Genomic DNA, 57215 nt, shown 5'->3' on the forward strand with positions numbered 1-57215 from the left:
CCGCCGAATACGAAGCCGCGTACTACTCTCAACAATCACCACGCCGACCGGCGCTGGTCTGAAACCGAAGCCGGTCCCTTACCCGTGACGGTTCATGGTCTGAAACCGAAGCCGGTCCCTTACCCGTGACGGTTCACATGGGCAGACGGATGGTCTGAGGGTGCGTGCCGTGCACGGTCGTGGTTGCTGCTCTGTGCCGCGAACATCACGACCGCTGCGGACTCGATGATCGGACCCCGCGCCTGTCGACGGTCAGCGTCACGGCAGTGCAGGAACTTTCGGCACCGAAAGTTAGCGCTGAGCGGGGGTTCGGGCTTGAGTCCCAGGCTGTGGTGCTGGACCTACACAACGGTGAGCGGTGTTGCGGTGAATTCATGGCACGGTGATCGCCTGCACCACGTCGATAGGCACTAGGTGCGGCACGTTGACCATGGCCAACGTCGCGCTGATCGAGGGCCAGGCCGACGTGCCATTGGCGCGGACGTGGGGCGGCGGACTACTCGCGTCGGCGGACGGCATCCGGTACGTGGTCCCAGTCCGCAGTATCCACGCACGACCCAGCCCAAATTCTTTGGTCCGGAGGGGGAATACTGGTTGAACACTGTCAGGCTGAGGGCCTAGCGAGCGAGGTCTTGTCCGGAACACCGCGTGACTCACTGAACTTCGTCGAGGTGGTGTTCAGTCAGTGACTGGTGCATCTGCTGGACCATCAGTACAGGCCCCAGCTGGCGAACCTGCCGGATCAGCGGTTGTGGCGCTTCGACCAGAACACCGACTACGGTGCGCTCAACCGCGCCGCACCACGACTGAGGCCCAGCGCCGTAATACCGCCTCACAGCACGGTTTTGGATAACTCGATCTTGGATGGAAACCGATCGGCCCCGCCGCCCATCTACCTGTGTGTAGGCGAAGAATGGGTCTTCGCCACTTGCCGGGATACCCGCCGCAGCTCAATGCCGAGGGCAGCGGAATCCCGATGCGCGAGAGGGGATCTCATGCCAAGAATCTCAACTTTCCGCCGTGCCGCTGGCCTGTTCGTCGGAGTCGTTGCGGTTAGTGTGATGACGGGTGCCGGTGTCTCCAATGCAGCGTTGCACGCCGACATCAGCAGTGCCGTCACCCAACAGATTCACTTCCAGAAGGACTCCGACGACGACTGGATCCCCTGGGATCGTGTGCTTGGTTCCTACAACTCCGAACAGGAGTGCATCGGCGTCGGGCAAGCTTTGGCGGACTCCACTCACGGTCGGTACCACTGCCAGAAGGTCAAGAACGGCGGGGCCTGGGTGCTGTTCTACTAGCGCGAGTTCACGGGGAAGGTCGGTCCGACACCCCCTATCTGTGGGACACAATGAGGACATGACCATCGTGCACCTCGCTCCCAATGCCACCTCGGCGGCATCGATCCGCGCCGCGCTCGATGCCGTCGGCGACAGCGGGAGCGAGGTGGTCGCGGGTCGCGACGACCTCAGCTGTGGCCCCATCGACCACATCGATCAGGGCGACAGGCGTGCATGGTGGATCGCCGCCTTTACCGGCGACATGGGGCGTCGCCAGCTGCACCTGTGGGATTTGGCCGACAAGGACACACAGCGGCTCGTCGGCATCGACGCGGACGCCCGGATGATCGTCTGGGTCGGTCGCCGGTCCCCGGAGGAGTACGCCAGCTACCTGTTCCTCGCCGAGCATTTTCGTCTGCGCCAGCTCCACGTCATCGACGTGACCGCTCCCCGCCATGATGGGGAAACCGGCGTGATCGGGAAGGCCGCCGCGCTGCCGCCGATCAGGATCGGCGACTATCTGGGGTCCGAGCGTGCGCTCGACGACAACGAGCGCAGCGAACTGGCGCAGCAGTGGTCGATGCTGCGGACCGAGAACGCACCGTTTCGGGTGGTGTCTGCGGCAACCCAGCTCGTGTCCGCACCGATCGACCACTTCGACAGTGCACTGCTCACCCGCATTTCCTCGGAGCCGAAACCGATGACAAAAGTGATCGCCGAAACCATGGCCGATCACCCGTTCCAGGTCGGCGATTATGTGCTTCAGCAACGACTCATCGCGCTCATCGACGCTGGGGTGGTCTCAGCCGAGGGTGACCCGATGACAGCGCGGATGTGTCTGATTCGGCGGATGTCGCAGTGACTCACGATTCGCGTATTCCTACGCCAGGAAGTTTTCTGCGCCGGGTCCAAGTCACACCGACCGACGCCGACCACTACCCCTTCGACCTGCCCCTCGTCCGCCACCTCACGCGGACCGGCGGCTTGGAGATCCCCCCCGGTGTGACATTCGTGGTGGGCGAGAACGGCTCCGGCAAGTCCACCCTTGTCGAGGCCGTCGCGGTCGCCGCCGGGTTGAACGCGGAGGGAGGCTCGCAGAACTACCGCTTCGCGACCCGCGCGACGGAGTCCGATTTGGGCGCCCACCTCACCCTCGCGTGGGGACCCCGGAAACCTCGAAGCCGGTTCTTCCTGCGGGCCGAGTCCTACTACAACGTCGCGACCGAGACCGAACGACTGGGTCCAGAGCAACTCGTGGCCATGGGCGGAGTGTCACCGCACACGCGTTCTCATGGCGAGTCATTCGTCGATCTCATGCGCCACCGGTTCTTCGTTAACGGGTTCTATCTACTCGACGAGCCGGAGGCGGCACTCTCGCCTCAGGGTTGCATGGCCGTTGTCGCACGCATGGCCGAACTGGCACGCCAGAACTGCCAAATGCTGGTCGCTACCCACTCCCCGATCCTGTTGGCGCTGCCTGGCGCGACCATCTTCGAAATCCAGGAGACCGGCGACATCACCACAGTCACCTACGACGACGCGATGCCGGTTCGACTGACCAGGAATTTCCTTGCCGATCCAGGCCGGTACCTACATCACCTCACCGCACCCGAACCCTCAAACCACGGTCCGGAATGATCGAAGTACCGCCGACCATCAGATGGTTCCGACCGTTGTCGTAGGTGGGCCCCGCCGTCAGGCTCTGCCCCAAGTGCGGGGCTACAGTCGGTCAGGAACACCGGCCCGGACTTGCGCCCGGATAAAAGTCGCGGCAACAACCGGGCGTCCCGGTCTGCCACGCGATGAGATTCCGCGCCCGCCCTTGCGGGTCACTACCGCACACCGGTTCGTCGTGTCCAGGTCGGGCACGTCGAGCATCAGAACCTCCTCGGCACGGGCAGAGGATTCATACAGCAGGTGCCATTACACCCGTTCTCGAAGGGGGTTCCGGTAGTAGTCGCGGGAAAAACAACGAAGTTGCCTTGACCAGCGGCGATGGCAGGTTCGGGCTGCGGGGCATGGCGATTGGTGCTTGGCTGCCGATGAGGTTGGTCGGCGTGGTGGAGGTCGGGTTTCGTGGCGACGCAGGTGTTCGCGGATGAGGAGTTGGCGCGTCTGCGGGAGTTTCCGGAGGTCAGCCGCGAGGAGTTGTTCCGTTTCTTCACGATGACCCCGGCCGATATCGCGTTCATCGCGCCGGTGCGGGGGCGTGGACCGGCGGATCGGTTGGGTTTGGCGGTGTCGTTGTGAACGCTGCCGTGGCTGGGGTTCGTGCCGGACAAGGTGGCCGCCGCACCGCCGGTGGTGGTGACGCGGCTGGCGGATCAGCTGAAAGTCGATGCGTCGCTGATCCGTTCCTACGGTCGGCGGGCGCAGACCCGCACCGAGCATCTGCGCCTGGTGGCCCATATCTGGGCTGGCGCCCGGCGGGGGCGATGGAGTTGAAGGAGCTGGATGAGTTCCTGTTGGCGCGGGCGATGGAGCATGATTCGCCGACGCTGTTGTTCCGGTTGGGGTGTGAGTATCTGATCTCGGCGCGGGTGATCCGGCCCAGCCCCGACACCGTGGTTCGCCGCGTTGTGCACGCGCGGGAGCAGGCGCAACGGGAGACCTACGATCGGCTCGCGCACGAGCTGACTCCGCAGCGGTGCGTTGAGTTGGACGGTTTGCTGGTCACCGATGCCTCGATCCGGATGTCACGGTTGCGGTGGTTGTCCACCGGCCCGGTGGAGGCATCCGCAGCCGCGGTGCGCAACGAGGTCGAGAAGCTGGGGTTTGTGCGCGGCCTCGGCGCGGACACCCTCGATCTGTCGGTGCTCCCGGCGGAACGTCGCCGGTTCCTGGCCACGCTGGGCCGCCGCCTGACCGGGCAGGCACTGGAACGGCGTGATCCGGAGCGTCGGTATCCGATGTTGTTGACGGTGCTGGCGCAGGCTGCCGCCGATGTGCTCGATGAGGTGGTGGCGCTGTTCGACCAGGCGCTATCGGCGAAGTTCAGCGCTGCGGAGAACCGAATGCTTGCCGAACTGGCCGAGCGCGGCAAGACCGGAGAAGACCGGCAAGCGCTGCTGGATGAGCTACTGGCGATCATCATCGACCCGCAGATCCCCGATGAGGATGTCGGCGGGTTGATCCGGGGCGAGGGCATCGGGTGGGAGCGGTTGCGGGCCGCGATTGCGCAGGCCAAACCACGGTTGCCGCGCGATCACGGGCATCTGGCCGCTCTCGATACGTCGTATTCGTATCTGCGGAAGTTCGCTCCGGCGGTGTTGTCGGCGGTGCGATTCGCCGGCGGTACGGCAGCCACCGAGTTGCTGATCGCGGTGGACATGCTGCGCGAGCTGAACGCGACCGGTCGCCGGAAGGTGTTCGACGACGCACCGGCGGGGTTCGTGCCGGCCAAGTGGCGCGGCTATCTCGAGGAAGCCCGCAAGACCGGCAACACCGTTGCCTATCGGCACTATTGGGAGCTGTGTGTGCTGCTCGGGTTACGGGACGGGTTGCGCACCGGGGATGTGTTCGTTGCGGGGTCGCGCCGCTACGCCGACCCAGCCGCCTACCTGCTCACCCCTGCCCAGTGGGAGCCGCAGCGTGCCGAATTCTGCCGCCTGGTCGACAAACCGGCCGACCCGGCTCGCGCGTTGGCTGCTCTCACCGACGAATGGCATGTGGCGGTCGCCGAGCTGGAGCAGCTGCTCGCCGCCGGTGACGGACCGGTGCGACTGGATGAGGCCCGTGATCTGGTGATCTCACCGCTGAGTGCAGAAGATATCCCGACCGAGGCTATCGAGTTGAAGTCCGAGTTGACGGAGATGCTGCCGTTCGCGCCGATCGTGTCGCTGTTGATCGAGCTGGACAAACGCACCCGCTACCTGGACTGTTTCACCCACGCGGGCGGTAAGCAGGCCCGTAGCCCGGAGTTGAAGCGCAATCTGATCGCGGTCCTGCTGGCGTATTCCACGAACCTCGGATTGACCAACATGGCTGCGGCGTCGGGGATCTCCTACGACATCCTCGGGATGCAGCTGTCCCCGCGCATCCGGGACCTGGGGGCGAGCCCTGCGCTGCCGTGACTGCGATGGCGCGCAAGATCATCGCGGCTCTCGACGCTGCCTGACGGGGTGCAGGGGTCGGTGCAGCGCCGCTGGTGGCCGTGTCGAGGGGTTCTCTGTGGATCCCGCGACACGGCCACCGACTGTTGAACCCCGGGTGCGGCTGCGTGGCGTTGGGAACCGCGCGGTATGCGGCAATACAGGACGTTCGAAGCTGAGACTCAGAGTGCCTGTGCAGCGCAGCGCAGACCTCGTTCGGTAGCGGGCGGCCGCCAATGCGCGGCGGGCAAACGTCGAATTCGGCGACCTCCAGATCATTCATGCCGTAAGGATCGGAAACCGCCGTGTCGGTGGGCTTCTCTACGCTGCCTGCATGAGCTGTTCCCGAACCAGACCGCACCACCACACGGCGGCCGACCCTTTCGCCCCCGCGGTGGTCGGCACCGATCCCACTGAGCTGAACGCTCCTCACTCATGTGGCCCCACGCTGCCCGTGGCGCTGCTGGCTGATGGCCGGCTCTCGCCGGTTGGGACGGTGTGAGAAGTGTTCAGGCTCGATCGCGAGGTTCACGTCTCCTACAGCCAGATCTATGTCGAGAGTGCCCCCGGCATCAACTCGCGCATGGACGAGGCGTTCGCCGGTCAGAGTTCAGGACTGTGTGGCGCCGCGGTACCCGGCGCACTCTTCCTGCGCACCGGGCTGCACACCGGCAGCGTCGGCTTCACCGTCGAGGTGCACGGCCAGGCTCCACCGCTGGACCTGGCATGGGAAGACGTCGTGGAGGTCTCCTTCTACCCGGTCTCGGATCAAAGCTTCCTGTCGCAGTGGGCCGGCGAGGCCTCCTGGGAACTGGACTTGAAAGAAGGGATCAACTACCGGGTGCGGTACTGCGCGCAGGGCATGGACCAGGCACGGGAGAAGGACGTCCGACTCGACGAGGAGCCACTGCTGGACTGCTACCTCTTGCAGTTCTGGCCCGCGCCGCCCGAGCCGGACCGCGTCGTGCGCCAGACCTCGCAAGTTGCGGCCTACGCCCATGATTACGCCCGCCAGCAACCCGATTTCGAGTTCAGCGTGCGGGCCATCATCGCGCAACGACGGGCACTCCTCACCTCTAGCACGGCTGAATCATCTCGCGACGTCGAATCTCCGGACGGGATCGCGGCCGTGGCAGTCATCTCCCGCGAGGCCGATCCCTGGCCTGTCCGCGAGCAGTTGACATCGCTGAGCTCCTATCCCACGGCGCTGCCCTGGGATTGGCTCGCCGTCTTCGACGCTCAGCATGGCCAGGACGATCGCGTCGGTTACCTCCAAGCGTTCCTCGAAGAGATCGGTGAGCGTGCCTTTGGCCTCGGTACTGTCTTGGCGTCGCTGGATTCCGGGCAGGACTACTACCTGGCCTTCGTGACACCAGCCCAGTTCGAACAGCTCTCGCGGTTTCTCCCCGGACACAGCTTGGGCGTTGAAAGCGTGCGGATCGGCCGTTGGACGCCGCGCATGCACCCGGAGCAGAGCGCCGCGATCAGAGCGTGGGCCATGGCCAACGTTCACAGGTTCACAGGTTCACAGTAACGCGCCGAGTGACGAGCGCGGCGCCGCTCGAAAGCCTCGGCGCACCCGAGGAGACCGAGCCAGACCCACCCGCCTGACGCATTCACGCTGGGAATCCTCCGCCCGCTACCCGCCCCTGGGCGGGAGGGGATGGGCACATTCCGTGCCTGCGCCACAGCCCATGAGCCAGCCGAGGACAACCCGACCCATCCTGAAATCGGCATGTGCGGATGTCTGCGCGGTCAGCGGCATTATCGTGCGTTTCCCTGCTACCCCGTCGGCGTTGCGGCTGGGCGACGAACAGGTATCGGTGATCGCGGCATGTCCCAGGAAGAGGTCGGGCCTCGTAATCTGCCCGCCAGCCACGTGATCGATTGCAGAATGGCCAAATCCAGCTCTGGATCCTCGAACGGCAGTAGGCACCACGGAGAAGCCCCGCGTGCACATCTGGTGCGCGCCGGGCATCTTCGGGTGATTCGCCTCGGGCGGGCGTCGGTGCCCGCGACCTCAGGCAAGATTCTGGGTGAAGAACGCGGTGAGCTTGTCGAGTGGGATCAGATCGGTCCGGTCGACGCCTACTCCAATATCGCGGTGGGCAACGCCAACCGGGCGGGCAGCGGGGCGAGTGTGTAGTTCTTCCAGATGTAGTTGTCCATCTGGTGCTGGTCGCCGGAGAGGTTCACGACGCGGTCTACCTTGCCGTCGGCGTCGAAGTGCCATACCAGCGCCCAGATGGTGTCCACCGTGCCTTCGCCGGCAGTGGAGTAGCCGCGGTGGATGTCGACCACGTATTCGTCGTTGGCCTCCAGGAAGAAGGTCTCGGCCTTCATGCCCGCCTTGGACAACTGGTTGAAGAATGCCACGACCTCATCGATGCCGCGCTTGGTGCCGGACAGTGCGTGATGGCCCGGAATGGTCCAGGTGATGTCATCGGTGAGAACGGCACGCATGCCGTCCAGGTCGTAGCGGGCATATGCGTCGAAGAAGGCGGAAATGGCGGCGATCTTCGGATCTTGTTCGGTCACAATGTCTCTCTATCTGGGGGTGGGGATTCTGGTCGGTTCGGTCGGGTGGCAGCGCTTGCCCACGGTGGCGCACCCGATGATCCGGCGAGCGCTCGGCATCGCTTCGCCCTGCGAAGCGCGACTGGATGATTCAGTGCGCCATGGTGCGGAATTCGGTGTCCAGCGAGTCCTGCAGCCGCTCGAAGGTGTCGTCCACGGATTCGGGAAGGCCGAAGCCTCCGGCGGATTCGAGGGTGACCATGCCGTGGCAGACGGTGCGGACCATGCGCACGGCGTGGACGAGGTCGGCGTCGGAGAGGTGGTAGCCGCGCAGGGCCGCGGTGAGGACGTGGTAGGCGCGGGTGGCGGTCTGGACGTAGGTGTCGTCGTCGGCGGCGGGCGCGACGATGCCCGCGGCGTAGCGGCCGGGGTGGGCGCGCGCGTAGTCGCGATAGGCGGTGCAGATCGCGCGCAACGCGTCGCGGCCGGAGAGGCCCGCGGTGGCATCGGCGAGAACGGTGGTCAGCTCGCCGACCGACAGGACCGCCAGATCGCGTTTCACAGCCTCGACATTGTCGATGTGCTTGTAGAGGCCCGGTAGGGAAACGCCGCAACGCTGCGCCACCGCGGCCAGGGTGAGCCTTTCCAGGCCCGCCTCGTCCGCTACGAGCGCGGCTTCGGCGATTATTCGCTCGGGTGTGAGACCGGCGCGCGGCACGTCGTTACCGGGACTTCCGGCCCAGGACGAGGCCGGCACCGGTGATGACGACCAGCAGCAGGGGTCCGGACACGTAGGCCAGCGTAGCCAGGCCCTGGATCAGGAACAGATACCCGATCCCCGAGGCCACGATCGCCACCGCCATGGCGATGGCGGTGTAGTTCAGCCAGCGGGGCAGCAGCCCGGTCAGCACCGCCGCGACGGAGAGCCCGGCCAGCAGGAACATCTTCGCCCCGTCGAACCGGTTCACAAGCTCGAAGAGCAGATGCGCGGAATCAGGGGAACCGGCGCGGGTCAGGGCCAGCCCGAGCAAGAACTGGGTGAACGAAATCAGCGCCGCCGCAACGCCGGTCACTGTAGCGAGCCGGCCGGCGAGTGGGGAGTGGGCCGTGCGGGCCAGTGCCAGCGCCACGACCGCCAGGCCGATGGCGGGCAGCCCTTCGGTCAGCAGGAACTGCGTGGCGAAAGCGCCGGTGTGGCCCGACAATTCGCGGATGATCTCGCCGCCGGAATCGGTGAATGCCGGAGCGGGTGCGCCGACCGTCAGCCCGGCGATCCAGGAGGCGGAGTAGGCGATGCTGACGGCGGCCGGGAGGGAGGTGAGGACGTGGTGACGGGGATGGACGACAGCGGTGGACATGTGGGCAACCCTCTCATGCGGGTTAGTTGGATTAACTTTAGGTTAGGCCAATTAACTTCAGAAGGCAAGGCCAGCCCCTGACGCGGGCGTGGGCCAGGCACCACACCGAAATCGGCATGACAGGACGTTCGCGACTCAAACGATCTCGGTAGCACTCACACCGTTCGTCCGGTTCCCCAGGCCCTGGCCGCACTCGCGAGCAACCTTGGGCAGACGACTACAAGCCTCCGAGATTCGTGAACGCCAGCCGCCAGAGACGATGGCAGGCCAAGCTGTGTTAGGTACCGGCGAAGTCGGAATTCTCAGTGTCGCTACCAGCTTCGGTCTTGGCGCGTTGTGTGGCCAGGGGTGGGTGGACGGCAAGGGCGGTGAGTTGAGGTGGGAATCGGGCTCGCAGGTCTGGGCGGGGGTGCGGCAGGTATAGGGCGGGTAGGAATTCGTCGATCGGGATGATCGCTTGCGCGAGTCCGGCGGCCAGCATGATTGGGAGAGCGGTGCGGGTGAGCAGGTAGGCGTAGCTGCAATGGCTGTATCCGGGGCGGACGAACCCTGTTGCTGGACCAGGACGGTCGGGTTCGAGAGGGTATCGGCCGATGTAGAGCAGATCGAATTCGATAGCCTGCTCTTGCAGTCGGTGCAGGCCGGCGAGGAGAGTGTCGAGGAACCCAGGATTGAGAACAGCGTCGTCCTCGAGAATGAGAATGTACGGTGCGTTGCTGTGTTCGTCAGCCTGGGACCAGCACGCCAGATGGGCTAGCGTACAGCCGATTTCGCCGTACTTGAGAGGTCTGTTCCACCACGGATTGTCGGAGTCGATCTGCCAGTCGAACAGTTTGGCTCCCGAGTCCTGCAAGTCGGCGAGCGTTAGTCGGTGGCCGTCGAATTCGGCATCCCAATCCGAGGCGGCTTGTCGAGGTGTGGGGCGTCAAGCCGGTGGTGGCGTTGATCGACAAAACAAGCGCCCAGATGGCCGAGGTCGGAAAGGACAATGCCAGCGCCAAGGCCGCGCTGAGTGAGCAGCTGAAGCAGATGAGCACCGACCGGGACATGGTGCGTATGTCCAGCGATGAGGTGCTCAAGAAGATCGGACAGTTGAAGAACGTGTTCCACAGACCCGAGGCCCGTGGTCAGTGGGGCGAGCAGACCCTGCAGGCGGTGGTCGAAGCCTCCGGCATGACGAACCTGATCAACTTCGACAATCAGCCGACCTTCAACACCGATGGCGGTGCCCAGCGACCGGACCTGATCGTCAAGATCAGCAGCGATATGGCAGTGGTCGTCGACGCCAAGGCGCCGTTCAACGCGCTCATCGACGCGGCCAACGCGCGCGACGAAGCCGAACAACAGCAACGGCTCGCGGCGCATGCCAAAAACGTTCGCACCCACATCGACCAGCTCGCCGCAAAGAAGTACTGGCTGCTGCCGAACAAGTCGCCGGAGTTCGTGGTGATGTTCGTGCCCTCGGACTCGTTCCTGTACGCGGCGTGGGAGCAGGACCGCGGTCTGTGAGAATACGCCGCGAACAAGAAGGTCATCCTCGCCACCCCGACAAGTCTGCTGGTGATCTTGCAGTCGGCCGCGGCGGTGCTGCGCTACGACAAGGCAGCGACCAACCTGCAGTCCACCGTGGACACCTGCAAAGAGCTGGTAGTCGCACGAGTTGCTCCTGCACAAACTCTGACCACAAGCTCGTGGTCTTCACCCCGACCCCGACCTTGTAGTCGTCGTCATAGTGGACGAGGAAGTCGATCCGGCTTCCTCGTGTTGCCGAGGTTCCCACCGAAAGCTCCCGCTCGTGCTCGATGGTGACATCGTTGTCGACGCGCCGGTGGCCGACCGAGGCGTTGCCCGCGGGTGGCGGCCAGGCCCTCGCTGGTGCCTTGCGCGATTAATTCGCGGACTCTCACAACCGCTGGACCTGCTCAAAGGGCTCCAGTCATTGCGACCCGTCCAGGTAGGTACAGTCGTCGTGTCGGATTGCGCAGCACCCATGCCGGCACGTCCAAAGTGCCCTGGGCGGTCATCGTGGCCGACTGCCAGTGACGGATGTTGGTACTGACGCCTCACACAATTCGCATGTGCCAGTGGCTACTGAGCGACAGACACCTGTCCCTACAGGCGGGCCAGAGGGTGGGGCTCGCCTGTGAGCGCGACCAGCACCTCGGCCACTGGGGCTAGTCGCCGAGGGTCGTACCGATTGTGGGCTTCGGTACGGTCGATGTGTGCGATTCCGCGCTTGAACAGGTTGGCGGTGGTGCGCCCGAATCGATTCTTGACGAATGCTTCTGTGGTGCGGCCGATCCAATCCATGTTCACCTGTAGTTCGTCAGCCCAGGGGAGTTCACCACGGACCCGGCGGACGAGGTACTGGTAGCGTGCAAGAGCGACAGGCGCTCCGTCGTGGTACCGCGGTACCCGGTCGGTGGCTTTACGGCCCCCGCGGTGTCTCACGTGATCGAGCAGGCGGTTCATCAAGGTAGGGGAGATGGGTTGCCACCGGATCGCGCCGCCTCGTTCATTGAGTCTTACCAGGCAGTCGTCGCGTTCCAGATCCTCGATACGCAGCGCGAGGACGGAGCTTCTGCGGCAGGCTGTTTCGATGTGTAACCGCAAGATGAGTGCGTCGAGTTCGGTGTCATCGCCGGTGGTTGAGGCAACACGGCCGAGGTCCTCGATCTGGTCGAGACTCAATGCGCGGGCCGGTCCGGAAGCCTGGGATGTCTTGCGCGCTTTGGCGGCCGGATTCGAATCCGGCCGGATTAGGCCGGCAGTCTCTGCGTTCTGGTATAGGAAGCGTAGCGCGGCGATGATGTTGGCTTCTGCCCCGTAGCCGCCTCTGCTGTTGGCTCGAACGGCAGCTCGGCTCCGATGCTCAGCCGCGACCACTTCGATTTCCGCCACCGTCAGCGAGTCGAGAGGTCTTTGGCCCCATTCTGTTTCGATGATCGTCCAGTAGGAGCGGTAATGATTCGTGCTTTCTGGTTTCTTGATGGCGAGTCGCTGGATGTACTGACTGATCGTCGGTATGCGTGCTCGGTCGGCGTGCTCGGTTGCCAGATCATCTAGGGTCAGCCCGAGCGATGCTACGAACCGTAGTGCGGCATGGACGTCATCGTGCTTCATGCGCAACCGCCTCGAACAGACCCGGTCGATACGACCACAGTGCCGCACCGACCGCTCGGAGGGGGCAGATGATCAGAACATCGCTGTCGAGCCCGCCGGCCATCAGCACCCGCTGGCCGGTGCGTAGACGCGAGGCGCGACGTACTGAGACCGGGAGAAACAAATAGCCGTTCGCCGCCACCGATGACTCGCTCTCGGGAACACGAGTGATGCGCAGCAGTCCCTGGCTGGGCTGGATCGAGACCGGTTGACCCTTCCGCCAGCCGAGGCTTTTGATCACAGAGCGGTCACCCAACCGGCCCGCCGGATCGATAGTCGTCGTTGCACAGGTGAACTCACCCATCGGTGGCACCGGCAACTCCACAGGGAACGCGAACGGGATCGCTGCTGCCCGAGCCTCCTGGGCCACAGTCGAAGCGTCCACGACACCACCTGAACCCTCGAGCTGGTCGGTGATTTCGCTGTCGGCACCTGCAGCAGCGGACTGCGAACCGTACATCGAAGACATCGACTCGTTCGCGACGCCCACCTGTCTCCGCACATTATTGAATGGCAATCTGCCAGAAGTTGTTTCCACGCTTCGATAACTCCTTCTCGATACTGTCAACGATCCACCGCGCGGCGAGTTCGCACCTGCCCCGCTATCCCCACATCCGGGCCTGCAGTCGACTGGTGGCCCCGGCCCTGGACACTTCCGCCTGACGACACCGGCACCCGCCACGAGCAGGAGCGACCCCAGATTCCGACGCGCTTGCCGCACATCGCGGCGCACATCACCGCTAGCTTCGGCACGAAATATGCAGCACAGCAACCGATTCCGCGCTCTTTGCCGCATGCACTGAAAACTAACGCTCAAGGCGTCAAGATCAAAAAGGCACCTAGCTTGTACGACCTCGCGGCGAATTAGACCCATCGGATGTCTTCCATCCCCGAGAGCCGAGAAGGCGACCACGCTGGACCTTGTCGGCTTCGGCAGGCGAAGCCGACCACCATCCGCCGCGCAGACCGCAACGACACCCTCGGAGAGACCAAGCACCAACACGCAGCAATCCGCCGACCCAGCCAGCCCGGGTCGCACTCCCGATATCGCAACTCTGCCGTCCGGCCGACCCGCCCGCTCGGCGGGTCCGTGGCTGCACACCGCTGCCTTCTCGGCCACCGATGTGAGAAACACAGCCGCCGTCGCTCGGCAACGGGTTCTCGGTTGGCGAAATCGTTTCGTGCTCTGACCGGCGCACTCAAGTCCCATGAGTGCACGACCCGCACATCCGTGCGGCTGCCCACCGCTTTCGAGTGGGTATCTGCGCAAATCTGCAGATCCGCGGTGTCCAGACACCCTCGGAGAGCAGAAAGAAATGCATCCTCTGCAAATTTGCAGAGGATGCATGACAAAACAGTGTCCGGAGGGGGACTTGAACCCCCACGCCCGTTAAAGGGCACTAGCACCTCAAGCTAGCGCGTCTGCCATTCCGCCACCCGGACCGGTGGTGCTCAGCAAGATTATCGGATGTGAGTGCGTGGAACCAAATCGCGCGTCTACCTGGCATTACTCGAGGATGTATGCGGGCGACCGTGCGTTCGCGGACCGGTGGCGAGCGCACGGCGCTGTGGTCGGGTCAGCGAAGTTCTCAGACGGTTCGCTCGAATCCCAGCGGACTGTGGCCGTCGGCGATTTGACGGTCGAGAGGGTGCTGGATGGGGGCGACGATGTCGAAGGCCACGCCTGCGTCGCGGCTGTCGCGGACGATGGCGGGTTCGTGGAAGGCGAGGGGCTGGAAGGGGGCGGTGTAGTCGCCGCTGTCGATGACGCGGGCGTATTCGGGCAGCGGTTGGCCATGGCGGTTACCCAGGCGACGGCGCGGTCGGCGAAGGTGGTTGCCGGGACTCCTGCTGAGCGAAGTATGGCCGCACCGTGGAAGAAGCCGGTGAACATGGTGTACACGTTCGGCAGCAGCGCAAAGTCGTAGAGTGCGGGGTCAGCGCCGAAATGGTCTGCGGTGGTGAGCAATTCGAGTGTGTCGCGATACTCGTCGAACACAATTCGGGAGCCGCTGTGGCGGATGGACGCGCCGGGTTCGCCGATCATCGTGGGCACGGCCATGATGCCCGGTCCAGGTAATCGATGCCATGCGCGGCGGCGACCGAGGCGACGCTGGTGGCGCCTGCGGCGACCAGGTCGGCATCCTTGCCCGCAGTGCGGTTCCATACCGTGCTCGCCCTTCCGGCCTTCAACAGGGTCGCAGCCATCGCCTGACCCACTGCGCCGAGTCCGAGAACCGTCACCGGGATTTGCTGGGTTTCCGCCATTGCGGGTCGTCTCCTTGGTTGGTGAACGTGGTGGTCAGCGCGCTGGAACCAAGGTTGCTCTTTGCCCGACGGACCGACAAGTACCTACTATTCGGTCGGGTACTCAGCACTCGGTTTGTGAACAGGTAGCGAGGTCGGACGATGGGCGAAAAGAGATCCGGACCATACTTCTGCGGCATCGACGCGGCGATGGATGTCGTCGGCGGGAAGTGGAAGGCACTGATCCTCTGGGAGCTCGAGAACCACGGTGTGCGCCGCTTCGGTGAGCTGCGCCGCGGCTTGCCTGGAGTGTCGGAGAAGATGCTCATCCAGCAGCTGCGCGAGCTCGAGCAGGACGGCGTCGTGGACCGCGAGATCTATCGCGAGGTCCCGCCACGCGTCGAATATCGCCTCACCGAGCTGGGCGCGGCGCTCAACGCCGCGCTCGAACCGCTCGGCGCCTGGGGCCGCGACCGCATCGATCGCATCGGAGCGGCCAAAGTGCACTTCTCTGCGTGATCGAATGGCACATCGCGGTGACCCGGCCACGCTATCGGCCGCCGCCATGCCACTTGGCGCCGATCAGCTGGGCGGCATTCTGCTCAGGCTGATGTTGGCGCGGGGCGGCCGTAGGATTGCCCACCGCAGGCGGTGGCGTGCGGGTGCGTTTCGCCCGGCGCGGCGGCCGGCACAGCACGGGATCTCGGCGGGTAGATGGTAGGAAAGGGTACGTGTCAGCAACTGGCGAAGGATCCGGCCCGAAAAGCAGCAGTCGTGCAGTGTCGGAGGTGGTGGAGCTGGTCAGCGCGCTGATCCGGTTCGACACCTCCAACACCGGCGATCTGGCCACCACCAAGGGGGAGCGCGAGTGTGCGCAGTGGGTGGCAGATCAGTTGCATCAGGCGGGCTACACCACCGAGTACGTGGAGTCGGGTGCCCCGGGACGCGGAAATGTGTTCGCGCGGTTGAAGGGCGCCGACGCCGGCCGGGGCGCGCTGATGATGCATGGTCACCTGGATGTGGTGCCTGCCGAGGCGGCCGATTGGAGTGTGCATCCTTTCTCCGGCGCCGTTCGCGACGGTTATGTGTGGGGGCGCGGCGCGATCGATATGAAAGATATGGTCGGCATGATGCTGGCGGTCGCGCGCCAGTTCAAGATCGAGGGGACGGTGCCGCCACGCGATATCGTGTTCGCTTTCCTCGCTGATGAGGAGAACGGCGGCAAGTGGGGATCGCACTGGCTGGTGGACAACCGGCCCGATCTGTTCGCCGGGATCACCGAGGCAGTGGGGGAGGTCGGTGGGTTCTCGCTGACGGTCCCGCGCCCCGACGGCACCGAGCGCAGGCTCTACCTGGTGGAGACGGCGGAAAAGGGGCTGGGCTGGATGCGGTTGCGCACCAAGGCCCGTGCGGGCCACGGCTCGTTCCTGCACGAGGACAATGCCGTCACCATCTTGGCCGACGCGGTCGCCCGACTCGGAAAACACACCTTCCCGCTGGTACTTTCGGATTCCGTCGCCGAATTCCTGGCCGCGGTGTCGGAGGAGACCGGCCTGCAATTCGATCCGGCGAGCCCCGACATCGAGGGCCAACTCGCGAAGCTCGGCACCATTTCCCGCATTATCGGCGCCACCCTGCGTGATACCGCGAATCCGACCATGCTGCAGGCCGGTTACAAGGCCAACGTCATCCCACAGACCGCGGAGGCGGTCGTGGACTGCCGTGTGGTGCCAGGGCGGCAGGAGGCATTCGAGCGCGAAGTGGACGAGCTGATCGGCCCGGACGTCGAACGGGAGTGGATCACCAAGCTCGATTCCTACGAGACGACCTTCGATGGTCATCTCGTCGACGCAATGAACGACGCCATCCTCGCCCACGACCCACAGGGCCGCACCGTGCCCTACATGCTTTCGGGTGGTACCGACGCAAAGGCGTTCGCGCGCTTGGGCATTCGCTGCTTCGGCTTCGCACCGCTGCAGTTGCCGCCGGAACTGGACTTCACCGCACTTTTCCACGGCGTCGACGAACGCGTTCCGGTGGATGCACTCGAGTTCGGCACGCAGGTATTGGAACATTTCTTGTTGCACAGCTGAATCAATCCGGAGAGGACCCCATGACCTACAACCCCTACGACGCGCTCCCGCAGGTGCCCACCTTCACAGTGACCTCGGAAGACATCACCCCAGGCGAGTCGCTGCGCAACGATCAGGTGAGCGAGTTCTTCGGTGTCGGCGGCAAGGACATCTCGCCGCAATTGTCGTGGTCCGGATTCCCGGAGGAGACAAAGAGTTTCGCGGTCACGGTGTACGATCCGGACGCACCGACCACGGCGGGCTTCTGGCACTGGGCCGTCGCGAATATCCCGGTGACGACCACCTCGCTGCCCGCAGGTGCGGGGAGCAAGGGCGGCACGCTGCCCGAGGGCGCAATCAACCTGCGCAACGACGCGTCGTTCCCCGGCTTCGTCGGCGCCGCGCCGCCCGCGGGGCACGGACCGCACCGGTACTTCGTGGTGGTGCACGCCGTTGACGTGGAGAGCCTGGAGGTCTCCGAGGACGCGACACCGTCGTTCCTCGGATTCAACCTGTTCTTCCACACTCTCGCCCGCGCGACCATCGTCGCCACCTACGAGGTGAAGTAGTCTCGACCCTTGTGGCTCTGAGCGACATGCTCAGAGCCACAGCGGTTTCGGAGCCACTCATCGCAGCCGGCCGTCGGGGATCGTGACGGTTCTCACCGCGAGAGCGAATCGCCGCATGCACCATGACACGGGCGGACACCACCACGACCCGGGTGACCGCGGAAACCTCGAACGCCCGACATCCTCGAGCGGGATCATGTGCCCACGACGCTCCCGCTTGGCCTCGAGATACTTGCGCGCCTTGTCACTGCGCGGCCGCGTCGCCACAGGCACCACCGTGACAGCGATGCCCTCATCCCGCACCGCACCCACCTTGTCCGGGTTGTTGGTCAGCAGCCGCACCGAGCGCAGCCCCAGCGCCGTCAGCGCCTCGGCCGCGAGTCGGTAGCTGCGCGTATCGGCCCGCAGTCCGAGGCGCTCATAGCTGTCGAACGTATCGACTCCCAGCCGCTCACTGGTGCGCAGCCCGCGCGCCTTGTTGACCAGACCGGCGCCGCGCCCTTCCTGCTCCAGATACACGAGCACACCGCACCCGGCGTTCTGGATGAGGTCCATCGACTTGTCCAGTTCGGGACCGCAATCGCAGTCCTCGGACTGCAGGGCGTCGCCATAGAGGCAGCGGGAATGGATTCGGACCAGACAACCGTCGGTGATCTGACCGAAGACGAGCGCATGACCGCCGTCTTCGCCACCGGGAATCGGCATGACCCGAACGCAGAGCTCACGCCCCTTGCGAGTCAGCCGATGTCCGGTGGCGGAAAGGCCCGGTGCCGCTTTGGCCATGCTCCTCCGATGCATAGTGAAGCGGTCGCACGAACTGTGAAATTGCCAGTCGCACAATGAATCCATGGTAGCCGGAGGGCAGGTCCCATGGCACTGCTACGCGGGGACGGCGGCTCGTTGGGTGATCTCGTGACCGATGCGCGGCGCGGCATTGTCGAGAGCAGGCTGCATAGTGGGAGCCGACAGGCCCGGTTCGGTAGGCAGGTACGCGACAGCTTCGGTCGGCAGCGCTCCGGGCTGCGGGGTGGGATCGCGGCTCGACTGTCGCTCCGCGGCCGCAGAGGCTCGCCGCCAGAACGCCAGACGACTGTTGCGGACACCCCCGAGTCGACGATGACGGCGTGGTCGCTGCACAGCCGGGAACGTGCCCAAGGCATCCGACTCCCAGTCGGCCGGCGCCCATGGCGCGTCGTCGGTCGGAATCCAATGACGCCGACGTCGACGTTTGGCCTCCAGATACGCGGCGGCGCGTGCGCTGAGTGGACGGGTGCGCAACGGAACCACGGTTACCGCGAGGCCCGCCAACCGAAAATCCTCGGCTTTGGCCGGGTTGTTGGTCAGTAGCTGCACCGATCGCAGCCCGAGGTCCACCAAAGTCTTGGCCGCGTGGTTGTAGGTGCGGGCATCGGCCGGGTAGCCGAGTGCCTCATAGCTGGCGAAGGTGTCGCTACCGGTGCGCTCGCTCTGCTGATAGCCGCGCGCCTTGGCGATCAGCCCGACGCCACGGCCCTCCTGCTCCAGGTACACCAAGATGCCCGCGCCCGCCACCTGGATGAGGTCGAGTGCTTTGTCGAGTTCGGGCCCGCAATCACAGTCGTCAGAGCCGAGCGCGTCGCCGTAGAGACACCGAGAATGCACCCGGACGAGGCACCCGTCGGTGAGCGCACCGAAGACCAGTACGTATCCGTACTCGGCGCCGCCGGCGACTTCCATAACAGAAACCTGTATTTCGCGTCCCTTGCGGGCGAACCGATGAGTGGTCGCACCGAGTAGGGACCCGGCTGTGATCAATGCTGCCCCGGACCCGAGCCGGAGCGACGCCGTTGGATGTGCGTGGTCACGACGGGGACTGTAGCGGATATGTGGTGTCGTCCAGATGAAGTGCGAGGCGTGGTGGTCAAAAGTCGCCGTTCATGATGATGTGATGCTCACCGGTTGGCGGCATAACGCTCGACGATCTGGTCGATATCGCCGGTCAGGGGCATGGCGCTCGGCACGTCACCCAGCTTCTGCGTCAACAGCATGGCCGCGGTCGCCCAGTCGAGGTCTTCTCGGCCGAGCGATCCCTCCGACACGACGACCCGATAGGCGAGCGCCGCGGAGAACGCGGCCGCCGCACCCGGCGCGTTCTTGAGTGCCCGCGGAAAATGCGTGACGTCGACGTTGAGCCGATCCGACCGCATCGCACACTGGAATTCGCCGACCGTGCACACCGCGCCGACCCCGAGCCCACGCAGCCGCTGCGCGACATCGTCGCTCGACGCGGTGGTCACGGCCGGGAGCATCTTGTCGAGCTCGTCAGCAGAACCCACCAGGTAGTCGACCGCGTCGAGATAGCGATAGAGATCCTGCGGTACCCGCAGACTCGGCGTCGGACAGACGATCAACCGCGGCTTGGGTCGCATGTTCGCAACCATGGCCAGCACCTGTCCGATGATGCCGATGGGGTGTTCGAATGTCAGCAGCACCACATCCGAGGCGGCGAGCGCCGCACGCACATTCGGACCGTCGAGATCCGCTCCTTCCAAGCGGACCCGATCGTCCTGCACACCGATCAACGCCATGTCGCCGCTCGAGGTCATGATGACCGCGGTGATTGGTGAGGGTGCGCGAGTGGCGGTCTTGATCAGCTCGGTCCTGACACCGGCCGCGTCGAGGTATTCCCTTATCCGACGCCCGTTTTCATCGTCACCGAGCGCGGAGACAATGCGGACCTGAAGTCCGAGGCGCGCGGCCGCCACCGCTCGGTTGAGCCCTTTGCCGCCGGGATGCTCGCCGTAGCCGTTGCCGCGAGCGGGCGCGTCCACCGCGGGTATACGGTCGACACGGAAGAGGTGGTCCATGACCGCGTCACCGACCACCGTCACCATGCCCGGTCTCGGCTGCGAGTTCGGTAGCGTCACTACGATTTTCGGCGTGGGAGTCACCTGCGGGATGGTGTAGCTGGATTCGCCTGCGAGCAGGCCCGCCAGCGCGGTGAACGCATCGTGTTCCGAGGAGGTACGCAGCCGCTTCACCGTCGGCGCCTCGGGAATGGCCTCGGCCCGCAGCGTCTCGTGCAATCGACGCCACATCTCGGCCAGATACTCCCGCCGCTGCCCGAGGTTCTCGGCGTAGAGGCGATCGAGATCGATTCCGTCCGGGGGGCTTTCACGAAACAACCCCAGCGAGAGCGCCGCATCGGCGATCAAACGGTCGGTCGGCTGCAAGCGGCGTGCCATGTCGCTGACGACGGGCAGCATGGATTCCTCCGGTGACCGACCGGTGCGCAGTGCGCGTTGCCGGACGACCACCAGGTCGAGCAGGGGCTCGACGTCGATCTCGGTGTTGCGCAAGCGATCCGAGCTCAGGCCGGAGTACTTGCACAGCCGCGTGAGGATGTTGCGTATCGCGACCATGCGAGAGTCCTGCGGAAGATTCTGCAAGATCCGCCCCTCCCTGGATGCGTTGTCGATTCGTTTGTGCTCTGCCGGCGGACTACCGGACGATCGGGGTTTAGCTCCAACACGATCCGGCAATCCCCAACTTACTCCGGCAATTGACCTTCATGAAGGGCAAATGCCACACTGGTTTTGGCGATCTGATCGCCCGCCAGACGAATCGGGAGGGTTTGGTGATGAGAATGCTGCACCTGATGCGACATGCTCGGTGGCGCGAACAGCACCGCACAGGCGACTGCGAAATCGAGCTGGAGACCAACCGCGCCACGGTCTAGGCGAACGGTTCGCCGTTCACCCGGACATCCGACAGAAATCACCCACCGTCGTTGCTGCGCTCCGCTACTTCTTTGGCAGCGAAGCCCGGTCGATTCGAGCAACTCGGGTCCACCGCGACTCGATGCCCTGGGAGCCGCAGCATCGGCGACGAGTCCTCCACCCGTGGAGACAGCCGTGACGATCTACGAAAGCAGTCGGTCGATGACCAGCAGCCTCACGCCCGAATGGGCATGGCGAGCAGGCCCCGAGGAACCGGCGTGGCGACTGAGCTGGTTGCCCCATTCACTGACCCGCGAACAGGCGCTGGCCGGCATGGAACTGCAGGAGATCCTCAGCCATCTGGACCTGGCATCGGACCCTGCCGCGCAGGCGCTGGCCGATCGACTCGGAATCACCGTGCGGCAAGCCATCGGATTGCTGCATCAGCGGATGCTCGACAGGAGTCATTCGTGACCATGTTGTACCCCCAGAGCTCACCAGGCTCGAACTGTTGCACCGGAGGCACCATGAACGTGCATACGACCGAATGGACGATGATCAGTGACATAACCCCCGAGTCGGCATACAAGGCCACCGGATCGGGGGCGGCAGTGTGGTCGTTGAGCTGGCTGACGGACCGGCCGCTGACCAGGGAACAGGCATTGGCAGGCATGGAACTCGATGAGATCCTCAGCGACCCGAGCGGCGTGCACGACCGGGGCGCGCACTTCGAAGCGACCAAGCGAGCGGACATCATCGGTATCCCCTGGGAGCAGGCGGTGATCCTGCTGTCCGAGCGGATCCTGGCACGCATGGGTCAGCATGCGAGCGAGACGCCGGAACCGGAGGACGCGGCGGCCGGTGCACCGGCCGGGCGCGCCTTGCGCTCCCGCCGCATTGCGATGCATCGCGGCGGGCCGCCTCGGGTGCTCGGATAGCACCGCGGTTCCGCAGGCGAGGCCGCACCGAATGTCACCGCAGGTGTCAGGAGCGATCGCCGTGCTCGGCGCCGATCGCGTCGGCGATCGACTTGTACCCGTTGTCGCGCAGCCGGGCGGCGATGCCGCGATGGATATTGCGAGTCCAGAAAGGGCCGCCGTAGATGAAGCCGGTGTAGCCCTGCAGCAGGGTAGCGCCCGCGAGGATCCGCTCCCAGGCCTGGTCGGGGGTTTCGATGCCGCCAACGGAGATGAGAACAAGGCGGTCACCGACACGGCGGTAGAGGCGGCGCAGGACGTCGAGGGAGCGCTCGGCGACGGGAGCACCGGACAGGCCGCCCGCACCCATGGCTTCGACCTCGGCGACCGGAGTGCGCAGACCGTCGCGGCGGATGGTGGTGTTGGTGGCAACGATGCCTGCCAGGCGCAGTTCGACGGCGAGGTCTGCCACCGCGTCGATGTCCTCGTCGGAAAGGTCCGGGGCAATCTTCACCAGCACCGGAACCCGCACACTGTCGAGCACGGCTTGCAGCACCGGGCGCAGCGATTCGACCGCCTGCAGATCACGCAGGCCGGGGGTATTGGGGGAGCTCACGTTGACAACCACGAAATCGGCGAGCGGACCGAGCAGGGCCGCGCTGATCGCGTAATCGGCTGCGGCGCCCTCCGGTTCGACGATCTTCGTTTTGCCGATGTTCGCGCCGACCGGGACTCCGCCGCGGCGGCGACGCAGCTGCTCGGCCGCGGCGGCCGCGCCGTGATTGTTGAAGCCCATTCGGTTGATGAGGGCATGATCGGCGGGCAGCCGGAACAGTCGCGGGGCGGGATTACCCGGCTGGGCCTGGGCGGTGACTGTGCCGATCTCGGCGAAACCGAATCCGAGCGGTCCCCACGCGTCGACGCCGTCGGCATTCTTGTCGAAGCCGGCGGCCAAGCCGAGTGGCGCGGGGAACTCGACGCCGAAGGCGGTGTTGCGCAGGATCGGATCGTCGGAAACCAGGACCTTCGACATCGCCCAGCGTGCGGGCGGGAAGCGGTCGGCCAGTTTCATAGCGGCAAAGACCAGATGGTGGATGCGTTCCGGCGGTAGCAGGAACATCAAGCGCAATAGCAGTGGGTACATCGGTTCACATCCCAGGTTCGGGCTGGGGTAGCAGCGCGGTTTTTCGGCGGCGCAGCAGCACTCGGCGGCTGCCGTCTGTATAGGCGCGCACGCGCGAGAGTTCCCAGCCGCCGAATTCGGCTTGAATGGCCAGCCGCATGGACGCGGTCACCCGATTCACCTCCGGTGGTAGTCGCAGCGGCACGTATTCGTAATCGTCACTCGTGGTTTCCCAGCTTGCGGGGAGCGCCGCGCGGTGGCCGCGGGTCCTTCGATGCTGTGGTGGTTCGTCATCTTTCGGCGCCATCACTGCCCTCCCTTCCGCTGGTCTGCCCGGATTCGTTGCAGACCGTTCCCGGTCGCGGATCCGACGAACAGATCGCCGGTGCGCTCGTCGATGGCGACGGAGTTCGGCTGCCGGACCGTCGGAAATCGGCCCACTTCCTTCGGTATACCCGTCGACAGATCGAATCCGACGACTTCGTTGGTTTGCGTGCACGTCACCCACACGGTCTCGGACCGCTGATCGTAGGCAAGCGCGTAAGGCGACGATCTTACCGGGAAACGCTGCCGCAGGACGAGCGGTCCGGCCGTGTAGACCAGCAGCTCGTTACCTGCGGTATCGGTAACGATGATGCGACCGAAGTGGTCGGTGATCAGGTTGGTGGCACCGTCCCCGGCGCGCAGCGCCAACCCGAGCTGGCCTTTGCGCAGGTCGAGCTCGGTGAGCGAGGTCTGGCGGCGGTCGAGCACGCTCACTCGATCGCCGGTGACGGCCAGCGCGTCGGCCGAGGCGAGCCCGGACACGGTGTCGAGGACCTCGCCTGCGGGAGACAGAACGCGCACCTTGCCGTCGGCCGTGCCGACGACGAGTGCGCCGTCGCCGCGTTCTTGCACCCCGTGCACATCACCGTCGACAGTCACCGCGGTGGCCGTCGACGTCGCGGCCTCGACCCGCAGCACTCGATTCGGCAGGGCGACAAGAACTTCGCCGGCATGTCCCGAGGCCAGGGCAGCGGCCTTCGCGGGCAGCGCGACGGTGCGCACCACGGGCGGGGTAGTAACCGGATCGATGAGCAGTAGCGTTGTCGCGCTGCTGTCGAGTGCCGCGAGCACACCGGTTCCGGTGACGAATAGCAGGTCGGTGATCGGTGTGGCGACCGGCAAGACCTGATCGGCCGGTGCGTCGGTCGTATCCGAGGAGACCGCGGCGGTGGCCGGTGGTCTGGTCGGCAGGTCTTTACCGTCGGTGTCGGAGGAGCATCCGGCGAGCAGCACCAACACCGCGACACCCGCAATGGCCGAGGGGACCGAGCCGCGAGGGCGCATCCACCGAACTCCTTCTACCGAAGCACTACCTACCGATCATCCTGCAACATCACCATCTGACCATGATGGCGCACCGGCGCGGCCGACCGGGGTGGCGGCCCGGGGAGAATCTCGGTGTTCGGGGTTACGGTTAGGTTGAAACAGTGTCCAACTCAGGGAGATCCGGTTGAAAGCCGACCATTCATCGGGATTTGCCATCGATGACATAACCGTTGGTCCGTTTGCTCACGGATTCGGCAGCACCGCCGACGGCAGGCCGTACGCCTTCCGCACGGTCCGCTCGATCGTCGTCCTGGAGATCTACCGCGCCGACCTCGACAGCGCCGTGCCGGGCCCAGAGGACATCGTCGCGGTCGCCCAAGCACGCGCCACCGACATCGATCTCGACGACGAACGCAGCGTGGTCGCGCTGGTGCGCGACATGATTCCGGACGCGGCGCCGGTCGAAGTGGCCGCCGAGCGCGACGTGACGACGGTGCGGGCGCTGCTCGGACGAATCAGTTCCGTCATCGATGGTATGTAGATGGTGATGCCAACCACACGATTCGCCCGCACCGCGCTGACCGCAGCGGCCCTCATCACGCTGGCCTCGGCGTGCAGCTCGGGACCGGACGAAGCGGCTGTCGACGCCGCGCGTTCCTCGGCCAACGCGTCACTGTCCTCATCGATCGCGGCCTCAGCGAGCGCCGCGCACCGGCCGCTGCCGACCGCGGCCGAACTGGACGCGCAGATCAAACGCGCACTCGACCCAGCACTGCCCGATAGTGAACGCACCGACCTCATCGAAGACGGCGAGGTATTCAAGGACGCGATCCCGGATATGTACAAGGCGCTACAGGACAATCCGCGCGCCGTGTACGGAGTCACCGACCCGATCTTCGACAACCGTGACGGCACCTTGACCGCGACCATGCGCCTGGACAAGGACGGCACCGGCTCCGCCGTGCGCACCACCGTGGTGCATTTCGTACTCATCGACGGCAAGTGGAAGATCTCCCGCACCGATCTGTGCGGCATCCTGCGCTCGGCCGACTACCGCACTCCGGCCTGCGGCTAGTGCTGGATACAGGCCTGGCACGGTGGGGCCATGCCGTCTATCGCCACCGTTATCTCGTCCTGGCGGTGTTCGCGCTGGCCGTCCTCGCTTCCGGCTGGTATGGCCGTGATCTGTCGGGCAGGCTGACCCAAGAGGGCTGGTTCGACGAAAGCAGCGAATCGGTGGCCGCGTCCAAGATCGCCGACGACACCTTCGGTCGCGACACCGACAGCGACATCGTCGCCGTCTACACCGCGCCCACAGGCAGCACGGTCGACGATCCGGCGGTGCGGGCCGCGGTGACGACCGCACTCGATCAGCTGCTGGCCCGCCACCCCGACCGGGTCCAGAAGGTCGACAGCTATTGGGACAGCCCGTTCGCCGCGCAGGCCACCGACACCTCACACACCCACGCCATCGCCAGCATCGGACTGCGCGGTGCGGGCACCGCGACCGTGGAGAACTACGCCGCGATCAAGGACGAGCTCGGCGCCGGACCGGCCGGTAGCGGGCCCGGCGGCACAACGGTGCAGCTTGCCGGGTTGCAACCAATCGTCGAGGGCATCAACCAGGGCATGCAGCACGACATCAAACGTGCCGAAATGATCGCACTGCCGATCGTGGCGGTCCTGCTGTACTTCGTCTTCGGCGGGGTGATCGGCGCACTGCTTCCCGTGCTCATCGGCGGGATGACGGTGCTCGGCACACAGGGCACCATGCGCGTGCTCACCGACCACATCAATGTCAACGTATTCGCCAGCGCGGTAGTGACTTTGGTCAGTCTCGGGCTCGCCATCGACTACGGGCTGTTCACCGTGACGCGGTTCCGGGAGGAGTTGGCCGCCGGCCACACGGTGGAGGAGGCGACCGTGCGCACCGTCGCCACCGCGGGACGCACGGTGCTGTTCTCGGCGGCGATCATCGCGATCAGCCTGGGCGCATTGTTCATCTTCCCCATCGGCGTGCTGCGCTCGGTACCCTACGGCGGCATCAGTTCGGTGTTGCTCGCCGCGCTGCTGTCGGTCACCGCGCTGCCCGCGGTGCTCGGCATCGTCGGACATCACATCGACCTGTGGGGCTGGCATCGCTTCTCCCGCAGCCGAACCGAAGCCCAAATCGATGCCGGATTCTTCTCGCGGCTCGCCACCACCGCGATGCGGCGGCCGTGGCTGGTCGCGGCGCCGATCGTGCTGGCGCTGCTGGCGCTGAGCATCCCGTTCCGCCACATCGAGTTCGGCGGGCTGAGCGAACGCTACCTCGCCGAGGACAACGCGGCCAGGATGGCGCAGGAACACTTCGACGAGCTGTTCCCGAGCTTCCGTACCGAACCACTCAAACTGGTGGTGATCGGCGCGAATCCGCAGCAGCTCAGTGACATCCGGTACGAGGCCAACCAGGTGCCCGGGCTCACCGGACGTTTCGAACCCGGCGCGCCGACCAAAGGCGGCATCAATGTGCTCAACGCGGGCTTGACCGACAAGCGTGACGCCGACGGGGTGATCGCCGCACTACGCGCCATCCCCGAACCGCCCGGCGTCGAGGTCATGGTCGCGGGTGTGCCCGCGTTGGAGCGCGACAGCATCAACGGACTACTCGACGGGCTACCTGCCCTGGTCGCGATCCTGGTGGTCGCCGCGCTGGGCCTGATGTACGCCGCATTCGGGTCCTTCGTCCTCGCGCTCAAGGCAGTCCTCATGAGTGCACTGAGTCTCGGCTCCACGCTGGGCATCCTCACCTGGATTTTCGTGGAAGGCCACGGCGCGAGGATCTTCCACTTCACCCCGGGCCCACTGATGTTCGCGGTGCTGGCCCTGATCGTGACGGTGATCTTCGGACTGTCCACCGACTACGAAGTCTTCCTGCTCTCGCGCATGGCCGAGGCCCGCGCGGGCGGTGCCGACCCACCCGAGGCGATCCGCTACGGCATCGCCCACACCGGCGGTGTCATCACCTCCGCCGCGGCGATCCTCATCGTGGTGACCGGCGCGTTCGGCTTCTCCGACCTGGTTTTGATGAAGTACATCGCCTACGGCATGATCGCCGCTCTGATCATCGACGCGACCGTGATCCGCATGTTGTTGACGCCCGCGGTGCTGAAAGTGATCTGGCACTGACAACGATCTGGCGCTGGAGCCGGAAGGAGAATGACCGTGCGCTCGATCAAGGGCGCAAACCTGCTGGTGATGTTCCTGTTGGAACTGGGTGTGCTGGTGGGAGTGGGTCTTTGGGGCTTCATGACGCCCGCTGATGTCGAGAACCGAGTACGCTGGGCTGGGTGGACCTGCCCTGTGCGTCCTCATGTGGGCGATATTCGGCGCAGCTCGAACCCGCGTTTCCCGTTGCACGGCGGGTGGCGGCCCACCGTGGAACTACTCTGGTTCGGCGGCGGCGCGCTCGCCTGTGCGCAAGCGATGCGACCGATCGCCGGGCTGATGTTCTGGACGCTGTGGGGATCAATGGGCGCGGCGGGTCTCTCTGCAAGACTTCAGGTTGCGGACGCAGTCATGACATGCACCTGGGTTCGGGCACAAGCTGATTCGGTTACCGCTGCGAGTAGCGCGCGGCATGCCCAGCCGACCGCGCCACCGGATTGTGGACTATGCGACCCAGTTGCGTTGCTGCAGTGTAGCTTTCGCCTTACCACGATGGTTAGGAATTGCGGTCGGTGCGACATCGACCAGAAGCAGAGGTGGATCGATTGCGCGGTGCTCGCCAGCTCGTGGCGAATATGCTCCTGTAACAGCAGGTTCAGCGGCATCCAGAGATCCCGAACGGTAAGACGACCGGATGGTTTATACTCTGGCGACGATGGCGCACAATCAGTCGATGGTGCAGGTATTCTACACCGTTCCATTCACATTTCGGTCGCGGACCAGTAGCCAGTCGGCGCTGATGCCGGGGCGTGCCGAGCTGAACTTTGCCTCCCGTTGGAGCAACGGCGGCCGTATGGGCATGCGCTCGAAAGTCGCTTGTGCGACACCCGCCGGTTCACATTGGGAGGATGCGCTGCTCAAATGGCCACACTCGGAGACCGCAGGATGTCGACGTGTGCCGAGGTTGGTGGGTGAACATTATCGCGGGAGGTACCAGAGTTGTCACAATTGACGCATTTGCGTCAATTGCGTTGTCGCGCAACCATTTACTCCGAAGTTGCTGGATAGCTAGTGCGAACTTTTCATAGTTGGATCCTGGATGCCCATCTGCATCGCATGCAGCTGGCTGCGCATCGCCTGGAGAACGCCTTGCACAGACTCAGCACTGGTCTTAGCGATGACATCATCAGGCCGACAGCGGCAGAGATGCGACGCGGCGTCGACCTATTCCTCTATAGCGATCGCGCGGGCTGGCGGATCATCCACAATTATCCAGATCTGCACAGTCCCATATCCGGATCCGTCTTGCCGGACAATCCCGCAGAGCTGAACGCCATGTGGTCGAGACTCTCGAGGGCGGAGAAGGATGAGCTGCATCGACAGGACCCGTTCGTGGGCAACCGTGACGGTATCCCGCATATCGACCGCGACCTCTACAACAGACAGACCATGGCCATGCTGCGCGCCCTAGCTAACGCGTCGTCCGATCATAGGGCCGTGGCGGGCTACGATCGCATCGCAGAGCGACTTCACCAACCGCAGGGATCACCGCAACGCTATCTGGCGGTGATCGAAGAGCCGTTCCGTTCGGTGACTTGCGTCGGCAACCCGGATAAGGCCCAGAACATTATTACATTCGTCGTCGGTGCCGGAAGGGGACCGATGGAGGGTCTGGAGAAGCCCGAGAAGCTAAGACAGGCCACGATGCATGTAGATCCGACCGCCGAAACATCGGTGATTCGGTGGTCTGGCTATCTGGGTCCGCCGGATGTCGTCAGAGCCATCGACCCCCGTTACGCAGAGCACGGCGCGCCGTTGCTACGGCGTTTCCAGGAGGGATTGCGTGTGACACACGAGGGCCCGCCGTCGCTGAATACAGTCATCGGTTACTCCTACGGATCCGTCACCGCTGGGCACGCGATGCTGGGCTCGGGGCTCGATGCTTCCCAAGCCATCTTCGTGGGCAGTTTCGGAGTGGGCGCCAAGAACATCGGCGATCTGAGACTGATCGGTGTCGACCCCCTCGACATGGACCAGTCTGTTTTCAAGACAGTAGCCAAACACGACTCTATCCAGCTGATGCCGAAAGTTCACGGCCCGATGCCCACCAGCTCGGGCTTCGGTGGCACTGATTTCGCGTCAGATTCCGTTCGCGGCCCGTCGACCTCGCTGGGCTTCAACCCCGACAACCACCAATCCTATTTCGACAGCGGCAACCAGTCGCTGCGCAATATGGGGTTGATCTCCGCCGGCTACAGCCATCTGGCGACATAAGGCGAGAACATATGAAGGCAGCCCTCGACACCAAGGATCGACCCGATGCCACAAGTAGCTACTGAGGCGGCAGCACGTCAGCAGCTGCACCTGTACTTCATCGAAACTCTGCGGATGCTCCCACCGGAACTGTCACTGGCGCTGCACAACCCGGCCATACCCAAGGCTCGCTTCGGCATAGGCATCACCATGCCCTGCGACGACGACAGAGACGACAACGACGAGACAGGTCAGAAGTACTTCGATATCTCCTATTGGATAACAGGAACCACCCCGGACACCTCCGACGCGTATTTCGACCTCGTCACAAAAGTGTGGAATAGCCTGGGACGGCCTGTGCGAACGGACAGGAAATCCCGACCGAGGGCCGCTTTCACTCGCACTGCGGACGGCTACGGACTGACCCTCCAACAGAGCGTCAACGGTTACCTCAGCCTGTCCGGTTCCACACCGCCCTTCCCTTCCGATGCACTCGGCGGAAGTCCGCTGCCGACAACGATAGAGCGCTCGGGCATTGCTTCCGAAGATGGCGATCTTCGCGCAGATGATAGGAATCATCCCGCCTAGCGGCCGATCTTCGCGAGCCCAGGGCTGCTCAGCGTCGGACCGGGAGGACTAGCTGGGCACCGGTGATCGGGTGGTCGAGTACCTCGACGGGATGTTGGTAGACACGGCTGAGCAGTTCAGTGGTGAGAACATCGCGGGGTGGGCCGTCGGCAGCGATGCGGCCGGATTCCAGGACGGCCACACGGTCGGCGTACGCGGCAGCGATGCCGAGGTCGTGCACGACGACGACAACGGCGGCGCCTTCATCGGCGCGAGTGGTCGCGAGATTCAGCACAGCCTCTTGATGGCCGAGATCCAGAGCGGCGGTGGGCTCGTCCAACAGCAGGGTGCCAGTGTCCTGGGCGAGCACACGCGCAAGGGCGACGCGCGCGCGCTCACCGCCCGACAAGGTCGGAAACGACCGGGCCGCAAGATGTTCCACATCGGTGGCGGCCATGGCGGCGGCGATCTTCTCGTCGTCGAGCGCACGCCGCTCGGTGCGCACCCACGGCGCTCGGCCCATGGCGACCACCTCGCGCGCGGTGAACGGGAAACCGACGGTGTGGCTCTGTGGCAGGACGGCCCGACGGCGAGCCATGTCGAGTGCAGACCAATGGGTCAGCGACCGCCCGTCGAGTTCGACCGTGCCTTCACTCGGGACGAGCTCGCCCGCGAGCGCGGCAAGCAACGTGGACTTACCAGCACCGTTCGGGCCGACCAGCGCGACAACCTGCCCGGCAACGACGTCGAAGTCCACTACCTCGAGCACGCGCCGACTTCCCGTTCCGGTGACCCCGCGCCGATCGATGCTGACACCGACCGCGCGCAGCGTTACCGAATCCCGTTCGTGCGCCATCGGCAGCTCGTGCGTCCGCGCAAAAACCCCGCCGAGCCCTTGCCGCACGCCACTCATGCGTTGCACCCGGTGATCACTCCAACAAGGCGGCCGGTCGTCGCAGGCCATTCATCCTTCCATTTGAGAACTCCACCAAGACCGAGCCGCATGCCGCTCATCCGGTGACTCCGGCCCTCGCGCGGTCCAGAGATCACGCCGTCGCGCCGCTCCGCACGGGAGGACATGCCTCGCTCCGCCGTACGTAACCGAGCATGTCCGGACCCTTCCGGCAGTGCCGGGTCATCGAAATTCCGGTCGGCGCGCTGGCGGCAGCCGCCAGGAAACGACCACCAGCTGTTGACAGCCGGAGCTGCCGTGGCCGAGCGCGTCGATGAGCCGGTCATGCCCAGCCTCCCGCGCGGGCGCGTGTGCGGCGCAGCAGCCAGAAGAAGAACGGACCGCCGATGAGGGAGGTGAGCATGCCAAGTGGGAGGTCGGCGTTATCGACCAGGGAGCGGGCGCCGACGTCGGCGGCGAGCAGGACCACCGCGCCGATGATGGCGCTCAAGGGGATCAAGACGCGGTGGGCGGGGCCGACGAGCATGCGGACCAGATGCGGGACGATCAAGCCGACGAACAGGATGATGCCGGTGAAGGCGACGCCCGCGGTGGCCAGGATCGCGACGACCAGGATGACGTTGCGGCGCAAGCGCTCTACGTCGACACCCAGATGACGGGCGGCGGACTCGCCGAGCGCCAGCAGGTCCAGGCGCGGCGCGATGAGAATCGCGGCGAGCACACCCACGGCGGTGAGCGGCGCGACCACCTGCACCGAGCCCCAGGTGGCGCCGTTGAGGCTGCCCAGCTGCCAGAACACGATCTGATCGCGGGCGGCAGGGGAAGCGACGAACAGCAGGAAGGCGATGAGGCCGCCCGCGAAGGCATTGATCGCGACGCCGGTGAGCACCAGGGTGACCACCTCGGTCCGCCCATTGGATCGAGCAAGCACATACACGAGCAGGGTGGTCGCCAGACCTGCCACGAAGGCCGCCACCGCGACCGACCAGGCGGCGACGAACGCGCCGCCGAACACGATCACGGTCCCCGCGCCGACCGCGGCACCTGCCGACACTCCGATCACACCGGGCTCGGCGAGCGGATTGGCGAACACGCCCTGCAACAACGCACCCGCTGTCGCCAACGCCGCGCCCACCAGCATCGCCAGCACCACCCGCGGGAAACGGACCTGCCACAACGTCACCTCACCGGCAGGATGGGCGGGCATCGGCCCCCAGTCCAGGCCGGTCCGATGCAGCACACTGCCCGCCACCTCGGCGGGCGTGGTCGGCACCTGCCCGATGGCCGCCGAAGCCACTGCGAGCAGAACCAGGACGGCCACCGCGACAACGAAAACGATCGTGGTGCGCGAACGGCGCCGAGATCTCGGGGCAGTCGGCTGCGGGCGGTGCGGCATCGACCGATCGACCGAGGTGCTCCCCGACGGCGCTTTGCTCACCACCGAACCTCGCCTGCGTTTGCCGCCACCGACCTCGGAGGCTCGCTCCGCCGAGACTCTGCGGCGGTCCACACGGACCGGAACATGCCACTGCGGTCGCGGCCCGCGGCCCTTCGCCTCGACAAGGCCCCGAACAGGTTCGTGGCGAAAGGGTCGGTTGTCGCACGGCTCGGGGCGATTGCTGCCCGGACCGCCGGGGCAGTCGTTCCGATGAGGCTCATGCCGAACGCACCAGAAACTGCCCGGAACGGACCGGAGTCCGTTCCGTCGACTACTCCGTCGCCGCCCATGCTCATGCCGGTCGGGTGCCGTATACGGCCTCGCTCAGGGCTGCGATGACACGGCCGGTGTTCGGGCCGAAGCTCAGCAGCACCGCGTCGGACATGTCGACCACCCGCCGGTTGCGGCCGGCGGGAGTTTGCGCGATGCCAGGGACCTTCTCCAAACCGTCGACACCCCCGACCGAATGCAGACCGTCGGTCATGACGAGCAGCACGTCGGGCGCGGCGCCGATCATGGCCTCGCTGGTGATCGCGACGAACGGTTCCTTCAGTCCGGCCACCGCGCCCGCGTCCTCGGCGCCCAATGCGGCGATGAGCGCATCCGCGCCGGAGCCGGGGCCGGCGAGCATGGTGATGGCGGTGCTGCGCAGGTAGAGGAAGGCGATGGTGAGAGGCTTGTCCTGCCTCGGGACGGCAGCGGTCGCGGCCGCGATCTCGTCGCGGGTCCGCTGGGCAAGAGCCTTTCCGCTGTCGGGAACGCCGAGGGCGCCTGCGACCGCCTCGATCTGCGGCACCACTCCGTCCATGGTGCGTTGCGGATCGAAGTACACGACGGTGACACCTGCCGCACGCAACTGCTCGCGCACCGCGGGTGCCGCGCTGGTGCTGTCGGTGAGGAACACCGAAGGACGCAGCGCCAGAATGGATTCCACGTTCAGCGAACCACTGCCGCCGGTCACGTTGGGCACGTTCTGCACCGCAGGGAACGCGGCCGCGGTGCTGCGGCCGACGATTTTGGGACCCAGGCCCAACGCCCACACGATCTGCGCGAGCGTGCCGTAACGGTCGGCGGCGATAATGCGACTCGCGCTGGTAACAGTGACCTCGGCGCCGTCGAACGACCGCACCGTCGCGGGCAGGACAGGGGTCGGTTCGGGCCCGATCGGCGTGGGGTCGAGGTTCGCCAGCTCGGCAGTACTCTGCCCCTGACGTCCGGAGGTCGCGGTATCGCTGCCGGTGCCGCACGCGGTGACCCCGACAAGAATGGTCAGCGCGAGGACGGCGTAGAGCGCGCGCTCCCATCCGCTTCGGGCACCGCCGAGCCCTGGCGCCTGGACGGACGTGGGCCCGGACAAGCGCGCCGGAAAAGCTGAATGCCTCGACGTCGCACACCTCATGCAGGCAAGGCTAACTTGTGTCATTCCGTGCGTGCACTGACGTCGTCCAGGGCGGCCGCGATGGCCCGCGGCAGTTCGAGAGCCTCCGCGGCGAGCACACCGGTCAGCTGCCCGATGTCGCGGGCGCCCACGATCATGCTCGAGACACCGGGACGATCCCGAATCCACGCGAGTGCGACCGCGAGCGGCGAGGTGGCCAGGCCGTCGGCGGCGGTGACCAATGCGTCCACGACCCGGGTGGCGCGCTCGTCGAGCCGGTGACGGATCTCGGCGGCGGTCGCCTCGTCCGCGCCCCGCGAATCGGCGGGCACACCGTCGCGGTATTTGCCGGTGAGGATGCCGCCGGCCAACGGGGCGGAGGCGATCAGTCCGACGCCGTGGTGATCGGCCGCGGGTAGGAAGGAACCTTCGGAGCCGCGCGCCAGCAGCGAATACGGCGCCTGCGCGACGGAGATCGGTGCAATGGCGGCAAGGCTGGCCAACTGCCAGGCGCCGAACCCGCGCACGCCGGCGTACCGGACCCGCCCTGATCGGACCGCGAACTCCAGAGTCGCCGCGACTTCGTCGAGCGGAGTCCGCGGATCCCATGCGGCGACATTCCAGATGTCGAGGTAGTCGGTGCCGAGCTCGAGCAGCGTCCGGTCGAGTTGACGCAGCAGCGTACGCCGCGAGGTGTCCACCGTCGGGCGGGCCGGTTCCGGCTCGGGCACCGACGGACCCGCGGGCGCGGGTGAAATCCTCGGCAGTACACCGGCACAGCCACTGAGCACCAGATCGTCACGCGAGACCAGGTCACCGAGCAACTCGGCCAGGATCCGTTGCGCCGCACCGCCGCCGTAGGCGGGAGAGGTATCCACCAGCGTGCCACCGGCATCGGTGAACGCCACCAGTTGCACGGCCGCCTCTTCAGAATCCGTATGCGAACCCCACGTGTGGGTCGCCAAACCTATCCGGGACACCCGCAGGCCACTGCGACCGACCGTCCGCTGTTCCATCACCGTGTCCACGATTTCGTCACGGCGCCAAGCCTAGAGCGTGCGAGCGGATGCGGACGGTCACGTGCGCTGTGCGTCGCATCGCCGCTGTCACGGCGTGTCGTGGGCACGGGCAACTGTAGTGCTGGTCACTGCCCCGACACCCGTTCCTCGCTTCGACACTGTACTGTCGCTGCGTGATTGCGGCGGTGATCATCTCAGTGCGACCCGCCTGTGGACCAATTGCCCAGCCGGAACGGATATTTCGGGCAGAAGCGGAGGACGGTACGTGGTCGGCGAGTCCATGACCTGGGTGCAAGCGCTGGTACTCGGTCTGGTGCAGGGACTCACCGAGTTTCTGCCGATTTCCTCCTCGGCGCACCTGCGCATCGTGTCGGCGGTGTTCTTCGGCGACGACGCGGGCGCCTCGTTCACCGCGGTGACCCAGCTGGGCACCGAGGCCGCCGTGCTGGTGTATTTCGCCAAGGACATCTGGCGCATCGTGCGCGCCTGGTTCACCACCCTGGTCCGCAAGGTGTCCGGGCCCGCCAGGCAAACCGTGCCGCTCACCGAACAGGTCACCACGAAGCTTCCCATCATGCGCCCCGGCGAGCCCATGCTCCTCGACGAGGACGCGCAGCGCGAACTCGACTACCGCATCGGCTGGTATGTGATCATCGCGACCATCCCCATCGGCCTGCTCGGCTTCCTGCTCAAAGACCAGATTCGCACCGGAGCCCGCAACCTGTGGCTGGTGTCGTTCATGCTGATCGCGTTCGCACTGGTCATCGCCGCCGGCGAGTACTACGGACGCAAGATCCGCCCGATCGAGCAGCTGACCACCCGCGACGGTCTGGTCATGGGTTTCGCTCAGTGCCTCGCGCTGATCCCGGGTGTGTCGCGTTCCGGCGCCACCGCGACGGCCGGTCTGTTCCTCGGGCTCGAGCGTGCGGCCGCGGTGCGGTTCTCGTTCCTGCTCGCGATTCCCGCGGTGACCGCGTCCGGCCTGTTCAGCCTGCCCGATGCGTTCGAACCGGCAGGAGAGGGACTCAATGCCAGCGGCCCACAGCTGCTCGTCGCCACGATCGTGGCGTTCGGTGTCGGGTACGCCTCGGTGGCGTGGCTGCTCAAGTTCGTCGCCAAGCACTCGCTGGACTGGTTCGTCGGCTACCGGATCGTGCTCGGGCTGACCATGATGGGCCTGCTGGCAGGCGGGGTGGTGTCGGCGACATGATTAGGCTGACCGCATGACGGTAATCCTGCTGCGACACGGTGTGTCGACTTCGAACACCGCCCGCACACTTGCGGGCCGCAGCCAAGGTGTCGATCTGACCGAGCGCGGCAACGAGCAGGCCAGGGCGCTCACCCACCGCCTCGCCGCACTGCCCATCGAGCACATCGTGCACTCGCCGCTACTGCGCTGCCAGCGCACGGTCGCGCCGCTGGCGGAGAAGCTCGACCTGGAACCCGAGTACGACGACCGGCTGATCGAGGTCGACTACGGCGACTGGACCGGCAAGCTGTTGGCCGACCTGCTTACCGAACCTTTGTGGAAGGTCGTGCAACAGCACGCCTCCGGCGCGGTGTTCCCGGGCGGCGAAGGACTCGCGCAGGTGCAGGCCCGCGCGGTGGCCGCGATCCGCGAACTCGACCGGAAATTCGCTGAGCAGCACGGTCACGACGTGCTGTGGGTGGCGTGCTCGCACGGTGATGTCATCAAGTCGGTGCTCGCCGACGCATTCGGTATCCATTTGGACGGCTTTCAACGCATCGTGGTGGAGCCCGCGTCGATCAGTGTCGTTCGCTACACCCCGACCGCGCCGTATGTCTGGCGTGTCAACGACACCGGGACCGACCTTTCCGCGCTGGCGGCGTCCAATACGCTACGCCCGGTGGCCGATTCCCGCACCACGCAGGACGGCGAACCGGTCGATACCTCCGGTCCTGTTCCTGGCGGGGAGGTAGGTGGTACCGGAAGTGCGGATAATGGGAATGCGGAGCGTCGAGATTCCTTGTAAACGAGTAGTCGGCGTGTTGAATGTCTGTGCGCCGCGGGTAGTCGATCAGGGTCACGTATCAGGAGGTGCATGTGTCACGCGCAATCCATGTATTCCGCACCCCCGATCGTTTCGTCGCCGGGACTGTCGGTGAGCCGGGCGATCGTTCGTTCTATTTGCAGGCCGTGCAGGAGCCGCGGGTTGTCAGCGTGCTGCTGGAGAAGCAGCAGGTAAAGGTGCTCGCCGACCGCATGGGTCTGCTATTGGACGAGGTCGCGCGCCGCTTCGGTGCCGAGGTGCCGCCGCAGGCCGACGACGTGGCAGATGTGGATCCACTGGTGACGCCGGTCGACGCCGAATTCCGGGTCGGGACCATGGGCTTGGGCTGGGACGCCGATGCGGGAGCGGTGGTGGTGGAGCTGCTGGCGATCACCGAAACCGAGGTGGACGAGTCGGTGGTGCTCGACGACACCGAGGAAGGTCCGGATGCGGTGCGGGTGTTCCTGACCCCGATCCAGGCGCGCGAATTCGCGCTGCGCTCGACCCGTGTCATCGCCGCGGGGCGTCCGCCGTGCCCGCTGTGCGGGGAACCGCTCTCGGCACGCGGGCACATGTGTGTGCGAACCAACGGATACAAGCGCGGGGATATTTTCGGCGCGGCCGAGCTGGAGGAGTAGCCGGTGACCGCGTGGCACACCGCCGATATGACGGTGATCGGACGGGTAACCGTCGCAAGCAATGTCACCCTCGTCTGTGACGTGCCCGCGAGCATGGAAACCGATGGTGCGCCGCTGCGGGTGGTATACAAGCCGGTGCGCGGCGAGCAACCGCTGTGGGACTTCCCTGACGGCACCCTCGCCGGTCGCGAGGTGGCCTCGTATCTGATATCGGACGCACTCGGCTGGGGTGTCATCCCGGAAACCATCCTGAGGGAGGGCCCCTACGGTCCCGGCATGGTGCAACGCTGGGTGGAGGCGGTGGACAACCACACCGCGCAGGGCAACCGTCTCGAGCTGATCGACCTGGTGCCCGCCGGCGCGGTTCCCGACGGATTCTGCGAAGTGCTGCGCGCCCTCGATCCGGCAGGCAACGAGGTGTCGCTGATCCACGCCGACGATCCGCGCCTGCAGCGGATGGCGGTGCTGGACGTAATCCTCAACAATGCCGACCGCAAGGGTGGGCACGCACTGGAAGGCACCGACGGTCAGGTTTACGGGGTCGACCACGGCATCTGCCTGCACAGCGAGCACAAACTCCGCACCGTGCTGTGGGGATGGGCGGGCCGCAGTGTCGGTCAGGATCTGCTCGACGACATCACCGCGTTCGCGAAGGCGCTGCCCGCTCAGCTCGCCGATGCCCTCGCCCCGCACCTCACCGACACCGAGATCGAGGCACTCGCCGATCGGACCCAGGAGCTGCTGGAGGACCCGGTGATGCCGGTGCCGCACACTTCCCGCCCGATTCCGTGGCCCGCGTTCTGATCGGCAGGGTGACCTCGCAGGGCCTCCCCGCGGTATCGCGTCGCGTACCAGACCGGGCGCATGCGCTACCCACTCTTCGGCTCGACCGCCTTACGAACCTCCGAACTCGTCTCGAGCACCATGAGTTTCGAGGACGCCGGAATGCCGACGCATCATCGACGCCTATGCCGACGCCGACGGCAATGTCCTGGACAACGTCTCGGCCTACGGCGAGGGAGAGAGCCTGCTCGGTACGTGGTCAATGTCGAGCGCGACCCCGAATGGGGCGGCTAGCGGGTCACCGACCACGACGGAACCTACATCGGGAAATCCAGCGTCAGGTGAAAATCGCTGCGGACATCGGCAAGCCCACGACACGAGGAACCACCACATCACCACCGACCCCTGGACCACCGTGGACCACGCTGGAGTCGGACTGCTACTCGATCATCTGGACCGCTACGAGCGCACACCGCGGCGGCACTGGTTGGGTCGGGGGAGCTATCGGTCACCCAGTCGATTCTCGACCGCGCCACCGGCCCACGCCGGGCGAATATTCACTGTTCGCGCAATGTGTCACCAACCGTGGGTGAATCGACGACGACGGGCGATCGGCGAACAATGGGTGGACCGCCGTTTGCGCCGAACGAGAGGAGTTTCACTGTGAACAGTTCTGACCCCATGGCGACGGTGCTCCAATACGTCGATGCCTTCAACAACGGTGACTCGAAGGCGATGGCAGCGCTGTGCGCTGACCCGATGCAGATACTTGACGGAATGTCGCCGCATGTGTGGCAGGGGCCGACAGCGTGCACGGACTGGTGGAGGGACGTCTGCGAGGAGGGCGAGCACGTCGGAGCATCGGGCTACCGCATTGCTGTCGACGAGCCACGGCACGTCGACGTCACTGGTGACCACGCATATGTCGTTGTTCCCGCGACCATGACGGTGAATCTGCAGGGCACTCGGGTAACCCAAACTGGCTCAATCTTCACGGTCGCGCTCGGCAAGATGGGGACACAGTGGCGGCTGAGGGCCTGGGCTTGGACAAAAGGCGCCTGACGGCCCCGACATCCTTTGACTGTCAAGAAGTGCAACGTACCGCCGGCGGGTCCGGTCGAGCACCACTTCGACGCTGCCGTCCTGGTGTCCCACCCCGGCGGCAGGTGTTCAAGAACCAATCGATTCTCAACACTCTTGATGCTCGTGATCAGCTATCGGTGGGCAGCCTGGGCAGTCCATAGCCCTGCGCTACTGCCGACGTGATCGGAAATTCTTAGATCCTCGCCCCGAAGTCTCTCATCAGCTTCCGCGCTCCCAGCGAGGCCGCCTCCGCACGCAAGACCAACGGGTGGGAAACACCGCAATTTACTCGCCAAGCAAACCCGAACCAGCAAATAAACCACTCAAGCCGGTCAATTTTCGATTGGCAAGAACTGGTCAGAATTCAGTCACCGTTGACACCCAGCATCCAAGACGTTGGCTTTCAGCCTCGAGTGCATCTATCTTCCGTCGCAACTGTCCCCATCTCGGCGTTGATTCGTTGAATTTCCGCTCGGTCGAGCCGAGGGTCCAACCCTTGCCGCTCGGTTCTCAACTTCATGATTTCCGCCTCCTTCTCATCTATTTCTCTCCGTATTGCGGCACAACGGGGAGGTGGCGGGGGAGACGCCTCAATTACCTGCAGAGGCCATTGGGAGTCGACGAGCCGCAGGTCGTCGGGGGCATTGCCAAAGCTGACCCGCAAGGTGCTGTCCCCTTCGAGTTGGGCCTCGAACAACAGCTGCTCGAAACCGGCCTCGCGGCCATCGAGCTCGATCACCCGGTCTCGCTGACCGACGCCATCCGCGCCCTGGCCGGCCTCCGAAAGTCCGCCTGAACGCGCCCGTGCAAGGCCAGCATGATGCCACGCTGCACCGCCAGAACCCCTGCGGTCTACCAGTTAGCCGTGTGCGTGACTCGGGATCCGAGTAGTAATCGCACGGAAACAACGAAGTTGGCTGGACCAGCAGTGATGGCGGGTTCTGATGCCCCGGTTCAATCGAAACGTCTCGAGCGGGTCGCATCCGATGCCCGTCCACGGGTGGTGTCCGCAGACCGTTCGCGAGACAACAAGTTTCCGCAGGTCGCGTCTGTACACGTGTCCTGTACACAGCAACGTCAATCGCTTGGGGTCGGCGATACATCGTCTCGAGGTGCTCACGACCAGGCCGAACCGCCATGAGACCGTCGCCCGTATCGACCGAGGTGGCCTCCGCAGCAGGCATCGGTGTCAGAGGTGGATGTGATGATCGGACGATGCATGGTTCCCTCATGGAAGAGTCTTGGCGACGGATCGATTCATGGCTCGCCGCGCATGCGCCGCGTACCTTCGCATCTTTGCGCCCGCCCGCCTCGCAGGAGGCCATCAACGCCGCAGCTACCGAGCTGGGGGTGGAGTTCCCCGCGGATCTGGTCGCGTATCTGCGGCACCACGACGGAGTCTCGCCCGGGGAGCGGGGCTACGTCTCCCCCGAGGAGGGGGTTTCAGCTTCCCCGGCTTTGAGCCCTACACCCTCGCCCAGATCCTCTCCTCGGGCCGGAGCCAGCAGGAGTCGTGGGCCAGGTACGAAGGGGACCCGCTACTCGAGGGCTTCTGGCACCACGATTTCGTACCCTTCGCCCGAAATTCCAGTGCGGACGGGCTGGTCGTGGACTGCCGTCAAGGCGAGTCGTTCGGCGTGGTAGGCCACGAGAGGGAGGCCGAGGGCGTGAGCTTCGGGGAATGGGGAAGCCTCGCGGCCTTCCTGGAGCAGGTCGCCGACTCCTTGGAGGGCGGAACCGTCATGACGGTGGGGCTGTCGTATGTGCCTGTCGTCGACGACGGGATGCTGCTGTGGGAGTTCGCTCCCGAACGGCGACCCGAGCCTCGGTCCCTGTTCGACCGGGCGCTCGCCGACCCGGTCATGGCCGCGCCAGGCCGGACGACTTCCCACGCCACGCTGAACGACACCTGGCCCAGCGGGTACGACAATTTCTGCCTGACCTTCGCGCAGGCCTTGGACGAGGCCGAACTCCTGCGCCGGTTCGGCGCGGTGCCCGAGACCCGGCGCCCACGGTGGAGGGAGGAGGCAGAAATTCCAGACCAGCGGCAGGACCCTCGCGTGCTGCTGCCGGTAGTCCGCGTGGGAACCCACGGCGGTTGGGCGTTCGGCATCGAGGAAGGTCTTCATCTTTTCGAGGGCACACGCGAGGAGGTGCTGCGCCGTGTGTCCTGTGGCACCCGCGCGGTGTCCGTAAGCTATTGGGCCGACGGCACGACCTCGGTGTCCCTTTTCGACAACGGCGAACTGGTGACGAGGTACGACACCCGACCGCCCGTCCCCTACGGCGCGCGCGACCCGTTCGAGGTCTTCCCCGGTCTGCCGACGCCCGTTCCGGAGCCCACACCCGAGCAGCGGCGGGAACAGCTGCTGGCGGTGTGTGACGCGGTCGTTCGCCGCTGTGGCATCCCACTGCCACCGCCCGGCCTGGAGGGGGAACTCGACAGCGCGCGGATCCTTCCTCTGCTACCGGACAACAACTTCGGGCTCCCGGAGAACAACTTCCGGACACCCGTGCCTGACCGGTTTGCCTCCCTCGTCGACGCCGCGACGCCCGAGCGCCTGCGTCGCGTACTCGCCGTGCAGATGTCGTCACTGGCCACCGAGACCGGACTCGACACCTATGACGAGGTCACTGCCGCACTGTCCCTGCTGAGCGAGGAGGATCACCCCGGCGTTACCGACGACTCCGCCCTTGACCTGCGGCTGCGCCGCGTGCACGCCGAGGCCCAGGTGATATATACCGACTGGAACGACCGGTCTGTCTGGCAGGAGCGCGCCATGGCCGCCCGCGCCATGGCCGACGCGCTCAACCTGCCGGCCCGGGAAGCCCTGGGCTTGGTCGTGGGCTGCCGTCAGGGCCCCCGTTGGCGGCAGGAGTTTCGCAAGCAGCTGACCGACGACTGATTCCTGCATGATCCTTGGTCAAGTCGGGCAGGGACCGCCATGATCTTTTGTCGGGGGTAGCGCGCTGCGGGCTTTGCCCAGGATCGGGCCCGCGAGCGTATCGGCGGCGTAGCAGGTTATGCGCGATCGTCGCGCACAGCACCCAGTCGGAATGCGCACGATGTTGAGCCCGCCGGCCGCGACCCCGACCGAGGTTCTACTCTCGCCGAGGAGTTCCGTACAGTGCTCGACCAACGCAACCTGCTCTTGGCGCTGATCGAGCGAATCACCGCCGCAGTCGGCACATCTGAAGGACTCCGCGATATCACCATGACGCTCGACGGCATGGACCTCACGCCCACCAGGCGCCAGATCGCGGCCACTCAGAGGTTCCAGTAGTAACGGCGCGAAAACAACGACAATGGCTTGAACAGCAGCGATGGCGGGTTGACAGCATCCGGAACCCCGGTACGCCAACGGAAACCGTTCGAGGGTTGGTGATACAACTTCCAACCGCGCCCTCGGAGACGCCGAACGACCAGGCGCAGTGGCACATCCGTTGTTTTTTCGGCGACTACTACCGCAACCCCAGCTCCGAACGGAAGGCGAGTTTGCCGGATGTCTCGTCGTCGTGGGCGTAGAGCAGGTCGCGTCGAAGGGCGTGCGGGGATTCGCCCTTGTTGAGCTGGCGGGAGATCTTGCGCCGATGTCGGGCCCGGAACGTTGAGAACACCAAGGGTTCTCGGCAGGCCCCCAGCGTGTCGGGGTGCTATGAGTTCGCCGACTCACAAGACCTCGAGGCCTCGGCAACCTCACCGAGGACCTCGACACCCCACCGACCCTTGACGAATCCCGCAGGGATACACCCTTTTCCGCCCCTTCCTTAGGATGATCAACATGTACCGATAGATGAAGGGTGAGAGATGCGGATAGAGCGATGCCGGATGGATGAAGCCGTGCTGGCAGCGGCCCGCGAGGGCTTCGCCGAGCGAATCGAGGGCGTGTGCCACTCCATGGGGAAGGCCGGTCCGATCGGAACCTACGAGTGGTGGCAGATCTCGGCGGAGTTCCTCGACCATCTGGGTGCTCTTTCCGTCGTCCTCCCCGACCTCGACGCTCCAGAGGTCAAGGCGGTCCTCGACAACGCCGCCGAGGCCGCCGCCGGTGGCGTGCAGTGCGCCGCTTACTTCAACAACACCACCTTCTTCGTCTTCCTCGACTACGCGAACTTCGGGATGCGATACGAGCGAGAAACCCCGGAGGACCCGGATCCTGTCTCCGCCAACCAGTGGCTGGACGCCTTCTGCCTGGCAATCCTGTCCGAGAGAACGGGATGGCATCGCGAGGCATTCGCATTCGCTCGGAAAGAGCTCGATGGCGAAATGGTCGGCAACCCGAACGTCGAGCTGGTCAACGGCCTGATGGCCTACGTCCTCGGGTTAACAGGGAACCAGTACGCCGACTATCCGCCGTCCACCGAAGCGGTGGTTGCCGCTATCGACGCCGCGCTGTCCCGAGTCCAAGTGGGAGAGAGTTTTTCCGACTTGCCGCACCACATTGCCTTGCGCGGCCTACGCGCCTTGGCCGCCGGGGACCAGGAGGCCTTCAACACAGAGTTGACCGAGTTGCTGCTCCAATACGGCACTGTGCCTGAACCCTTCACGGAGATGACCGAGGCGCTGGTCCAGTGCGGCATCGTGCCCGGCTTCTTCGGCAGGCCTCGTGCTCTGCTTCCCCTCGTGCCGCTCGCCCTGACCGCTCTCGCCTACCGCCGCGAGGGTTGGCGACCGCCCGTCGAGACCGACTATCTGCCGCGCACGCTGATCACCGGATGCTGGACCGGTTCTTGAGCGGCCTTGGCCTCCGTCGCAATCGGCGGCGCGCGGGGCACACTCGCGGGCGCGAACGGGCGCAGGGTCTCGGTGGCTGAAGTCGTTGCCCGCGACCGTGCCGCGGCCGACTCCGTGACGGAGGTCGCCGTCGAATCGGGTGCGTGGCCCGTGCAGGTGGCGCTGGCCTGGCTTCGACACAAGTCGCCGGTGGTGGTGCCGATCATCGCCGAATGCAAGCCGCATCCCTCGCATTCGGGAACAGAGTCACAGCCATCGACGGGCGCTGAGTGTCGGCAAGCGAGGGCCGGGAGGCTCGTCGCGTCGGCGCGTGCCGGCATGGTCGATTGCGCTGTCGGGTGCCCGCTCGGCGGCCAGCCGCAACCGTACCCGGGCCCTGTCTAGGCGATGGCCTGCTCGAATGCGTGCGCAGCGCCTGCCGCGTTGTAGTAGATGACAGCAACCCTCATGGTCATGTCGGCTCCTCGATATCGCGCCGAGAATTAGTTATGTGCATAATGTTATTCGCATAACTAATCTGTCGAGGAGAGCCCCATGGACTTCGAGCAAGCCGACGCCGTCAACCAGGCCATCCGCCTGCTGAGCCTGCGCCACCGAGCCAGGGCTGCGACGCTGCTGGCCCCGCTCGGCCTGCACCCCGGGCAGGAGGCGCTCCTGCTCGAACTCGCCAGGACGGGCCCGATGATTCAGGCCCAACTGAGCGAGGCTCTCGGCTGCGAGCCGCCCAGCGTCACGCTCATGGCCCGGAAGCTGGAAGCTTCCGGCCACATCCGTCGCCAACCCGCTCCCGCCGACAAGCGCGCCAGCATCGTCGAACTCACCGACAGCGGCACGACGCTGGCTCACCAGGTCAAGCAGCTATGGCGCGCGCTGGCGGAGGAAACCGTGGCCGGCCTGCCCGCCCAGACGGTCGCGGAACTACCCGGCATCCTCGAGACCCTCACCGGCAACGTGGATGCCAGGCGCCCCCGCCACTCACAGAGCCGCCGGTACGGCCTGGCCCCCGAACCGCGACCGGACGGGCACGTCGCGCAAGACATGGCGTCGACCGGCGATAACGAATCGCGCGCACCGGGGTGGGTCCGCGAGCACGTCGAGCAGATCGTCCGCACTGGGACGACCGACGGCGTCACCGTCAGCGGCCTGCCCACCGTGCTGATGACCTACCAGGGCGCCCAGACCGGCACGGCTCGCAAGGCGCCGCTGATGCGTGTCGAACACGAGGGGCGCTACGCGGCTGTCGCATCCAAGGGAGGCGCGCCGACCAACCCGCAGTGGTACGCCGGACTGGTCGCCGAGCCGGTCATCGAACTCCAGGACGGCACGGTGACCCGGGAGTACCGGGCGCGCGAGGTATTCGACGAAGAAAAAGCCCTCTGGTGGCGCCGAGCGGTGGACGCGTACCCGGATTATGCCGACTACCAGCGCAAGACCGACCGCCAGATCCCGGTCTTCGTGCTCGAACCGATCCTCGGGCAAACACCGGCTGGTGACGGCAACGAGGCCTAGCGTGGCGAGATCGGCACGGTCGAGGACGCATGCTGTCGGGTCAGTGTGCGGACAGCGGCGCGGTAGGTCATGAACTTCGTGGTGGTCGGTGCGGGTCTCGTAGTCGCGGACGAGGCACCCGTCGACCGATAGCTGAGGTCACAGCGCACACCGCGTTGTCGGCGGCACGAGCCCGTGACGCCGAAACCTCGGTCGAGGTGACATGCGACCCTCTGCGCGGAGTGGGTGATGGTGACTGCCGTGGCATCTGCCGGCACGTGCGCGAACTGCTCGACCTGATCGCGCAGTTCGAGCAGTTCGGGCAGTGTGAGATTTGCAGTGTGAGATTTTCGGGGTCCGCGAACCGGTGGGTGATAGTGCGCGGCAGTTCCCACCTCACACCGCGACCCGTCCTGCGATCGAGCCGACCATTCGAGGATGTTGCGCAGCATCGCCATGAAGCCCTCGACTGCGCCTCAGGCACCAGCCGTCTCGCAACTCGGCCCCGGTATCGCAGCGCATCGAACCAGCGAGACCGTAAACGTTGACATCCGCTCGGGACGCGATTTTCGCAGGTCGCAACCCATCAGGAGAGTGTGCTACATCGCGAATCGGACGGGGCGAAGGCCGATCATCTCGACCACCCCTTTACCCTCGAATCATGCAGTCCTGGTCCGATACCGCCCTTCCCACCATCCCCGGAGCAGGGCCACCGTTGCGGTTGTTCGACACCGCCGACCGACAGGTCCGGCCGGTCACCCCCGGCGCCACCGCCACTATGTACGTCTGCGGGATCACTCCTTACGACGCCACCCACCTCGGCCACGCGGCCACCTACCTCACCTTCGACCTGGTCAACCGGTTGTGGCGGGACGCGGGCCACACCGTGCACTACGTGCAGAACGTGACCGATGTCGATGACCCGCTGTTCGAGCGCGCCGCCCGCGACGGCTTGGACTGGCGGGAGCTGGGCACCCGCGAGATCGAGCTGTTCCGTGCGGACATGTCCGCGCTGCGGATCGTGCCGCCGCGCGACTACATCGGCGCCATCGAGTCCGTCGACGAGGTCGTGGAACTGGTGCAGAAACTGCTGGCCTCGGGTGCGGCCTATGTCGTCGACGATGCCGAATTCCCCGACATCTATTTCCGCGCCGCCGCCACCGAGCAGTTCGGCTACGAATCCGGCTACGACCGCGCCACCATGGAGCGACTGTTCGCCGAGCGCGGCGGCGACCCCGCCAGACCCGGCAAGCGCGACACCATCGACGCGCTGCTGTGGCGCGCCGCGCGCCCCGACGAGCCGTCCTGGCCCGCCCCCTTCGGCGCGGGACGTCCCGGCTGGCACATCGAGTGTGCGGCGATCGCGCTCAACCGCGTCGGCCCCGAGTTCGACGTCCAGGGCGGCGGCAGCGACCTGATCTACCCCCACCACGAGTACTCCGCCGCGCACGCCGAAGCCCTCATCGCGGGCCGCCGCTTTGCCCGCCACTATGTACACGCCGGGCTGATCGGCCTCGACGGCGAGAAGATGTCCAAGTCCAAGGGCAACCTCGTCCTGGTATCCAAGCTGCGCCGCGCGGGCACCGACCCCGCGGCGATCCGCCTCGGCCTACTCGCCGGTCACTACCGCCAGGACCGCATGTGGACCGACACCGTCCTCGCGGAGGCCACCCAGCGTCTGGACCGGTGGCGAAGCGCGACGTCGCAGGCCGCCGGCCCCGCCGCCGAGGACACCATCGCCCGCCTACGCCAGCACCTCGCCGATGACCTCGACACCCCGAAAGCCTTGGCTGCCGTGGACAGCTGGGCCGACCAGGCCCTCGACTACGGCGGTGCGGACCGTGGCGCTCCCGTCCTCGTCGCGACCGCGGTCGATGCGTTGCTCGGTGTGCAGCTGTAAGGCTCGGTGCGACCCGCCCGTTTTCTGACGAGCGGGTACAGCTGGTGCGCAGTGATGGCTTGCTCGCACCGGCGACGGACTTCGGAGGTCGGCCCTCGGCATCCTTACTCCGACACGACCGTCGACCGACCTCCAGCGGCCCGTGGTCGCGCACTGCGGATCGGTTCTCCGTGTCCATGTACGTCGACGGCGGCAGGCTGCTCGGTGCGCAGGACGGACTGCGCTCAGCCAGCGGTCCGCCTTGCCCGCGCTGCGATTCCGTGATCTGGTACACACGTGTGCAACATTCATCCGCGCGCGCTGATCGGTCGGCACACCGCACTCGGTGGCACCTTCGATACCCTCGCCCAGATCGCGGCCGGTCGTTTGGAAACATCCGCCGCGCCCGACGCCGAACGAACCATCGTGGCGCGCGGGCGTTTCTTCGGCACCGACATCGTCGACGCGCGAACTGGAGCGGTGCGCGCCGACCGGGTGGTGTTGTCGTGGGTGGGATGCACAACTTTCGCGCTGGCAATCGGCGGATCGGTGTTCCTGCTCGACGCGTGGGTGCCTCGGTTCACCAGCTCGGGGCTTGTGCCCGCCACCGCGCAGGACCTGGCCGACCTGCGCCCCGAGGCGATATTCATCGGGCACGGGCACTTCGATCACGCGGGTGACGCGGGCCGGATCGCGCAGGCCTGCGACGCAGTCGTACACGGCACCGCCGAGCACTGTGCGGCGATTCGCGCGCAAGTGTCGGACCCGTCGTTCCCGACCTCCGAGCTCGGCGATGCCGCGACCCTGATCGGTGCACGTCACGAATTCACCGTCGGCAAAGTTGCGGTGACTGCCGTCCGTCATCTGCATTCGGCACCGACCGCCCCGGACCGCAGCGATCCGGCGCCACCGTTCTTCCCGACGCCGGATCTGCGCGCGATCGTGCGGCACCCACCGACGCTCGACGGCGTTCTGCAGAACCTGCCGCGACTGCGCGATCCCGAAGGCGGTGTTCTGCTCTACCAATTCCGGGTCCCCGGATTCACACTCACCTGGCACGACTCCGCGGGCCCGTTGACCGAGAAAGCCCCGCACGTGTTCGACGTCTTGGCCGGCCTTGCCCCCACCGACGTCCAGATCGGTGCCGTTCAGGGCTTCAACCAGATCATCAACGGCCTACGAGACCCCCGCCGCTACATCGAATCCCTCGCCCCGACCCTCTTCGTCCCCAGCCACCACGACAACTGGCTCCCCGGTGTGACCAGTCCCGCCGCCCGCTACGACGCCCCATTGCGCACGGAACTGGCCCGCCTGACACCCGCCCGACGCCCGGAATTGCGCACCATGCACGACCCTGCCGACTACCTCAGCCCACAGCGCCTGACATTCTCGCTGTAGCCCTTTACAGCCCCGACCGAATCGGTGCCGCCGAGCGGAACATGACCCCCGCGATCATCGAGAGGTCTGCACAGCGCATGTGCCGCTGGTGCGTGGCCGGTGGCGGCGTGTGAGGTCCGGTTCCAGGACACCTCTGATCGTTCATCACCTCAACGGTCGCGCCTGTGGCCGCTCGACAGACCCACCGCGGACTGCTCCGCCTCACCTGGCAGCCGCGAAGTCGCCGGCGCGGTGCCGTCGATGGTCGGACACCGCGTTGATCACCTGCGCGCTGAACCCGGATCCCTGCTGCTCCGGAATTGCCGCCGCGGCCGTGGACAGGAACCCGGGCGCGCAGGGTCGTGACCGAATGCTGCTCGCAGCCGCCCGCCCGCGAAACCACCGCGACTGCGTCGCAGCGACACAGGGTGATCCGAGATCACCGAACAGGCGGCAGCACAGGGTATTTCCTCGTCGAGAAGGTTTCGCGACCGCGCTGTGGCGGGCGCACATGCTACCGATCAGCGACCGCCCCGACCCGCTAGCCGGCAGACAGCTCCACCGATTCGGCCGGCTCGTGCACCGTCGCGTCGGACTCTGCGGCATAGAGCTGTTCGATGGCCGTGGCGTATTTCGTGGCGATCGGCTTTCGGCGCAACTTCATCGTCAGGGTGACCTCGTCGCCGCCGGGTTCCCAGAACGTCGGCAGGATGATGAAGCGTTTGATCTGTTCGACGCGAGACAGTTTCGCGTTGCCCGCGGCGACGCCACGCGCGATCTCGGCGATCACGCCGGGATCGGCGGCGAGTGTGGCGGGGGAGGCGTCGGGCAGTCCGTGCTGCACGGCATACGGTTGGGCGGATTCGGCATCCAGCACGATCAGCGCGGTGTTGAACGGTCGCCCGTCGCCGATGGTGGCGAGCGCACCGACCAGTGGCGCGGCGGCTTTGATCGCGTTCTCGATGTTGGCCGGGGACATGTTCTTTCCAGCGGAGTTGATGATCAGCTCCTTTTTACGGTCCACCACCCGCAGGTATCCGTCGGCGTCGATGGTCAGGATGTCACCGGTGTGCAGCCAGCCGTCGGCGTCGATGGCCTCGGCGGTCTTCTCCGGCTCTTTGCGATAGCGCCGCATCACCAGGGGGCCGCGGATCAGGAATTCTCCGTCGTCGGCGATCATGGACTCCATACCGGGCAACAACCGACCGACCGTACCGAGGCGCGCCTGAGCAGGCGGGCTGGCGCTGGCCACACACGTCAGCTCGGACATGCCCCAGATCTCGGAGATCGGGATGCCGAGGCCCGCGAAGAACCCGAGGGTCTCCGGTGGGATCGGCGCCGCACCCGACATCGCCCACTTCACCTGGTCCAGCCCGAGTTTCGCGCGCAACCTCGATAGCACCGCGGCATCGGCCTTCGCCCATTCCGCCGCCAGCTCCGCCTCGACCGGTCGTCCGTCCAGCTGGGCGGCCGCCTTACGCGCCGCCACGTCCAGTGCCCACCGCAAAGCGGCGCGGGTGGTGTCGTCGGGTTCATTGGCGACCGAGAATTCGACCGCAGCCTTGAGCTTTTCCCACACTCGCGGCACTGCACCCCAGATCGTCGGATGCACATCCGATAATGCGGCGGGCAACTGCGCCCGGTCCGGCACCACGGTGATCTGGGTGCCGAAGAACTCCTGCAAATACAGCGCGGTCATCCGATCGGCCATGTGCGCGCTGGGCAGATAGGAGGTTTGGCGGTCGCCGAATTCGACCGGCAGCACCGCGTTGAAAGCGTGCACCTCGGCGTGCAGGTTCGCGTGGGTGATCTCCACGCCCTTGGGGTTTCCGGTGGTGCCGGAGGTGTAGACCAAGGTCGCGACATCCTCGGGCCGAACAGCCCGCCAGGTCGCTTCGAAGTCGAACTCGGTGCGGCCCTTGGCTTTGAGTTCGGCGACGCTGATCGTTCCCGCATGCTCTGCGTCGACGCACACGATGGTCTCGATCGGCACCCCGCACGACCGCACCCGATCGACATACTGTTCCTCGCAGATCACCACCCGGTTCTCGGCATTGGCGAACACATAGTTCAACTGCTCGGGGGCCAGCGTGTTGTACACCGAGAACGACGTCGCGCCTGCGTGCTGAGCGCCCACTTCCAGCGGATAGAACTCGACTCGGTTGGCCATCATCAGCGCGACGGTATCGCCGCGGCCGATTCCGAGGGCGTTGAGCCCTGCGGCGATGTGCCTGACCTGGTCGGCGTATTCACGCCAGGTCAGGCTCTGTCCGCCTCCGATGGAGCGAACCGCGACCGCCTCGGGGTCGATCGCGGCGATGCGCTGGAACGCAGCGCACGTAGTGTTCAGTTGGTTCATCCCACAATCTCAATCACGTCGCCCGGCTTTGCTGACACGACGTTAGGGTGCGAGCCGAGCGTCGTGGGACGTTTCGCACTATTTAGCTGCTCAGCCGCCACAGCGAGGTGACCTCCGCCACGCGAGCGGTGTGCAGCGGGTCGGTGGGGTCCAGCGGTCGGGTGTGGCGCGGCCGGGTATCGAGGCGGTCGAGAACCCGCAGGCCGGCCGCGTCGATGGTGTCGGTCAAATCCTTGCGGGTCCGGAGTCCGAGGTGCTCGGCCAGGTCGGACAGGATCAGCCAACCTTCGCCGCCGGGCACGAGATGGGCGGCGAGCCCGTCGAGGAATCCGTGCAGCATGGCACTGCCGGGATCGTAGACACCCTGTTCGACCGCGGCGGTGGGGCGCGCAGGCAGCCACGGCGGGTTGCACACGATCAGGTCGGCGCGACCGGGTGGGAACAGGTCGGGCCCGCACACCTCGACACGACCGGCAAGCTCGAGCCGGTCGATGTTGTCGCGAGCACAGACCAGTGCGCGTGGGTTGATATCGGTGGCCACGACCCGACCGATACCGCGACGGGCGAGCACCGCTGCCAGCACCCCCGTTCCGGTGCCGAGGTCGAACGCGGTGCGGTGACCGCCGCCCGGCAGTGGCGCCCGCGCGACGAGATCGACGTATTCGCCACGAACAGGCGAGAAAACCCCGTAATGCGGATGGATGCGCGCACCCAGTGCAGGCACCTCCACCCCCGTGGCCCGCCACTGCTGCGCGCCGATGGCGCCGAGCAACTCGGTGAGCGCGACGACCATCGCCTCACCGGGTGACCCGTAGGTTTCGGCGCACACCTGCCGCAGATCGGGCGCTCGCCGCAGCTCGAGAGTGTGGTCGGCGGACAGCTCGACGACCAGTTTCCCCAGCACCCGCGCGCGATGGCCGCGGGCCCTGCGGTGCAGGTGAAATGCGTCGGCGACGCTGCCGCCCCGTGGCGTCGCGATGCGGTCGATGCGGCGACGCAGTGCCTGCAACAACTGCCGCGCTTGCTGAAAATCGCCGCGCCACAACAACGCGGTGCCTTCACACACCAGCCGGTAGGCGGTGTCGGCGCGCAGAGTGTCGTCGGCGACGACGACGCGTCGCGGCATCGGTGCGGCGCTCTCGGAATGCCAGCGCACACTGCGGTCGGTGTCGGCTTCGGTCCAGTGCAGGGTGGGCACAGGCGTGCTCCTAGTGATCGAACGTGCATGGGCACCGAGAGCACTTCGACCAGGAGCAACAACAGCCGGTGTCGAACCCGGGCGGCGGGTCGGAACGAGGAGGGCTAGCGATCCTGCGTCGAAGCGCGAGCGAAGGAGTCGCCGAGGACCATGCCGAGCGTCACGAGAAGCCCTTCCACTGAGATACCGCACAAGGCTCCCACACTGCGCGAGGTATCGATGGCCGGGGTCCGGGAAAACACCCGGCAGGCGGATGCGAGCCGCGATCGAACACCGGTAGGGCCACTGCTGAAAGCCCGAACGCCGTAGCGCCGGAACGGGTTCGGCGAGGACGGCACCACCCGAGCTCAGACAGACACCGTCGCGTTCATCGCGCGGGTGAACGCGACGATGGCCGGATGGCGCTCAGCACCCTCGCGGAAGGCGATTCTGGTATGGCGTGCGATCGGTAGTTCGGTGAGGATCACTTCGGCAGACGGGTGTGTGGCACCCAGTTCGGGGACCAGTGCGACGCCCTGTCCGGCGGCGACAAAGGCCAGCGCCGTGGCGAATTCGTCGATCTGGTGGCGGATGTGTGGGAGAAAGCCCGCGGCTCGGCAGGCCCGGATGGTCATGGTGTGGCAGCGGGTGCCGGTGGTGGCCACGATCCACGGGTCATCGCGGCAGGTGGCGAGCACCCCGCCGGGAGCGGCGGCGCGCGGTGTGGTCGAGGCGAGGAACATCGTCTCGCGGTAGAGGGGCTCGGTGCGCACTCCGATTTCGGAGGGGAACGGCACCAGGTCGTAGTCGTGCACCAGTGCCACATCCAGCTTCCCCGCCCGCAGCGCGTCGGAGACCAGCGCCGGATCGAGTTCTGCCACCTGGGGTTCGAGGCCGGGATGGTCGGTGGCCAGCCTGCTCAGGGCCGCGGGGATGAAAGCCTGTGTGGCGGAAGGAAAAGCGCCGATCCGCAGTGGACCGGTCAGCCCGGCCTCGGTGTTCGCCAGATCGGCTTCGGCCTCTTCGAGCCGGGCCAACACGGCTTCGGTGTGCCCGACAAGGGTGAGACCGGCCGGTGTGAGCGTCACCCGACGACCGGTCCGCTGTAGTAACGCCACCCCCGCTTCCCGCTCCAGCGCGCTGAGTTGCTGCGAGACCGCGGAGGGCGTGAAGGCCATGGCCTGGGCGACGGCCGCGATCGTCCCGCGGCGCGCCAGTTCCCGTAGCAGTCGCAGGCGTCGAACATCGAGCATCAGCTGAGCTTACGCTCGAGGCTACAAATACGAACTAGACCTGCTGTTATCTGCCGGACAAGCTGGACGTATGGCTCAACACGAACCTCTGCAGGGGATATTCGTCCCCCTCGTCACCCCGTTCACCGCTGCGGGAGATATCGCGGTGGACGCCCTGGAATCCTTGGCTCACCGCGTCCTCGACGAGGGCGCGACCGGACTGGTCGCGCTCGGCACCACCGGCGAACCCGCCACCCTCGACGCCGAGGAAAAGCGCACGGTCCGTGCGGTGTGTGCCGAGGTCTGCCGCACCCGCAACGCACCGCTCATCCTCGGCGCCGGCGACAACAACACCCGCGCCACCATCGCCGCGCTCGAGGCTCTCCGAGGCCATCCCGAAATCACCGCGGCCCTGGTCCCGGTGCCCTACTACACGCGTCCGTCCGAAGCCGGGATCCGCGCACACTTCACTCAGCTCGCGGCAACCAGTCCGGTCCCGGTGATCATCTACCACATCCCTTACCGCACTGCCCGATCCGTCAGCGCCGATACGCTGCGCGAACTCGGTCGCCTGCCCGGCATCGCCGCGGTGAAATACGCGACCGGCGGCATCGACGCCGACACTGTCGACCTACTCGGCGACCTGCCCGAGGACTTCGCCGTCCTCGCAGGCGACGACGAGTTCCTGTTCCCCTTGATCGCCCTCGGCGCCACCGGCGGCATCCTCGCCTCCGCACAACTGACCACGGCACCCTTCGTCGCCCTGATCTCTGCCTGGCACAACGGAAACCACGCACTGGCCCGCGCACTGGGAGCAGTACTGGCGAAAATGTCGGCCGCAGCCTTCAACGAACCCAACCCGACGGTGATCAAGGCGGTCCTGCACGCCCAGGGGCGAATCCCCACTCCCGACGTCCGTCTGCCCCTGCTCCCCGCCGGGCCGACCTCCGTGGATCCGACCATGCGGTATCTCGCAGCCCTCTCCGAAATGCAGACCCCCGATCGGCGAACTCGCCCGACGCCGAACCCGCTGGTCACCTCATCGAGTGAGGTATAACAACGGGAGCCATCGTGCTATACGACATGCGCCACCGGCCGATCCGCGGTGGACATAGGGGCCGCCCGAACACCCACCCCCGCATGCCTGTTCGCGTCGATCAGGACCGACCGCCCCACCCGCCACTACACCTGCGCCCCTGCTACCGGCCCATCCAGGTGTCGATCCGATCCAACCCAACAGGGGTGTATGCGCAGGTGATGTGATCACACGGCAGCACCGTGAGCGACACGTCGACCCCCGCGTCCTGCCAGGTCTGCTGCAGCGCCCGCGCGCCCGCGACCGGGATCCACGTGTCGTGCAGGCCATGCCACAGGTAGATCGGCATGATCGGTGTCGCGCCACCGGCTTTCGTCTCGCGGTAGACGCGGCGCACGACCTCGGTGTCGTATGGGTCGCCCGTCGTCAGCGAGCGCAACGGCACCGGGACAACACCGAGCACCGCGGCACTCGAGCAGAGGTTCTTGTTCTGCCGCGCAGTCGCTACGCCGATATCACTGAGCAGATCGAAAGCATCGGGTGTCACGCGGGCCACGCCGAGTGCCGCCATCAGGTACAGCACCGAAGCAGGCGGTTGACCGTCCATGGTCATGCGCAGCAGGCTCAGATCCGCGGGCGTGCCGCCCGCCGCGGCCCCCAGCATTCTCAGCTCGGGCGCGTAGGTGGGTTGCATTTGCGCGGCCCAGATCGTCGCGATCGCGCCACCGCTGTAGCCGATCATCGCGGTCGGACTGCCCGCCAGACCAGCAAACGGGAAGACCAGCGCAGCACGCAGCCCGTCGAGCACCTCCCTGCCCTGGGTGGGGCCGTGCGCATAGGCCATCCGGGGGCCTTGGTAGTCGGTCATCACCACCGCGTAACCGCGCCACAGCAATTGGCGGGTGATATCGGGCGTCTCGATGGACACCTCGTGGGTCAGTTGATACGACGGGTTACATCTCAGGCCGACACTGTCGATCGCGTAGTTGTTGCCGACAACCCTGCCGTTCCACGCTTTCGGTTTCATGATCGTGGTCAGCGCGGCGATCGCCGCACCGTCGGCGGCGGTCGTCTTGAACCACACCTGCCACGCGTCGAAGCTCGAAGTCAGGGCAAGCGGCGGCAGGATGCGCACCGAGCGGCTCGACAGAATCGCCCCGTTGGGTAATCCGTCGGCGGCGAAATGCTGATCGAGATAGGCGTCACCGGTCGGGTCGGGGTCGAAGCTCGACGCGTCGACGGGTTGGGCCGCGACGATGGTCGATGTCGTGAACACGCTGAAGGCCAGAGCAGTCGCGATGAAGATCGCGCGCCATGGCGGCCCGAGTTTGACCACGTTGCCTCTTCTGTCGAAAGCTGCACCGCCGGAGCTTCGCCCACCGCGCCAGGCCTGCTACGTGGTGCCGTCGATCGGGTACCGCACCGGACTCCTTCCGCGCAGACGTTAGCCGACCGAAGTGCGGAGTTCGGTATTTCGATGGTCGTGTGCGATCGGAGATCTTTGCCGGCGCGGCGCTGTACACGTCTGAGACAGTGCCTTAGATTCGACAGGCATGAAGACCATCGAGCTCGACGCGCCCGACGGCACCATCGAGGCGATCCTGGCCCGCCCCACCGGCGCGGGGCCGTGGCCGGGTGTTGTGGTGCTGCACGACGCGGTGGGTTTCAGCGCCGATCTGCGCCGCAATGTCGAGATGCTGGCCGATTACGGCTACCTCACGATCGCCCCGAATCTGTTCTCTCGCGGCCGAGTTCGCTGCATTCGCGCGGTCTTCCGCGCTTTGTTGGTCACCGGCGAGGGCCCACCGGTGCGCGATATCCTTGCCGCGCGTGACCGTCTGCTCGCCGAGGCCGATTGCACACGCAAGACCGCGGTCATCGGCTTCTGTATGGGCGGTGGTTTCGCGTTACTCAGCGCTGCCCAGGGATTCGACGCATCGGCGCCGTTCTATCCGGGCCTCTACGGCGACTACCGGGCCAGGTTGGACGGCGTATGCCCGGTGGTAGCCAGCTATGCGGCACTCGATCCGTCCCTGATCGGCGCACCCGCCAAACTCGACCGCGCACTGACCGAACTCGGCGTCGAACACGACATCAAGTCCTATCCCGGCACCATGCACGGCTTCGCCAATGTTTTCCCGGTCGAGCCGCTGCTGCACGTCACCGGGCTCGGTTACGACGAGGACGCCACCCGAGACGCCTGGCGCCGCATCTTCGCCTTCTTCGACCGCCATCTCACCGCCGACAAACCGGCCACCCGACCCGACTCGACCTAGCACGGCTAGCTATACCGCACCTGCCGAGCGGAATCGAAGCACACCCGCGTTGTGACCGTTCGGATCGCGGTCGCCGATCG

General features: G+C 65.9%; 56 protein-coding genes, 1 tRNA gene and 2 pseudogenes. 34 read left to right on the plus strand and 25 right to left on the minus strand.

What is annotated here, in order from left to right:
* Window positions 1-372 precede the first annotated feature (372 nt).
* A complete protein-coding gene (locus AB0M74_RS21595; RefSeq protein ID WP_366528201.1) occupies window positions 373-519 on the minus strand; it encodes a hypothetical protein in 147 nt (48 codons plus the stop codon).
* Between AB0M74_RS21595 and AB0M74_RS21600 the strand changes: the two genes are divergently transcribed.
* The 6 genes and pseudogenes from AB0M74_RS21600 to AB0M74_RS21625 all read left to right on the plus strand — a co-directional run bounded on the left by AB0M74_RS21600 (window position 467) and on the right by AB0M74_RS21625 (window position 6905).
* Window positions 467-598: a Tn3 family transposase gene (locus tag AB0M74_RS21600; protein WP_366528190.1), complete on the plus strand. Its 132-nt coding sequence runs from the start codon at window positions 467-469 to the stop codon at window positions 596-598. The genes AB0M74_RS21595 and AB0M74_RS21600 overlap by 53 nt on opposite strands.
* A gap of 463 nt (window positions 599-1061) precedes the next feature.
* Complete coding sequence (locus AB0M74_RS21605; protein WP_366528065.1) at window positions 1062-1301, plus strand: hypothetical protein; 240 nt, start codon at window positions 1062-1064, stop codon at window positions 1299-1301.
* A 58-nt stretch (window positions 1302-1359) separates the two neighbouring features.
* Window positions 1360-2142, plus strand: coding sequence for a DUF3658 domain-containing protein (locus AB0M74_RS21610; RefSeq protein ID WP_366528066.1), 783 nt, complete (start codon window positions 1360-1362; stop codon window positions 2140-2142).
* On the plus strand, window positions 2139-2918 hold the full coding sequence (locus AB0M74_RS21615; protein WP_366528067.1) for an AAA family ATPase: 780 nt from the start codon (window positions 2139-2141) through the stop codon (window positions 2916-2918). The genes AB0M74_RS21610 and AB0M74_RS21615 overlap by 4 nt, the downstream gene beginning before the upstream one ends.
* A 438-nt stretch (window positions 2919-3356) precedes the next feature.
* Window positions 3357-5296: pseudogene (locus tag AB0M74_RS21620) on the plus strand (DUF4158 domain-containing protein); the annotation flags it as partial.
* A gap of 580 nt (window positions 5297-5876) precedes the next feature.
* Window positions 5877-6905, plus strand: a complete 1029-nt coding sequence (locus AB0M74_RS21625; protein ID WP_366528068.1) for a hypothetical protein — start codon at window positions 5877-5879, stop codon at window positions 6903-6905.
* A 554-nt stretch (window positions 6906-7459) separates the two neighbouring features.
* Here the strand turns inward: AB0M74_RS21625 and AB0M74_RS21630 are convergent.
* From AB0M74_RS21630 to AB0M74_RS21645, 4 genes are all read right to left on the minus strand, one after another.
* Window positions 7460-7909: a nuclear transport factor 2 family protein gene (locus AB0M74_RS21630; RefSeq protein WP_366528069.1), complete on the minus strand. Its 450-nt coding sequence runs from the start codon at window positions 7907-7909 to the stop codon at window positions 7460-7462.
* 130 nt (window positions 7910-8039) lie between these two features.
* Complete coding sequence (locus AB0M74_RS21635; RefSeq protein ID WP_366528070.1) at window positions 8040-8606, minus strand: WHG domain-containing protein; 567 nt, start codon at window positions 8604-8606, stop codon at window positions 8040-8042.
* Between the two features lie 4 nt (window positions 8607-8610).
* Complete coding sequence (locus tag AB0M74_RS21640; RefSeq protein ID WP_366528071.1) at window positions 8611-9246, minus strand: hypothetical protein; 636 nt, start codon at window positions 9244-9246, stop codon at window positions 8611-8613.
* Between the two features lie 277 nt (window positions 9247-9523).
* Window positions 9524-10099 (minus strand): glycosyltransferase family 25 protein, encoded by a 576-nt coding sequence (locus AB0M74_RS21645; protein ID WP_366528072.1) that lies wholly within the window; start codon window positions 10097-10099, stop codon window positions 9524-9526.
* 83 nt (window positions 10100-10182) lie between these two features.
* On the opposite strand from AB0M74_RS21645, the gene AB0M74_RS21650 reads away from it, so the two are divergent.
* Complete coding sequence (locus tag AB0M74_RS21650) at window positions 10183-10755, plus strand: DNA recombination protein RmuC (RefSeq protein ID WP_366528191.1); 573 nt, start codon at window positions 10183-10185, stop codon at window positions 10753-10755.
* A 603-nt stretch (window positions 10756-11358) separates the two neighbouring features.
* On the opposite strand, the gene AB0M74_RS21655 is transcribed toward AB0M74_RS21650, so the two are convergent.
* The 5 genes from AB0M74_RS21655 to AB0M74_RS21675 all read right to left on the minus strand — a co-directional run bounded on the left by AB0M74_RS21655 (window position 11359) and on the right by AB0M74_RS21675 (window position 14676).
* Entirely contained in the window at window positions 11359-12369 is a 1011-nt protein-coding gene (locus AB0M74_RS21655; protein ID WP_366528073.1) for a hypothetical protein, read from the minus strand.
* A complete protein-coding gene (locus AB0M74_RS21660; protein ID WP_366528074.1) occupies window positions 12356-12793 on the minus strand; it encodes a hypothetical protein in 438 nt (145 codons plus the stop codon). The genes AB0M74_RS21655 and AB0M74_RS21660 overlap by 14 nt, the downstream gene beginning before the upstream one ends.
* Before the next feature lie 973 nt (window positions 12794-13766).
* Window positions 13767-13851 (minus strand) — tRNA-Leu (locus AB0M74_RS21665).
* Window positions 13852-13915: 64 nt separating this feature from the next.
* Window positions 13916-14470, minus strand: coding sequence for a hypothetical protein (locus tag AB0M74_RS21670; RefSeq protein ID WP_366528075.1), 555 nt, complete (start codon window positions 14468-14470; stop codon window positions 13916-13918).
* On the minus strand, window positions 14452-14676 hold the full coding sequence (locus AB0M74_RS21675; RefSeq protein WP_366528076.1) for an NAD(P)-binding domain-containing protein: 225 nt from the start codon (window positions 14674-14676) through the stop codon (window positions 14452-14454). Before AB0M74_RS21675 ends, AB0M74_RS21670 begins: the two co-directional genes overlap by 19 nt.
* A gap of 141 nt (window positions 14677-14817) precedes the next feature.
* On the opposite strand from AB0M74_RS21675, the gene AB0M74_RS21680 reads away from it, so the two are divergent.
* From AB0M74_RS21680 to AB0M74_RS21690, 3 genes are all read left to right on the plus strand, one after another.
* Window positions 14818-15174 (plus strand): helix-turn-helix domain-containing protein, encoded by a 357-nt coding sequence (locus AB0M74_RS21680; RefSeq protein ID WP_366528077.1) that lies wholly within the window; start codon window positions 14818-14820, stop codon window positions 15172-15174.
* 212 nt (window positions 15175-15386) lie between these two features.
* The gene (locus tag AB0M74_RS21685) at window positions 15387-16748 is read left to right on the plus strand and encodes a M20/M25/M40 family metallo-hydrolase (RefSeq protein WP_366528078.1); all 1362 of its coding nucleotides are present in this window, start codon (window positions 15387-15389) and stop codon (window positions 16746-16748) included.
* Between the two features lie 20 nt (window positions 16749-16768).
* Window positions 16769-17296, plus strand: a complete 528-nt coding sequence (locus AB0M74_RS21690) for a YbhB/YbcL family Raf kinase inhibitor-like protein (protein ID WP_366528079.1) — start codon at window positions 16769-16771, stop codon at window positions 17294-17296.
* Between the two features lie 57 nt (window positions 17297-17353).
* On the opposite strand, the gene AB0M74_RS21695 is transcribed toward AB0M74_RS21690, so the two are convergent.
* The 3 genes from AB0M74_RS21695 to AB0M74_RS21705 all read right to left on the minus strand — a co-directional run bounded on the left by AB0M74_RS21695 (window position 17354) and on the right by AB0M74_RS21705 (window position 20697).
* Complete coding sequence (locus tag AB0M74_RS21695) at window positions 17354-18079, minus strand: GTP cyclohydrolase II (protein WP_366528080.1); 726 nt, start codon at window positions 18077-18079, stop codon at window positions 17354-17356.
* A 96-nt stretch (window positions 18080-18175) separates the two neighbouring features.
* Complete coding sequence (locus tag AB0M74_RS21700; protein WP_366528081.1) at window positions 18176-19012, minus strand: GTP cyclohydrolase II; 837 nt, start codon at window positions 19010-19012, stop codon at window positions 18176-18178.
* Between the two features lie 215 nt (window positions 19013-19227).
* Complete coding sequence (locus AB0M74_RS21705) at window positions 19228-20697, minus strand: PfkB family carbohydrate kinase (RefSeq protein WP_366528082.1); 1470 nt, start codon at window positions 20695-20697, stop codon at window positions 19228-19230.
* Between the two features lie 140 nt (window positions 20698-20837).
* Between AB0M74_RS21705 and AB0M74_RS21710 the strand changes: the two genes are divergently transcribed.
* The 3 genes from AB0M74_RS21710 to AB0M74_RS21720 all read left to right on the plus strand — a co-directional run bounded on the left by AB0M74_RS21710 (window position 20838) and on the right by AB0M74_RS21720 (window position 21932).
* Window positions 20838-21014, plus strand: a complete 177-nt coding sequence (locus AB0M74_RS21710; protein WP_366528083.1) for a hypothetical protein — start codon at window positions 20838-20840, stop codon at window positions 21012-21014.
* 202 nt (window positions 21015-21216) lie between these two features.
* Window positions 21217-21468, plus strand: coding sequence for a hypothetical protein (locus tag AB0M74_RS21715; RefSeq protein ID WP_366528084.1), 252 nt, complete (start codon window positions 21217-21219; stop codon window positions 21466-21468).
* A 53-nt stretch (window positions 21469-21521) separates the two neighbouring features.
* Window positions 21522-21932 (plus strand): hypothetical protein, encoded by a 411-nt coding sequence (locus tag AB0M74_RS21720; RefSeq protein WP_366528085.1) that lies wholly within the window; start codon window positions 21522-21524, stop codon window positions 21930-21932.
* A gap of 46 nt (window positions 21933-21978) precedes the next feature.
* On the opposite strand, the gene AB0M74_RS21725 is transcribed toward AB0M74_RS21720, so the two are convergent.
* Genes AB0M74_RS21725 through AB0M74_RS21735 form a run of 3 tightly spaced genes read right to left on the minus strand, consistent with a single transcriptional unit; the run spans window position 21979 to window position 24363 of the window.
* A complete protein-coding gene (locus AB0M74_RS21725; RefSeq protein ID WP_366528086.1) occupies window positions 21979-23055 on the minus strand; it encodes a quinone-dependent dihydroorotate dehydrogenase in 1077 nt (358 codons plus the stop codon).
* A gap of 4 nt (window positions 23056-23059) precedes the next feature.
* On the minus strand, window positions 23060-23341 hold the full coding sequence (locus AB0M74_RS21730) for a DUF5703 family protein (protein ID WP_366528087.1): 282 nt from the start codon (window positions 23339-23341) through the stop codon (window positions 23060-23062).
* Complete coding sequence (locus AB0M74_RS21735; RefSeq protein ID WP_366528088.1) at window positions 23341-24363, minus strand: hypothetical protein; 1023 nt, start codon at window positions 24361-24363, stop codon at window positions 23341-23343. Before AB0M74_RS21735 ends, AB0M74_RS21730 begins: the two co-directional genes overlap by 1 nt.
* Window positions 24364-24529: 166 nt before the next feature.
* Between AB0M74_RS21735 and AB0M74_RS21740 the strand changes: the two genes are divergently transcribed.
* The 6 genes from AB0M74_RS21740 to AB0M74_RS21765 all read left to right on the plus strand — a co-directional run bounded on the left by AB0M74_RS21740 (window position 24530) and on the right by AB0M74_RS21765 (window position 30333).
* Window positions 24530-24886: a hypothetical protein gene (locus AB0M74_RS21740; RefSeq protein WP_366528089.1), complete on the plus strand. Its 357-nt coding sequence runs from the start codon at window positions 24530-24532 to the stop codon at window positions 24884-24886.
* 6 nt (window positions 24887-24892) lie between these two features.
* A complete protein-coding gene (locus AB0M74_RS21745; RefSeq protein ID WP_366528090.1) occupies window positions 24893-25420 on the plus strand; it encodes a hypothetical protein in 528 nt (175 codons plus the stop codon).
* Window positions 25420-27513, plus strand: a complete 2094-nt coding sequence (locus AB0M74_RS21750; RefSeq protein WP_366528091.1) for an MMPL family transporter — start codon at window positions 25420-25422, stop codon at window positions 27511-27513. Before AB0M74_RS21745 ends, AB0M74_RS21750 begins: the two co-directional genes overlap by 1 nt.
* Before the next feature lie 69 nt (window positions 27514-27582).
* Window positions 27583-28278 (plus strand): YrdB family protein, encoded by a 696-nt coding sequence (locus tag AB0M74_RS21755; protein ID WP_366528192.1) that lies wholly within the window; start codon window positions 27583-27585, stop codon window positions 28276-28278.
* Between the two features lie 330 nt (window positions 28279-28608).
* Window positions 28609-29766, plus strand: coding sequence for an alpha/beta hydrolase (locus AB0M74_RS21760; RefSeq protein WP_366528092.1), 1158 nt, complete (start codon window positions 28609-28611; stop codon window positions 29764-29766).
* Between the two features lie 45 nt (window positions 29767-29811).
* Window positions 29812-30333, plus strand: coding sequence for a hypothetical protein (locus AB0M74_RS21765; protein ID WP_366528093.1), 522 nt, complete (start codon window positions 29812-29814; stop codon window positions 30331-30333).
* A 28-nt stretch (window positions 30334-30361) separates the two neighbouring features.
* Here the strand turns inward: AB0M74_RS21765 and AB0M74_RS21770 are convergent, their stop codons facing one another.
* The 4 genes from AB0M74_RS21770 to AB0M74_RS21785 form a co-directional block, all read right to left on the minus strand.
* Complete coding sequence (locus AB0M74_RS21770) at window positions 30362-31225, minus strand: heme ABC transporter ATP-binding protein (RefSeq protein ID WP_366528094.1); 864 nt, start codon at window positions 31223-31225, stop codon at window positions 30362-30364.
* A 322-nt stretch (window positions 31226-31547) separates the two neighbouring features.
* The gene (locus AB0M74_RS21775) at window positions 31548-32621 is read right to left on the minus strand and encodes an iron ABC transporter permease (RefSeq protein ID WP_366528193.1); all 1074 of its coding nucleotides are present in this window, start codon (window positions 32619-32621) and stop codon (window positions 31548-31550) included.
* A 334-nt stretch (window positions 32622-32955) separates the two neighbouring features.
* Window positions 32956-34062: an ABC transporter substrate-binding protein gene (locus AB0M74_RS21780; RefSeq protein WP_366528095.1), complete on the minus strand. Its 1107-nt coding sequence runs from the start codon at window positions 34060-34062 to the stop codon at window positions 32956-32958.
* Window positions 34063-34082: 20 nt separating this feature from the next.
* Window positions 34083-35057, minus strand: a complete 975-nt coding sequence (locus tag AB0M74_RS21785; RefSeq protein WP_366528194.1) for an aldo/keto reductase — start codon at window positions 35055-35057, stop codon at window positions 34083-34085.
* 283 nt (window positions 35058-35340) lie between these two features.
* Between AB0M74_RS21785 and AB0M74_RS21790 the strand changes: the two genes are divergently transcribed.
* The 8 genes from AB0M74_RS21790 (at window position 35341) to AB0M74_RS21825 (ending at window position 42860) form a co-directional block, all read left to right on the plus strand.
* Window positions 35341-36270, plus strand: a complete 930-nt coding sequence (locus AB0M74_RS21790) for an undecaprenyl-diphosphate phosphatase (RefSeq protein WP_366528195.1) — start codon at window positions 35341-35343, stop codon at window positions 36268-36270.
* A gap of 13 nt (window positions 36271-36283) precedes the next feature.
* Window positions 36284-37054: a histidine phosphatase family protein gene (locus tag AB0M74_RS21795; protein WP_366528096.1), complete on the plus strand. Its 771-nt coding sequence runs from the start codon at window positions 36284-36286 to the stop codon at window positions 37052-37054.
* 71 nt (window positions 37055-37125) lie between these two features.
* Window positions 37126-37710: a DUF3090 domain-containing protein gene (locus AB0M74_RS21800; RefSeq protein ID WP_328400927.1), complete on the plus strand. Its 585-nt coding sequence runs from the start codon at window positions 37126-37128 to the stop codon at window positions 37708-37710.
* 27 nt (window positions 37711-37737) lie between these two features.
* Window positions 37738-38514 (plus strand): SCO1664 family protein, encoded by a 777-nt coding sequence (locus AB0M74_RS21805; RefSeq protein WP_366528196.1) that lies wholly within the window; start codon window positions 37738-37740, stop codon window positions 38512-38514.
* 642 nt (window positions 38515-39156) lie between these two features.
* Window positions 39157-39555 carry a nuclear transport factor 2 family protein gene (locus AB0M74_RS21810; RefSeq protein WP_366528097.1) on the plus strand — a complete coding sequence of 133 codons (399 nt, stop codon included), beginning with the start codon at window positions 39157-39159 and terminating at the stop codon, window positions 39553-39555.
* A 631-nt stretch (window positions 39556-40186) separates the two neighbouring features.
* Window positions 40187-40372, plus strand: coding sequence for a hypothetical protein (locus AB0M74_RS21815; RefSeq protein WP_366528098.1), 186 nt, complete (start codon window positions 40187-40189; stop codon window positions 40370-40372).
* Window positions 40373-41243: 871 nt separating this feature from the next.
* Entirely contained in the window at window positions 41244-42482 is a 1239-nt protein-coding gene (locus AB0M74_RS21820; RefSeq protein WP_366528099.1) for a DUF6461 domain-containing protein, read from the plus strand.
* A gap of 222 nt (window positions 42483-42704) precedes the next feature.
* A complete protein-coding gene (locus AB0M74_RS21825) occupies window positions 42705-42860 on the plus strand; it encodes a hypothetical protein (RefSeq protein ID WP_366528100.1) in 156 nt (51 codons plus the stop codon).
* A 178-nt stretch (window positions 42861-43038) separates the two neighbouring features.
* Here the strand turns inward: AB0M74_RS21825 and AB0M74_RS21830 are convergent, their stop codons facing one another.
* Window positions 43039-43194 (minus strand): hypothetical protein, encoded by a 156-nt coding sequence (locus AB0M74_RS21830; RefSeq protein WP_366528101.1) that lies wholly within the window; start codon window positions 43192-43194, stop codon window positions 43039-43041.
* A gap of 211 nt (window positions 43195-43405) precedes the next feature.
* Between AB0M74_RS21830 and AB0M74_RS21835 the strand changes: the two genes are divergently transcribed.
* The 5 genes and pseudogenes from AB0M74_RS21835 to AB0M74_RS21855 all read left to right on the plus strand — a co-directional run bounded on the left by AB0M74_RS21835 (window position 43406) and on the right by AB0M74_RS21855 (window position 49076).
* Window positions 43406-44311 carry an immunity 49 family protein gene (locus AB0M74_RS21835; protein WP_366528102.1) on the plus strand — a complete coding sequence of 302 codons (906 nt, stop codon included), beginning with the start codon at window positions 43406-43408 and terminating at the stop codon, window positions 44309-44311.
* Between the two features lie 534 nt (window positions 44312-44845).
* Window positions 44846-45103, plus strand: a pseudogene (locus tag AB0M74_RS21840) (MarR family transcriptional regulator); the annotation flags it as partial.
* Between the two features lie 246 nt (window positions 45104-45349).
* A complete protein-coding gene (locus AB0M74_RS21845) occupies window positions 45350-45820 on the plus strand; it encodes a nitroreductase family deazaflavin-dependent oxidoreductase (protein ID WP_366528197.1) in 471 nt (156 codons plus the stop codon).
* Between the two features lie 640 nt (window positions 45821-46460).
* Window positions 46461-47699, plus strand: a complete 1239-nt coding sequence (mshC, locus tag AB0M74_RS21850; protein ID WP_366528103.1) for a cysteine--1-D-myo-inosityl 2-amino-2-deoxy-alpha-D-glucopyranoside ligase — start codon at window positions 46461-46463, stop codon at window positions 47697-47699.
* Between the two features lie 276 nt (window positions 47700-47975).
* Window positions 47976-49076, plus strand: coding sequence for an MBL fold metallo-hydrolase (locus AB0M74_RS21855; protein ID WP_366528104.1), 1101 nt, complete (start codon window positions 47976-47978; stop codon window positions 49074-49076).
* A gap of 520 nt (window positions 49077-49596) precedes the next feature.
* Here the strand turns inward: AB0M74_RS21855 and fadD11 are convergent.
* From fadD11 to AB0M74_RS21870, 3 genes are all read right to left on the minus strand, one after another.
* Window positions 49597-51414, minus strand: a complete 1818-nt coding sequence (gene fadD11, locus AB0M74_RS21860; RefSeq protein ID WP_366528105.1) for a fatty acid--CoA ligase FadD11 — start codon at window positions 51412-51414, stop codon at window positions 49597-49599.
* Between the two features lie 82 nt (window positions 51415-51496).
* Window positions 51497-52612, minus strand: a complete 1116-nt coding sequence (locus AB0M74_RS21865) for a class I SAM-dependent methyltransferase (protein WP_366528106.1) — start codon at window positions 52610-52612, stop codon at window positions 51497-51499.
* A 347-nt stretch (window positions 52613-52959) separates the two neighbouring features.
* Window positions 52960-53844 (minus strand): LysR family transcriptional regulator, encoded by an 885-nt coding sequence (locus AB0M74_RS21870; protein WP_366528107.1) that lies wholly within the window; start codon window positions 53842-53844, stop codon window positions 52960-52962.
* A gap of 70 nt (window positions 53845-53914) precedes the next feature.
* On the opposite strand from AB0M74_RS21870, the gene AB0M74_RS21875 reads away from it, so the two are divergent.
* Window positions 53915-54880: a 4-hydroxy-tetrahydrodipicolinate synthase gene (locus AB0M74_RS21875; protein WP_366528108.1), complete on the plus strand. Its 966-nt coding sequence runs from the start codon at window positions 53915-53917 to the stop codon at window positions 54878-54880.
* 142 nt (window positions 54881-55022) lie between these two features.
* Here AB0M74_RS21875 and AB0M74_RS21880 read toward each other — a convergent pair whose 3' ends face one another.
* Complete coding sequence (locus AB0M74_RS21880; protein WP_366528109.1) at window positions 55023-56195, minus strand: lipase family protein; 1173 nt, start codon at window positions 56193-56195, stop codon at window positions 55023-55025.
* Between the two features lie 217 nt (window positions 56196-56412).
* Here AB0M74_RS21880 and AB0M74_RS21885 point away from each other — a divergent pair, with 217 nt between their 5' ends.
* Complete coding sequence (locus AB0M74_RS21885; protein ID WP_366528110.1) at window positions 56413-57135, plus strand: dienelactone hydrolase family protein; 723 nt, start codon at window positions 56413-56415, stop codon at window positions 57133-57135.
* The last annotated feature ends 80 nt before the right edge of the window (window positions 57136-57215 follow it).

The organism is Nocardia sp. NPDC051463 (assembly GCF_040681975.1).
Classification (GTDB): domain Bacteria; phylum Actinomycetota; class Actinomycetes; order Mycobacteriales; family Mycobacteriaceae; genus Nocardia.

What these genes read in the sequence shown, in the direction of transcription:
- AB0M74_RS21790 (WP_366528195.1), top strand. Translation starts at nt 35,341, where the DNA reads ATGACCTGGGTGCAAGCGCTGGTACTCGGTCTGGTGCAGGGACTCACC.
- AB0M74_RS21875 (WP_366528108.1), top strand. Translation starts at nt 53,915, where the DNA reads ATGGCTCAACACGAACCTCTGCAGGGGATATTCGTCCCCCTCGTCACC.
- AB0M74_RS21760 (WP_366528092.1), top strand. Translation starts at nt 28,609, where the DNA reads ATGCAGCTGGCTGCGCATCGCCTGGAGAACGCCTTGCACAGACTCAGC.
- AB0M74_RS21705 (WP_366528082.1), bottom strand. Translation starts at nt 20,697, where the DNA reads ATGGTCGCGATACGCAACATCCTCACGCGGCTGTGCAAGTACTCCGGC.
- AB0M74_RS21695 (WP_366528080.1), bottom strand. Translation starts at nt 18,079, where the DNA reads ATGGCCAAAGCGGCACCGGGCCTTTCCGCCACCGGACATCGGCTGACT.
- AB0M74_RS21735 (WP_366528088.1), bottom strand. Translation starts at nt 24,363, where the DNA reads ATGCGCCCTCGCGGCTCGGTCCCCTCGGCCATTGCGGGTGTCGCGGTG.
- AB0M74_RS21720 (WP_366528085.1), top strand. Translation starts at nt 21,522, where the DNA reads ATGAACGTGCATACGACCGAATGGACGATGATCAGTGACATAACCCCC.
- AB0M74_RS21775 (WP_366528193.1), bottom strand. Translation starts at nt 32,621, where the DNA reads ATGCCGCACCGCCCGCAGCCGACTGCCCCGAGATCTCGGCGCCGTTCG.
- AB0M74_RS21670 (WP_366528075.1), bottom strand. Translation starts at nt 14,470, where the DNA reads ATGGCCGTGCCCACGATGATCGGCGAACCCGGCGCGTCCATCCGCCAC.
- AB0M74_RS21870 (WP_366528107.1), bottom strand. Translation starts at nt 53,844, where the DNA reads ATGCTCGATGTTCGACGCCTGCGACTGCTACGGGAACTGGCGCGCCGC.
- AB0M74_RS21715 (WP_366528084.1), top strand. Translation starts at nt 21,217, where the DNA reads ATGACCAGCAGCCTCACGCCCGAATGGGCATGGCGAGCAGGCCCCGAG.
- AB0M74_RS21640 (WP_366528071.1), bottom strand. Translation starts at nt 9,246, where the DNA reads ATGTCCACCGCTGTCGTCCATCCCCGTCACCACGTCCTCACCTCCCTC.
- AB0M74_RS21755 (WP_366528192.1), top strand. Translation starts at nt 27,583, where the DNA reads ATGTTCCTGTTGGAACTGGGTGTGCTGGTGGGAGTGGGTCTTTGGGGC.
- AB0M74_RS21770 (WP_366528094.1), bottom strand. Translation starts at nt 31,225, where the DNA reads ATGAGTGGCGTGCGGCAAGGGCTCGGCGGGGTTTTTGCGCGGACGCAC.
- AB0M74_RS21605 (WP_366528065.1), top strand. Translation starts at nt 1,062, where the DNA reads ATGACGGGTGCCGGTGTCTCCAATGCAGCGTTGCACGCCGACATCAGC.
- AB0M74_RS21835 (WP_366528102.1), top strand. Translation starts at nt 43,406, where the DNA reads ATGGATGAAGCCGTGCTGGCAGCGGCCCGCGAGGGCTTCGCCGAGCGA.
- AB0M74_RS21785 (WP_366528194.1), bottom strand. Translation starts at nt 35,057, where the DNA reads ATGGAACAGCGGACGGTCGGTCGCAGTGGCCTGCGGGTGTCCCGGATA.
- AB0M74_RS21675 (WP_366528076.1), bottom strand. Translation starts at nt 14,676, where the DNA reads ATGGCGGAAACCCAGCAAATCCCGGTGACGGTTCTCGGACTCGGCGCA.
- AB0M74_RS21680 (WP_366528077.1), top strand. Translation starts at nt 14,818, where the DNA reads ATGGGCGAAAAGAGATCCGGACCATACTTCTGCGGCATCGACGCGGCG.
- AB0M74_RS21730 (WP_366528087.1), bottom strand. Translation starts at nt 23,341, where the DNA reads ATGGCGCCGAAAGATGACGAACCACCACAGCATCGAAGGACCCGCGGC.
- AB0M74_RS21765 (WP_366528093.1), top strand. Translation starts at nt 29,812, where the DNA reads ATGCCACAAGTAGCTACTGAGGCGGCAGCACGTCAGCAGCTGCACCTG.
- AB0M74_RS21745 (WP_366528090.1), top strand. Translation starts at nt 24,893, where the DNA reads ATGCCAACCACACGATTCGCCCGCACCGCGCTGACCGCAGCGGCCCTC.
- AB0M74_RS21700 (WP_366528081.1), bottom strand. Translation starts at nt 19,012, where the DNA reads ATGGAAGTCGCCGGCGGCGCCGAGTACGGATACGTACTGGTCTTCGGT.
- AB0M74_RS21845 (WP_366528197.1), top strand. Translation starts at nt 45,350, where the DNA reads ATGGCGTCGACCGGCGATAACGAATCGCGCGCACCGGGGTGGGTCCGC.
- AB0M74_RS21805 (WP_366528196.1), top strand. Translation starts at nt 37,738, where the DNA reads ATGACGGTGATCGGACGGGTAACCGTCGCAAGCAATGTCACCCTCGTC.
- fadD11 (WP_366528105.1), bottom strand. Translation starts at nt 51,414, where the DNA reads ATGAACCAACTGAACACTACGTGCGCTGCGTTCCAGCGCATCGCCGCG.
- mshC (WP_366528103.1), top strand. Translation starts at nt 46,461, where the DNA reads ATGCAGTCCTGGTCCGATACCGCCCTTCCCACCATCCCCGGAGCAGGG.
- AB0M74_RS21610 (WP_366528066.1), top strand. Translation starts at nt 1,360, where the DNA reads ATGACCATCGTGCACCTCGCTCCCAATGCCACCTCGGCGGCATCGATC.
- AB0M74_RS21595 (WP_366528201.1), bottom strand. Translation starts at nt 519, where the DNA reads ATGCCGTCCGCCGACGCGAGTAGTCCGCCGCCCCACGTCCGCGCCAAT.
- AB0M74_RS21780 (WP_366528095.1), bottom strand. Translation starts at nt 34,062, where the DNA reads ATGAGGTGTGCGACGTCGAGGCATTCAGCTTTTCCGGCGCGCTTGTCC.
- AB0M74_RS21690 (WP_366528079.1), top strand. Translation starts at nt 16,769, where the DNA reads ATGACCTACAACCCCTACGACGCGCTCCCGCAGGTGCCCACCTTCACA.
- AB0M74_RS21795 (WP_366528096.1), top strand. Translation starts at nt 36,284, where the DNA reads ATGACGGTAATCCTGCTGCGACACGGTGTGTCGACTTCGAACACCGCC.
- AB0M74_RS21885 (WP_366528110.1), top strand. Translation starts at nt 56,413, where the DNA reads ATGAAGACCATCGAGCTCGACGCGCCCGACGGCACCATCGAGGCGATC.
- AB0M74_RS21725 (WP_366528086.1), bottom strand. Translation starts at nt 23,055, where the DNA reads ATGTACCCACTGCTATTGCGCTTGATGTTCCTGCTACCGCCGGAACGC.
- AB0M74_RS21655 (WP_366528073.1), bottom strand. Translation starts at nt 12,369, where the DNA reads ATGAAGCACGATGACGTCCATGCCGCACTACGGTTCGTAGCATCGCTC.